At 40.1% G+C, this 52,670-nt stretch carries 75 protein-coding genes and 1 pseudogene; 63 read left to right on the top strand and 13 right to left on the bottom strand.

Going from position 1 to position 52,670, the window contains the following annotated elements:
- The 16 genes and pseudogenes from HT699_RS01395 to radC form a co-directional block, all read left to right on the top strand.
- Positions 1 to 192: pseudogene (locus HT699_RS01395) on the top strand (phosphonate ABC transporter ATP-binding protein); the annotation flags it as partial.
- Positions 193 to 281: 89 nt separating this feature from the next.
- A complete protein-coding gene (gene dnaG, locus HT699_RS01390; protein WP_172934038.1) occupies positions 282 to 2,042 on the top strand; it encodes a DNA primase in 1,761 nt (586 codons plus the stop codon).
- A 2-nt stretch (positions 2,043 to 2,044) separates the two neighbouring features.
- Complete coding sequence (gene rpoD, locus HT699_RS01385) at positions 2,045 to 3,154, top strand: RNA polymerase sigma factor RpoD (RefSeq protein ID WP_000201907.1); 1,110 nt, start codon at positions 2,045 to 2,047, stop codon at positions 3,152 to 3,154.
- Positions 3,155 to 3,168: 14 nt separating this feature from the next.
- A complete protein-coding gene (locus tag HT699_RS01380) occupies positions 3,169 to 3,498 on the top strand; it encodes a metal-sulfur cluster assembly factor (RefSeq protein WP_000331921.1) in 330 nt (109 codons plus the stop codon).
- Between the two features lie 114 nt (positions 3,499 to 3,612).
- The gene (cpoA, locus tag HT699_RS01375; protein WP_172934039.1) at positions 3,613 to 4,656 is read left to right on the top strand and encodes an alpha-galactosylglucosyldiacylglycerol synthase; all 1,044 of its coding nucleotides are present in this window, start codon (positions 3,613 to 3,615) and stop codon (positions 4,654 to 4,656) included.
- Positions 4,657 to 4,671: 15 nt separating this feature from the next.
- On the top strand, positions 4,672 to 5,997 hold the full coding sequence (locus tag HT699_RS01370) for a glycosyltransferase family 4 protein (RefSeq protein ID WP_119947015.1): 1,326 nt from the start codon (positions 4,672 to 4,674) through the stop codon (positions 5,995 to 5,997).
- Positions 5,998 to 6,026: 29 nt separating this feature from the next.
- Complete coding sequence (locus HT699_RS01365) at positions 6,027 to 6,203, top strand: PspC domain-containing protein (protein WP_025171152.1); 177 nt, start codon at positions 6,027 to 6,029, stop codon at positions 6,201 to 6,203.
- A gap of 58 nt (positions 6,204 to 6,261) precedes the next feature.
- On the top strand, positions 6,262 to 6,396 hold the full coding sequence (locus HT699_RS01360; RefSeq protein ID WP_000863859.1) for a DUF4044 domain-containing protein: 135 nt from the start codon (positions 6,262 to 6,264) through the stop codon (positions 6,394 to 6,396).
- Positions 6,397 to 6,459: 63 nt separating this feature from the next.
- A complete protein-coding gene (obgE, locus tag HT699_RS01355) occupies positions 6,460 to 7,770 on the top strand; it encodes a GTPase ObgE (protein WP_119947016.1) in 1,311 nt (436 codons plus the stop codon).
- 9 nt (positions 7,771 to 7,779) lie between these two features.
- Positions 7,780 to 7,938, top strand: a complete 159-nt coding sequence (locus tag HT699_RS01350) for a hypothetical protein (protein WP_050314293.1) — start codon at positions 7,780 to 7,782, stop codon at positions 7,936 to 7,938.
- Between the two features lie 1,007 nt (positions 7,939 to 8,945).
- Positions 8,946 to 10,205 (top strand): UDP-N-acetylglucosamine 1-carboxyvinyltransferase, encoded by a 1,260-nt coding sequence (locus HT699_RS01345; RefSeq protein WP_001227095.1) that lies wholly within the window; start codon positions 8,946 to 8,948, stop codon positions 10,203 to 10,205.
- 15 nt (positions 10,206 to 10,220) lie between these two features.
- Positions 10,221 to 10,772 (top strand): GNAT family N-acetyltransferase, encoded by a 552-nt coding sequence (locus tag HT699_RS01340; RefSeq protein WP_001028719.1) that lies wholly within the window; start codon positions 10,221 to 10,223, stop codon positions 10,770 to 10,772.
- Positions 10,765 to 12,042 (top strand): CBS-HotDog domain-containing transcription factor SpxR, encoded by a 1,278-nt coding sequence (gene spxR, locus HT699_RS01335; protein ID WP_138707559.1) that lies wholly within the window; start codon positions 10,765 to 10,767, stop codon positions 12,040 to 12,042. Before HT699_RS01340 ends, spxR begins: the two co-directional genes overlap by 8 nt.
- A 15-nt stretch (positions 12,043 to 12,057) precedes the next feature.
- On the top strand, positions 12,058 to 12,918 hold the full coding sequence (locus tag HT699_RS01330; RefSeq protein WP_000631543.1) for a methionyl aminopeptidase: 861 nt from the start codon (positions 12,058 to 12,060) through the stop codon (positions 12,916 to 12,918).
- Between the two features lie 516 nt (positions 12,919 to 13,434).
- Positions 13,435 to 15,726: a DNA helicase PcrA gene (gene pcrA / locus HT699_RS01325; protein ID WP_172934037.1), complete on the top strand. Its 2,292-nt coding sequence runs from the start codon at positions 13,435 to 13,437 to the stop codon at positions 15,724 to 15,726.
- Positions 15,727 to 15,768: 42 nt separating this feature from the next.
- Positions 15,769 to 16,449 (top strand): DNA repair protein RadC, encoded by a 681-nt coding sequence (gene radC / locus HT699_RS01320; protein WP_138704919.1) that lies wholly within the window; start codon positions 15,769 to 15,771, stop codon positions 16,447 to 16,449.
- Here the strand turns inward: radC and HT699_RS01315 are convergent.
- The 11 genes from HT699_RS01315 to HT699_RS01265 all read right to left on the bottom strand — a co-directional run bounded on the left by HT699_RS01315 (position 16,446) and on the right by HT699_RS01265 (position 25,536).
- Positions 16,446 to 17,135, bottom strand: coding sequence for a gamma-glutamyl-gamma-aminobutyrate hydrolase family protein (locus HT699_RS01315; protein WP_000743339.1), 690 nt, complete (start codon positions 17,133 to 17,135; stop codon positions 16,446 to 16,448). The two genes, radC and HT699_RS01315, sit on opposite strands and share 4 nt — an antisense overlap.
- A gap of 17 nt (positions 17,136 to 17,152) precedes the next feature.
- Positions 17,153 to 17,794 carry a redox-sensing transcriptional repressor Rex gene (locus HT699_RS01310; RefSeq protein WP_000653403.1) on the bottom strand — a complete coding sequence of 214 codons (642 nt, stop codon included), beginning with the start codon at positions 17,792 to 17,794 and terminating at the stop codon, positions 17,153 to 17,155.
- 82 nt (positions 17,795 to 17,876) lie between these two features.
- The gene (locus HT699_RS01305; RefSeq protein WP_000462493.1) at positions 17,877 to 18,092 is read right to left on the bottom strand and encodes a DUF4649 family protein; all 216 of its coding nucleotides are present in this window, start codon (positions 18,090 to 18,092) and stop codon (positions 17,877 to 17,879) included.
- Positions 18,093 to 18,099: 7 nt separating this feature from the next.
- The gene (locus HT699_RS01300) at positions 18,100 to 18,447 is read right to left on the bottom strand and encodes a DUF1831 domain-containing protein (RefSeq protein WP_000863540.1); all 348 of its coding nucleotides are present in this window, start codon (positions 18,445 to 18,447) and stop codon (positions 18,100 to 18,102) included.
- A 4-nt stretch (positions 18,448 to 18,451) separates the two neighbouring features.
- The gene (locus HT699_RS01295; protein ID WP_050222844.1) at positions 18,452 to 19,567 is read right to left on the bottom strand and encodes a cysteine desulfurase family protein; all 1,116 of its coding nucleotides are present in this window, start codon (positions 19,565 to 19,567) and stop codon (positions 18,452 to 18,454) included.
- Positions 19,568 to 19,576: 9 nt separating this feature from the next.
- Positions 19,577 to 20,536: a ribose-phosphate diphosphokinase gene (locus HT699_RS01290; protein WP_001283810.1), complete on the bottom strand. Its 960-nt coding sequence runs from the start codon at positions 20,534 to 20,536 to the stop codon at positions 19,577 to 19,579.
- A 112-nt stretch (positions 20,537 to 20,648) separates the two neighbouring features.
- Entirely contained in the window at positions 20,649 to 21,218 is a 570-nt protein-coding gene (locus HT699_RS01285) for a CYTH domain-containing protein (protein ID WP_138702223.1), read from the bottom strand.
- A gap of 133 nt (positions 21,219 to 21,351) precedes the next feature.
- The gene (locus tag HT699_RS01280; protein ID WP_000592966.1) at positions 21,352 to 22,497 is read right to left on the bottom strand and encodes a site-specific integrase; all 1,146 of its coding nucleotides are present in this window, start codon (positions 22,495 to 22,497) and stop codon (positions 21,352 to 21,354) included.
- A 296-nt stretch (positions 22,498 to 22,793) separates the two neighbouring features.
- A complete protein-coding gene (locus HT699_RS01275) occupies positions 22,794 to 23,537 on the bottom strand; it encodes a type II toxin-antitoxin system PemK/MazF family toxin (protein WP_023940055.1) in 744 nt (247 codons plus the stop codon).
- 287 nt (positions 23,538 to 23,824) lie between these two features.
- The gene (locus HT699_RS01270) at positions 23,825 to 24,715 is read right to left on the bottom strand and encodes an Abi family protein (RefSeq protein WP_023940056.1); all 891 of its coding nucleotides are present in this window, start codon (positions 24,713 to 24,715) and stop codon (positions 23,825 to 23,827) included.
- On the bottom strand, positions 24,712 to 25,536 hold the full coding sequence (locus HT699_RS01265) for a S24 family peptidase (protein WP_050262022.1): 825 nt from the start codon (positions 25,534 to 25,536) through the stop codon (positions 24,712 to 24,714). Before HT699_RS01265 ends, HT699_RS01270 begins: the two co-directional genes overlap by 4 nt.
- 165 nt (positions 25,537 to 25,701) lie before the next feature.
- On the opposite strand from HT699_RS01265, the gene HT699_RS11960 reads away from it, so the two are divergent.
- The 6 genes from HT699_RS11960 to HT699_RS01240 all read left to right on the top strand — a co-directional run bounded on the left by HT699_RS11960 (position 25,702) and on the right by HT699_RS01240 (position 27,102).
- Positions 25,702 to 25,827: a hypothetical protein gene (locus HT699_RS11960; RefSeq protein ID WP_007284831.1), complete on the top strand. Its 126-nt coding sequence runs from the start codon at positions 25,702 to 25,704 to the stop codon at positions 25,825 to 25,827.
- Positions 25,828 to 26,007: 180 nt separating this feature from the next.
- On the top strand, positions 26,008 to 26,217 hold the full coding sequence (locus tag HT699_RS01260) for a helix-turn-helix transcriptional regulator (RefSeq protein WP_001166514.1): 210 nt from the start codon (positions 26,008 to 26,010) through the stop codon (positions 26,215 to 26,217).
- 116 nt (positions 26,218 to 26,333) lie between these two features.
- Entirely contained in the window at positions 26,334 to 26,519 is a 186-nt protein-coding gene (locus tag HT699_RS01255) for a helix-turn-helix transcriptional regulator (RefSeq protein ID WP_000274132.1), read from the top strand.
- An 11-nt stretch (positions 26,520 to 26,530) separates the two neighbouring features.
- Entirely contained in the window at positions 26,531 to 26,728 is a 198-nt protein-coding gene (locus tag HT699_RS01250) for a hypothetical protein (protein ID WP_001057654.1), read from the top strand.
- Positions 26,729 to 26,737: 9 nt separating this feature from the next.
- Positions 26,738 to 26,929, top strand: a complete 192-nt coding sequence (locus HT699_RS01245) for a hypothetical protein (protein WP_000451679.1) — start codon at positions 26,738 to 26,740, stop codon at positions 26,927 to 26,929.
- A gap of 32 nt (positions 26,930 to 26,961) precedes the next feature.
- Positions 26,962 to 27,102 (top strand): hypothetical protein, encoded by a 141-nt coding sequence (locus tag HT699_RS01240; RefSeq protein ID WP_000993373.1) that lies wholly within the window; start codon positions 26,962 to 26,964, stop codon positions 27,100 to 27,102.
- Between the two features lie 25 nt (positions 27,103 to 27,127).
- Here HT699_RS01240 and HT699_RS01235 read toward each other — a convergent pair whose 3' ends face one another.
- Positions 27,128 to 27,658, bottom strand: a complete 531-nt coding sequence (locus HT699_RS01235) for a hypothetical protein (RefSeq protein WP_001135683.1) — start codon at positions 27,656 to 27,658, stop codon at positions 27,128 to 27,130.
- A gap of 219 nt (positions 27,659 to 27,877) precedes the next feature.
- Between HT699_RS01235 and HT699_RS01230 the strand changes: the two genes are divergently transcribed.
- Both HT699_RS01230 and HT699_RS01225 read left to right on the top strand, forming a co-directional pair.
- On the top strand, positions 27,878 to 28,138 hold the full coding sequence (locus HT699_RS01230; RefSeq protein ID WP_000097023.1) for a hypothetical protein: 261 nt from the start codon (positions 27,878 to 27,880) through the stop codon (positions 28,136 to 28,138).
- 47 nt (positions 28,139 to 28,185) lie between these two features.
- Positions 28,186 to 28,899, top strand: coding sequence for an ORF6C domain-containing protein (locus HT699_RS01225; protein WP_050261593.1), 714 nt, complete (start codon positions 28,186 to 28,188; stop codon positions 28,897 to 28,899).
- A gap of 131 nt (positions 28,900 to 29,030) precedes the next feature.
- On the opposite strand, the gene HT699_RS01220 is transcribed toward HT699_RS01225, so the two are convergent.
- On the bottom strand, positions 29,031 to 29,255 hold the full coding sequence (locus HT699_RS01220) for a hypothetical protein (RefSeq protein ID WP_000040990.1): 225 nt from the start codon (positions 29,253 to 29,255) through the stop codon (positions 29,031 to 29,033).
- Positions 29,256 to 29,371: 116 nt separating this feature from the next.
- Here HT699_RS01220 and HT699_RS01215 point away from each other — a divergent pair, with 116 nt between their 5' ends.
- From HT699_RS01215 to HT699_RS01025, 39 genes are all read left to right on the top strand, one after another.
- A complete protein-coding gene (locus HT699_RS01215; RefSeq protein WP_000389586.1) occupies positions 29,372 to 29,515 on the top strand; it encodes a hypothetical protein in 144 nt (47 codons plus the stop codon).
- A 104-nt stretch (positions 29,516 to 29,619) separates the two neighbouring features.
- Complete coding sequence (locus HT699_RS01210; RefSeq protein ID WP_023937079.1) at positions 29,620 to 29,910, top strand: hypothetical protein; 291 nt, start codon at positions 29,620 to 29,622, stop codon at positions 29,908 to 29,910.
- A gap of 12 nt (positions 29,911 to 29,922) precedes the next feature.
- On the top strand, positions 29,923 to 30,243 hold the full coding sequence (locus HT699_RS01205) for a hypothetical protein (RefSeq protein ID WP_054388388.1): 321 nt from the start codon (positions 29,923 to 29,925) through the stop codon (positions 30,241 to 30,243).
- A gap of 15 nt (positions 30,244 to 30,258) precedes the next feature.
- Positions 30,259 to 30,555: a hypothetical protein gene (locus HT699_RS01200; protein ID WP_000391808.1), complete on the top strand. Its 297-nt coding sequence runs from the start codon at positions 30,259 to 30,261 to the stop codon at positions 30,553 to 30,555.
- Positions 30,548 to 31,357, top strand: coding sequence for a phage replisome organizer N-terminal domain-containing protein (locus HT699_RS01195; protein WP_001289773.1), 810 nt, complete (start codon positions 30,548 to 30,550; stop codon positions 31,355 to 31,357). Before HT699_RS01200 ends, HT699_RS01195 begins: the two co-directional genes overlap by 8 nt.
- Complete coding sequence (locus HT699_RS01190; protein WP_000511763.1) at positions 31,345 to 31,503, top strand: hypothetical protein; 159 nt, start codon at positions 31,345 to 31,347, stop codon at positions 31,501 to 31,503. Before HT699_RS01195 ends, HT699_RS01190 begins: the two co-directional genes overlap by 13 nt.
- Entirely contained in the window at positions 31,497 to 32,267 is a 771-nt protein-coding gene (locus HT699_RS01185; RefSeq protein WP_000228207.1) for an ATP-binding protein, read from the top strand. The genes HT699_RS01190 and HT699_RS01185 overlap by 7 nt, the downstream gene beginning before the upstream one ends.
- Positions 32,268 to 32,281: 14 nt before the next feature.
- On the top strand, positions 32,282 to 32,476 hold the full coding sequence (locus tag HT699_RS01180; RefSeq protein ID WP_023937071.1) for a hypothetical protein: 195 nt from the start codon (positions 32,282 to 32,284) through the stop codon (positions 32,474 to 32,476).
- Positions 32,476 to 32,937, top strand: coding sequence for a class I SAM-dependent methyltransferase (locus HT699_RS01175; RefSeq protein WP_119919602.1), 462 nt, complete (start codon positions 32,476 to 32,478; stop codon positions 32,935 to 32,937). The genes HT699_RS01180 and HT699_RS01175 overlap by 1 nt, the downstream gene beginning before the upstream one ends.
- A 9-nt stretch (positions 32,938 to 32,946) precedes the next feature.
- Positions 32,947 to 33,174 carry a hypothetical protein gene (locus HT699_RS01170; RefSeq protein ID WP_100127875.1) on the top strand — a complete coding sequence of 76 codons (228 nt, stop codon included), beginning with the start codon at positions 32,947 to 32,949 and terminating at the stop codon, positions 33,172 to 33,174.
- An 86-nt stretch (positions 33,175 to 33,260) separates the two neighbouring features.
- Positions 33,261 to 33,656 (top strand): single-stranded DNA-binding protein, encoded by a 396-nt coding sequence (ssb, locus tag HT699_RS01165; protein ID WP_000609557.1) that lies wholly within the window; start codon positions 33,261 to 33,263, stop codon positions 33,654 to 33,656.
- 15 nt (positions 33,657 to 33,671) lie between these two features.
- Positions 33,672 to 33,839, top strand: a complete 168-nt coding sequence (locus HT699_RS01160) for a hypothetical protein (protein ID WP_000580654.1) — start codon at positions 33,672 to 33,674, stop codon at positions 33,837 to 33,839.
- Positions 33,826 to 34,017 carry a hypothetical protein gene (locus HT699_RS01155; protein WP_001105094.1) on the top strand — a complete coding sequence of 64 codons (192 nt, stop codon included), beginning with the start codon at positions 33,826 to 33,828 and terminating at the stop codon, positions 34,015 to 34,017. The genes HT699_RS01160 and HT699_RS01155 overlap by 14 nt, the downstream gene beginning before the upstream one ends.
- Positions 34,007 to 34,312: a hypothetical protein gene (locus HT699_RS01150; protein WP_023934263.1), complete on the top strand. Its 306-nt coding sequence runs from the start codon at positions 34,007 to 34,009 to the stop codon at positions 34,310 to 34,312. Before HT699_RS01155 ends, HT699_RS01150 begins: the two co-directional genes overlap by 11 nt.
- A 157-nt stretch (positions 34,313 to 34,469) precedes the next feature.
- Positions 34,470 to 34,730, top strand: coding sequence for a DUF1372 family protein (locus HT699_RS01145; RefSeq protein WP_023940096.1), 261 nt, complete (start codon positions 34,470 to 34,472; stop codon positions 34,728 to 34,730).
- Positions 34,727 to 35,134, top strand: a complete 408-nt coding sequence (locus HT699_RS01140) for a YopX family protein (RefSeq protein WP_119919604.1) — start codon at positions 34,727 to 34,729, stop codon at positions 35,132 to 35,134. The genes HT699_RS01145 and HT699_RS01140 overlap by 4 nt, the downstream gene beginning before the upstream one ends.
- Positions 35,127 to 35,306, top strand: a complete 180-nt coding sequence (locus tag HT699_RS01135; RefSeq protein ID WP_001113499.1) for a hypothetical protein — start codon at positions 35,127 to 35,129, stop codon at positions 35,304 to 35,306. The genes HT699_RS01140 and HT699_RS01135 overlap by 8 nt, the downstream gene beginning before the upstream one ends.
- On the top strand, positions 35,257 to 35,817 hold the full coding sequence (locus HT699_RS01130; RefSeq protein WP_031233722.1) for an Lrp/AsnC family transcriptional regulator: 561 nt from the start codon (positions 35,257 to 35,259) through the stop codon (positions 35,815 to 35,817). Before HT699_RS01135 ends, HT699_RS01130 begins: the two co-directional genes overlap by 50 nt.
- A 107-nt stretch (positions 35,818 to 35,924) precedes the next feature.
- Positions 35,925 to 36,104: a hypothetical protein gene (locus HT699_RS01125; RefSeq protein WP_050207556.1), complete on the top strand. Its 180-nt coding sequence runs from the start codon at positions 35,925 to 35,927 to the stop codon at positions 36,102 to 36,104.
- A complete protein-coding gene (locus HT699_RS01120; protein ID WP_000653363.1) occupies positions 36,094 to 36,324 on the top strand; it encodes a helix-turn-helix transcriptional regulator in 231 nt (76 codons plus the stop codon). The genes HT699_RS01125 and HT699_RS01120 overlap by 11 nt, the downstream gene beginning before the upstream one ends.
- 70 nt (positions 36,325 to 36,394) lie before the next feature.
- Positions 36,395 to 36,823, top strand: a complete 429-nt coding sequence (locus HT699_RS01115) for an ArpU family phage packaging/lysis transcriptional regulator (protein WP_023940104.1) — start codon at positions 36,395 to 36,397, stop codon at positions 36,821 to 36,823.
- Positions 36,824 to 37,122: 299 nt separating this feature from the next.
- Positions 37,123 to 37,665: a site-specific integrase gene (locus HT699_RS01110; RefSeq protein ID WP_001028145.1), complete on the top strand. Its 543-nt coding sequence runs from the start codon at positions 37,123 to 37,125 to the stop codon at positions 37,663 to 37,665.
- A gap of 213 nt (positions 37,666 to 37,878) precedes the next feature.
- The gene (locus tag HT699_RS01105; RefSeq protein ID WP_000573817.1) at positions 37,879 to 38,175 is read left to right on the top strand and encodes an HNH endonuclease; all 297 of its coding nucleotides are present in this window, start codon (positions 37,879 to 37,881) and stop codon (positions 38,173 to 38,175) included.
- Between the two features lie 118 nt (positions 38,176 to 38,293).
- Positions 38,294 to 38,632 carry a hypothetical protein gene (locus HT699_RS01100; RefSeq protein WP_000393459.1) on the top strand — a complete coding sequence of 113 codons (339 nt, stop codon included), beginning with the start codon at positions 38,294 to 38,296 and terminating at the stop codon, positions 38,630 to 38,632.
- Positions 38,629 to 40,269 carry a terminase TerL endonuclease subunit gene (locus tag HT699_RS01095; protein ID WP_172930377.1) on the top strand — a complete coding sequence of 547 codons (1,641 nt, stop codon included), beginning with the start codon at positions 38,629 to 38,631 and terminating at the stop codon, positions 40,267 to 40,269. Before HT699_RS01100 ends, HT699_RS01095 begins: the two co-directional genes overlap by 4 nt.
- A 55-nt stretch (positions 40,270 to 40,324) precedes the next feature.
- Positions 40,325 to 41,473, top strand: a complete 1,149-nt coding sequence (locus tag HT699_RS01090; protein ID WP_000506468.1) for a phage portal protein — start codon at positions 40,325 to 40,327, stop codon at positions 41,471 to 41,473.
- Positions 41,454 to 42,176, top strand: a complete 723-nt coding sequence (locus tag HT699_RS01085) for a head maturation protease, ClpP-related (RefSeq protein WP_000152604.1) — start codon at positions 41,454 to 41,456, stop codon at positions 42,174 to 42,176. The genes HT699_RS01090 and HT699_RS01085 overlap by 20 nt, the downstream gene beginning before the upstream one ends.
- A gap of 18 nt (positions 42,177 to 42,194) precedes the next feature.
- Positions 42,195 to 43,310, top strand: a complete 1,116-nt coding sequence (locus tag HT699_RS01080; protein WP_000976936.1) for a phage major capsid protein — start codon at positions 42,195 to 42,197, stop codon at positions 43,308 to 43,310.
- 13 nt (positions 43,311 to 43,323) lie between these two features.
- Positions 43,324 to 43,614, top strand: coding sequence for a hypothetical protein (locus tag HT699_RS01075; protein WP_000401888.1), 291 nt, complete (start codon positions 43,324 to 43,326; stop codon positions 43,612 to 43,614).
- Entirely contained in the window at positions 43,607 to 43,795 is a 189-nt protein-coding gene (locus tag HT699_RS01070) for a hypothetical protein (RefSeq protein ID WP_000598693.1), read from the top strand. The genes HT699_RS01075 and HT699_RS01070 overlap by 8 nt, the downstream gene beginning before the upstream one ends.
- A complete protein-coding gene (locus HT699_RS01065) occupies positions 43,782 to 44,171 on the top strand; it encodes a hypothetical protein (protein WP_000830391.1) in 390 nt (129 codons plus the stop codon). The genes HT699_RS01070 and HT699_RS01065 overlap by 14 nt, the downstream gene beginning before the upstream one ends.
- The gene (locus HT699_RS01060) at positions 44,164 to 44,562 is read left to right on the top strand and encodes a hypothetical protein (protein WP_023937056.1); all 399 of its coding nucleotides are present in this window, start codon (positions 44,164 to 44,166) and stop codon (positions 44,560 to 44,562) included. The genes HT699_RS01065 and HT699_RS01060 overlap by 8 nt, the downstream gene beginning before the upstream one ends.
- The gene (locus tag HT699_RS01055; RefSeq protein ID WP_000588568.1) at positions 44,562 to 44,942 is read left to right on the top strand and encodes a hypothetical protein; all 381 of its coding nucleotides are present in this window, start codon (positions 44,562 to 44,564) and stop codon (positions 44,940 to 44,942) included. Before HT699_RS01060 ends, HT699_RS01055 begins: the two co-directional genes overlap by 1 nt.
- Before the next feature lie 16 nt (positions 44,943 to 44,958).
- Entirely contained in the window at positions 44,959 to 45,555 is a 597-nt protein-coding gene (locus tag HT699_RS01050; protein WP_050261612.1) for a major tail protein, read from the top strand.
- Between the two features lie 45 nt (positions 45,556 to 45,600).
- Positions 45,601 to 45,894, top strand: coding sequence for a hypothetical protein (locus tag HT699_RS01045; RefSeq protein ID WP_001151571.1), 294 nt, complete (start codon positions 45,601 to 45,603; stop codon positions 45,892 to 45,894).
- 248 nt (positions 45,895 to 46,142) lie between these two features.
- Positions 46,143 to 46,373: a hypothetical protein gene (locus HT699_RS01040; protein WP_000087358.1), complete on the top strand. Its 231-nt coding sequence runs from the start codon at positions 46,143 to 46,145 to the stop codon at positions 46,371 to 46,373.
- A gap of 56 nt (positions 46,374 to 46,429) precedes the next feature.
- Positions 46,430 to 50,605: a phage tail tape measure protein gene (locus tag HT699_RS01035; RefSeq protein ID WP_172934036.1), complete on the top strand. Its 4,176-nt coding sequence runs from the start codon at positions 46,430 to 46,432 to the stop codon at positions 50,603 to 50,605.
- Entirely contained in the window at positions 50,605 to 51,303 is a 699-nt protein-coding gene (locus HT699_RS01030) for a phage tail protein (RefSeq protein WP_079252851.1), read from the top strand. Before HT699_RS01035 ends, HT699_RS01030 begins: the two co-directional genes overlap by 1 nt.
- A partial coding sequence (locus tag HT699_RS01025) for a phage tail spike protein (RefSeq protein ID WP_172934035.1) occupies positions 51,300 to 52,670 on the top strand: 1,371 nt, incomplete at its 3' end. The genes HT699_RS01030 and HT699_RS01025, both read left to right, overlap by 4 nt.

Raw genomic sequence — 52,670 nt, 5'->3', positions numbered from 1 at the left:
CACAACTGTCAAAGTCCCGAATTTGTCAAGAAGGATCAATTGACAGCGCTTATGATTACCCATCATATGGAAGATGCTCTCAAATATGGCAATCGCTTAATTGTCATGAAAGAAGGACGAATTATCCAAGATTTGAACCAAGAAGAAAAAGCAAAAATGAAAATCTCTGATTATTATCAACTCTTTGAATAAAGTAGGGAAAATGAGTGAAATGGTTTACTTTTTTTCTGAAATAAAGTATACTATATAAAGTAAACTATGATAACATGGAGGTATTGTGTATGGTTGACAAACAAGTCATTGAAGAAATCAAAAACAATGCCAACATTGTGGAAGTCATAGGAGATGTGATTTCTTTACAAAAGGCAGGACGGAACTATCTAGGGCTCTGTCCTTTTCATGGTGAAAAAACACCTTCTTTCAACGTTGTAGAGGACAAGCAGTTTTACCACTGTTTTGGCTGTGGTCGCTCTGGTGATGTCTTTAAGTTCATCGAGGAGTACCAAGGGGTTCCCTTTATGGAGGCTGTCCAAATCTTAGGTCAGCGTGTTGGGATAGAGGTGGAAAAACCGCTTTATAGTGAGCAGAAGCCAGCCTCACCTCACCAAGCTCTTTATGATATGCACGAAGATGCTGCCAAATTTTATCATGCTATTCTCATGACAACGACCATGGGGGAAGAGGCTAGAAACTACCTTTATCAGCGTGGTTTGACAGATGAAGTGCTCAAGCATTTTCGGATTGGTTTGGCACCTCCAGAACGAAACTATCTCTATCAACGTTTGGCTGGTCAGTATCGTGATGAGGATTTTCTAGATTCAGGACTGTTTTACCTCTCAGATGCCAATCAATTTGTAGACACTTTTCACAATCGCATTATGTTTCCCCTGACAAATGACCAGGGAAAGGTCATTGCCTTCTCAGGTCGTATCTGGCAGAAAACGGATTCACAAACTTCTAAGTATAAAAATAGCCGATCGACTGCAATTTTTAACAAAAGTTACGAATTATATCATATGGATAGGGCTAAAAAATCTTCTGGTAAAGCCAGTGAGATTTATCTGATGGAAGGATTCATGGATGTTATCGCAGCTTATCGGGCTGGAATCGAAAATGCTGTGGCGTCCATGGGAACGGCCTTGAGTCGTGAGCATGTTGAGCATCTAAAAAGGTTAACCAAGAAGTTGGTTCTTGTTTACGATGGCGATAAGGCTGGGCAAGCTGCGACATTGAAAGCGCTGGACGAAATTGGTGAGATGCCTGTGCAAATCGTTAGTATGCCTGATAACTTGGATCCAGATGAGTATCTACAAAAAAATGGACCAGAAGACTTGGCCTATCTATTAACAAAAACTCGTATTAGTCCGATTGAGTTTTACATTCACCAGTACAAACCTGAAAACAGTGAAAATCTGCAGGCTCAGATTGAGTTTATTGAAAAAATAGCTCCCTTGATTGTTCAAGAAAAGTCCATCACTGCTCAAAACATCTATATTCATATTTTAGCAGACAGTCTGGCGTCCTTTGATTATGCCCAGATTGAGCAGATTGTTAATGAGAGTCGTCAGGCGCAAAGGCAGAATCGCATGGAAGGAATTTCCAGACCGACGCCAATCACCATGCCTGTCACCAAGCAGTTATCCGCTATTATGAGGGCAGAAGCCCATCTACTTTATCGGATGATGGAATCCCCTCTTGTTTTGAACGATTACCGCTTGCGAGAAGACTTTGCATTTGATACACCTGAATTTCAGATCTTATATGACTTGCTTGGTCAGTATGGTAATCTTCCTCCAGAAGTTCTAGCAGAGCAGACAGAGGAAGTTGAAAGAGCTTGGTACCAAGTCTTAGCTCAGGATTTGCCTGCTGAGATGTCGCCGCAGGAACTTAGTGAAGTAGAGATGACTCGAAACAAGGCTCTCTTGAATCAGGACAATATGAGAATCAAAAAGAAGGTGCAGGAAGCTAGCCATGTAGGAGATACAGATACAGCCCTAGAAGAATTGGAACGTTTAATTTCCCAAAAGAGAAGAATGGAGTAATAATGGCAACAAAACAAAAAGAAGTAACAACATTTGACGTACAAGTAGCAGAATTTATCCGTAATCATAAGCAAAAAGGGACAGCAACAGATGATGAAATCAATGCTAGTCTTGTCGTTCCTTTTACCTTGGACGCTGATGGGATTGAAGATCTCTTGCAACGGATTCAAGATGCAGGAATTTCTATCACAGATAACGAAGGAAATCCAAGTGCGCGTGTTCTTAGCACTGAAGAAGAGCCAGAACTCAGCGATGAGGACTTGATTGGTTCAACTTCGGCTAAGGTCAATGACCCTGTTCGTATGTACTTGAAAGAAATCGGGGTCGTTCCTCTTTTGACCAATGAAGAGGAAAAAGAATTGGCACTAGCAGTTGAAGCTGGTGATATCGAAGCTAAACAACGTCTTGCGGAAGCCAACCTTCGTTTGGTTGTTTCCATTGCTAAACGCTATGTCGGCCGTGGTATGCAGTTTCTTGACTTGATTCAAGAAGGGAACATGGGCTTGATGAAGGCGGTTGACAAGTTTGACTATTCTAAAGGGTTCAAGTTCTCAACTTACGCAACTTGGTGGATTCGTCAGGCTATCACTCGTGCTATTGCGGACCAAGCTCGTACCATCCGTATCCCAGTCCACATGGTTGAAACCATCAATAAATTGGTTCGTGAACAGCGTAATCTTCTTCAAGAATTGGGACAAGATCCAACACCTGAGCAAATCGCTGAACGTATGGATATGACACCTGATAAGGTTCGTGAAATCTTGAAGATTGCTCAAGAACCGGTATCCCTTGAAACTCCTATCGGTGAAGAGGATGATAGCCACCTTGGGGACTTTATCGAAGATGAAGTGATTGAAAATCCAGTGGATTATACGACTCGTATCGTCTTGCGTGAGCAGTTGGATGAAGTCTTGGATACTCTTACAGACCGTGAAGAAAACGTTTTGCGTCTACGTTTTGGATTAGATGATGGAAAAATGCGTACCCTTGAAGATGTGGGTAAAGTATTTAACGTAACCCGTGAGCGTATCCGTCAGATTGAAGCAAAGGCTTTGAGAAAACTACGCCAACCAAGTCGTAGTAAACCGCTTCGTGATTTTATTGAAGACTAAGAGTGAGGATGAATATGGCTTATACAGAAGAGCAAATTGATAACATCAAAACACGCATTTTAACAGCCTTGGAAGAAGTCATCGACCCTGAGTTGGGAATCGATATTGTCAACCTTGGTTTGATTTATGAGATTCGTTTTGACGGCGACACTGGGCAAACAGAGATTGATATGACTTTGACAACCATGGGTTGTCCCCTGGCAGATCTTTTGACAGACCAGATTTATGATGCCATGACAGAGGTACCAGAAGTAACGGATACTGAAGTTAAATTAGTCTGGTATCCAGCCTGGACTGTTGAAAAAATGAGTCGCTATGCACGCATTGCCCTAGGCATTAAGTAAACATATAATAGCATGTGAGAGATTATTGGAAAAGCGAGGAAATTTCCCTTCTTTTCCTCTAGTCTCTCCTTTCTTTTGCTGATTTTATTCAAAGAAAATGATATAATGGTAGTTATGGAAAAAAAGAAATTACGCATCAATATGTTGAGTTCAAGTGAGAAAGTAGCAGGACAAGGAGTTTCAGGTGCTTACCGTGAATTAGTTCGTCTTCTTCACCGTGATGCCAAGGACCAATTGATTGTTACAGAAAATCTTCCAATCGAGGCAGATGTGACTCACTTTCATACAATTGATTTCCCTTATTATTTATCAACATTCCAAAAGAAACGCTCAGGAAGGAAAATTGGCTATGTGCATTTCTTACCTGATACACTTGAGGGGAGTTTAAAAATTCCATTTTTCTTAAAGGGAATTGTTAAACGCTATGTATTTTCTTTTTACAATCGGATGGAGCACTTGGTTGTGGTCAATCCGATGTTTATTGAGGATTTGGTGGCAGCGGGTATTCCACGTGAAAAAGTGACTTATATTCCTAACTTTGTAAACAAGGAAAAATGGCATCCTCTACCACAAGAAGAGGTAGTGAGACTGCGAACAGAGCTAGGTCTTAGTGAAAATCAGTTTATCGTAGTAGGTGCTGGTCAAGTTCAAAAACGTAAAGGGATTGATGACTTTATCCGTCTGGCTGAGGAACTGCCTCAGATTACCTTTATATGGGCCGGTGGTTTCTCTTTTGGTGGTATGACAGATGGTTATGAACGCTATAAGAAAATCATGGAGAATCCCCCTAAAAATTTGATGTTTCCAGGTATCGTGTCACCAGAGCGGATGCGCGAATTGTATGCCCTAGCGAATCTTTTCTTGTTGCCCAGTTACAATGAACTTTTCCCCATGACTATTTTAGAGGCTGCCAGTTGCGAATCTCCTATTATGTTGCGTGATTTAGATCTCTATAAGGTGATTTTGGAGGGAAATTATCGGGCGACAGCAGATAGAGAAGAGATGAAAGAGGCTATTTTAGAATATCAAGCAAATCCTGTTGCCTTAAAAGATCTCAAAGAAAAAGCTAAGAATATTTCTAGAGAGTATTCTGAAGAGCATCTGTTGCAAATTTGGTTGGACTTTTATGAGAAACAAGCCGCTTTAGGGAGAAAATAAAAAGTGAGGTAATCTATGCGAATTGGTTTATTTACAGATACCTATTTTCCTCAGGTTTCTGGTGTTGCGACCAGTATTCGAACCTTGAAAACAGAACTTGAAAAGCAGGGACATGCTGTTTTTATCTTTACGACGACAGATAAGGATGTCAATCGCTACGAAGATTGGCAAATCATCCGCATTCCAAGTGTTCCCTTTTTTGCTTTTAAGGATCGCCGCTTTGCCTATCGAGGATTCAGCAAAGCACTGGGAATTGCTAAACAGTATCAGCTGGATATCATCCATACTCAGACAGAATTTTCTCTTGGCTTGTTGGGGATTTGGATTGCGCGTGAACTGAAGATTCCCGTCATCCATACCTATCACACCCAGTATGAAGACTATGTGCATTATATTGCCAAGGGTTTGCTGATTCGTCCTAGTATGGTCAAGTATCTGGTCAGAGGTTTCCTGCATGATGTGGATGGGGTGATTTGCCCGAGTGAGATTGTCCGTGATTTACTATCTGACTATAAGGTTAAGGTTGAAAAACGTGTCATTCCAACTGGGATTGAATTAGCCAAGTTTGAGCGTCCGGAAATCAAGCAGGAAAATTTGAAAGAACTGCGTAGTAAACTAGGGATTCAAGATGATGAAAAGATGTTGCTTAGTCTTTCCAGAATTTCCTATGAAAAAAATATTCAAGCAGTATTAGCAGCCTTTGCAGAAGTTCTGAAAGAAGAAGACAAGGTTAAACTGGTGGTAGCTGGGGACGGTCCTTATCTGGATGACCTCAAAGAGCAAGCCCAGAAACTAGAGATTCAAGACTCTGTTGTCTTTACAGGGATGATTGCTCCAAGTGAGACGGCTCTTTATTATAAGGCGGCAGATTTCTTCATCTCGGCATCGACAAGTGAAACCCAAGGCTTGACCTACTTGGAAAGTTTGGCCAGTGGAACACCTGTCATTGCTCACGGAAATCCTTATCTGGACAATCTTATCAGTGATAAAATGTTTGGAATCTTGTATTACGGTGAACATGATTTGGCTGGAGCTATTTTGGAAGCCCTGATTGCAACGCCAGATATGGATGAGCATACCTTATCAGAGAAATTATATGAGATTTCAGCTGAGAATTTTGGAAAACGGGTGCATGAGTTTTATCTTGATGCTATTATTTCAAATAATTTCCAGAAAGATTTAGCCAAAGATGATACGGTCAGCCAGCGTATCTTTAAGACAGTTTTGTATTTACCGCAACAGGTGGTTGCTGTACCCGTAAAAGGCTCTAGACGCATGCTGAGGGCTTCAAAAACACAGTTAATCAGCATCAGAGATTATTGGAAAGACAGTGAAGAATAGAAAGAGGAACAGCTATGAAAAAACAATTAATGAGAAGTGGGCGTGATAAAAAGATTGCGGGTGTTTGTGCTGGGGTAGCCCATTATTTTGATATGGATCCTACTATTGTTCGCGTAATATGGGGTGTTCTTGCTTTTGGTTATGGAGCGGGAATTGTAGCTTATATCATTTTATGGATTATCGCACCTGTAGCAACTGACTATTGAAAACTAGCTAAATTCATGCTAAGATAATAGAAAATAGAATGTAACGAAGGAGAAAAAAATGGCATTTGGAGATAATGGAAATCGTAAAAAAACTATGTTTGAGAAAATAACCTTGTTTATCGTGATTATCATGTTAGTAGCAAGTTTATTGGGAATTTTTGCAACTGCAATTGGTGCCCTCAGTAATCTATAAAATAGATTCAAGAAAATTTAGTGACTGGGATTTCCCAGCCCTTTTTTAAAGTGAGAAGAAAAAATGAGTATGTTTTTAGATACAGCTAAGATTAAGGTCAAGGCTGGTAATGGTGGTGATGGCATGGTTGCCTTTCGCCGTGAAAAATATGTCCCTAATGGCGGTCCTTGGGGTGGTGACGGTGGTCGTGGAGGTAATGTAGTCTTCGTTGTAGATGAAGGTCTACGTACCCTCATGGATTTCCGCTACAATCGTCATTTCAAGGCTGATTCTGGTGAAAAAGGAATGACCAAAGGGATGCATGGTCGTGGAGCTGAGGACCTTAGAGTTCGAGTGCCACAAGGTACGACTGTGCGTGATGCTGAGACAGGCAAGGTCTTGACAGATTTGATTGAACACGGTCAAGAATTTATTGTAGCCCATGGTGGTCGTGGTGGACGTGGAAATATTCGTTTCGCGACACCAAAGAATCCTGCACCGGAAATCTCTGAAAATGGAGAACCAGGTCAGGAACGTGAGTTACAATTGGAACTAAAAATCTTGGCTGATGTTGGTTTAGTTGGATTCCCATCTGTTGGGAAATCAACACTTTTAAGTGTTATTACCTCAGCTAAACCTAAAATTGGTGCCTACCACTTTACCACTATTGTGCCAAATTTAGGTATGGTTCGTACCCAATCAGGTGAATCCTTTGCAGTAGCCGATCTGCCAGGTTTGATTGAAGGCGCTAGTCAAGGTGTTGGTTTGGGAACTCAGTTCCTCCGTCACATCGAGCGTACATGTGTCATCCTCCATATCATTGATATGTCAGCTAGCGAAGGCCGTGATCCATATGAGGATTACCTAGCTATCAATAAAGAGCTGGAGTCTTACAATCTTCGCCTCATGGAGCGTCCACAGATTATTGTAGCTAATAAGATGGACATGCCTGAGAGTCAGGAAAATCTTGAAGACTTTAAGAAAAAATTGGCTGAAAATTATGATGAATTTGAAGAGTTACCAGCTATCTTCCCAATTTCTGGATTGACCAAGCAAGGTCTGGCAACACTTTTAGATGCTACAGCTGAATTGTTAGACAAGACACCAGAATTCTTGCTCTACGACGAGTCCGATATGGAAGAAGAAGCTTACTATGGATTTGACGAAGAAGAAAAAGCCTTTGAAATTAGTCGTGATGACGATGCGACATGGGTACTTTCTGGTGAAAAACTGATGAAACTCTTTAATATGACCAACTTTGATCGTGACGAATCAGTCATGAAATTTGCCCGCCAACTTCGTGGTATGGGAGTTGATGAAGCCCTTCGTGCGCGTGGTGCTAAGGATGGGGATTTAGTCCGCATTGGTAAATTTGAGTTTGAATTTGTAGACTAGGAGATTGATATGGGAGATAAACCGATATCTTTCCGAGATGCGGATGGCAACTTTGTTTCCGCTGCAGACGTTTGGAATGAAAAGAAATTGGAAGAACTGTTTAATCGTCTCAATCCAAATCGTGCCTTGAGGTTGGCACGAACTAAAAAAGACAATTCATCTCAGTAAAGAAGATAAAAAAATCCCGTGTCTGATCAGACACGGGATTTTGTGGTACGACGGGCATGTATAGCAAACTGAATCTGGAATAGCACAGCATATCTTCTAAAATATTGTTATCAATTGATTTGAATTTCAAAATTAAATTGTTTGATTCTTATTTCAATTTGTTATAGTATATCTGATGTCAAAGTTCTCGGCGAGTCAAATAGCGATTCCCAAGCCTGACTATCGTGAGGTAGCGGATTAAAATGGTCTGGGGATAGACCGTTTTAAGTCTGACGCTGGAAATAAGAATTGTCAGAAGAAGGGATAGAGAAATCGTGGCTCTACGAACAGGAACGTGATAATAAGGCGTATATAGCGGATAAGAGGGCCTCAAACTCTAAAGTCCAAAAAGGTAGTCGTAACCTATATGCGTAAATCACGAGAGTAATTGAATTCGTACTAAGATTTTCTATTTTCACTGTAACCTTTTAACGTCCTTATATCTTGTATACACGAGGAAAGATGTACGACTTATCCCGTGAGGTCTATCACTATAAAGAGAAAACGACAGATAGAAGTGATCCTGAGTCACGGTTATCTTTAAAATAGATTGTCTGATAGGACGGTATGTATAAAACGCTTCTGTGAACTGAGAGAAGGGGAGAAGTTCTTGCTAAAATTTAGTTGAACAGCCGTATTCCGATACTTAGATAAGGGAGCTAGTCTTAGCCCCTACTCAGTTTTAGGGGATAAAAAAGGGGCAATAGCGATTCGAGAAAGATTATACTCAAAATCTCTTCAAACCACGTCAGCGTCGCCTTGCCGTATATATATGTTACTGACTTCNNTTGAGCAGCCTGCGGCTAGCTTCCTAATCTGCTCTTTGGTTTTCATTGAGTATCAGTGACTAACTCATCAACTCTGATTTATCCAATAAAATTGAAAAGGATGGAAAAAAGGTTGCATTTATGATATAATTTATTTTAAAGACCTTATTAGAAATCTTGAGAGAGTATTGAAAACTTAGAATGAGAAAAATTGTTATCAATGGTGGATTACCACTACAAGGTGAAATCACTATTAGTGGTGCTAAAAATAGTGTTGTGGCCTTAATTCCGGCTATTATCTTGGCTGATGATGTGGTGACTTTGGATTGCGTTCCAGATATTTCGGATGTAGCCAGTCTTGTCGAAATTATGGAATTGATGGGAGCTACTGTTAAGCGTTATGACGATGTCTTGGAGATTGATCCAAGAGGTGTTCAAAATATTCCAATGCCTTATGGGAAAATCAATAGTCTTCGTGCATCTTATTATTTTTATGGAAGTCTTTTAGGTCGCTTTGGTGAAGCCACAGTTGGCTTGCCTGGAGGATGTGACCTTGGTCCTCGTCCGATTGACCTACACCTTAAGGCTTTTGAAGCTATGGGTGCCACTGTTAGCTACGAGGGAGATAACATGAAGTTATCTGCTAAAGATACAGGACTTCATGGTACAAGTATTTACATGGATACGATTAGTGTAGGAGCAACGATTAATACGATGATTGCTGCGGTTAAAGCAAATGGTCGTACTATTATTGAAAATGCAGCCCGTGAACCTGAAATTATTGATGTAGCTACCCTCTTGAATAATATGGGTGCCCATATCCGTGGGGCAGGAACCAATATCATCATTATTGATGGTGTCGAAAGATTACATGGGACACGTCATCAGGTGATTCCAGACCGCATTGAAGCTGGAACATATATTTCCTTAGCTGCTGCAGTTGGTAAAGGAATTCGTATCAATAATGTTCTTTACGAACACCTAGAAGGATTTATTGCTAAGTTGGAAGAAATGGGAGTGAGAATGACTGTATCTGAAGACAGCATTTTTGTCGAGGAACAGTCTAATTTGAAAGCAATCAATATTAAGACGGCTCCTTACCCAAGCTTTGCAACTGATTTGCAACAACCGATTACCCCACTTTTACTAAGAGCGAATGGTCGTGGTACAATTGTCGATACGATTTACGAAAAACGTGTAAATCATGTTTTTGAACTAGTAAAGATGGATGCGAACATTTCGACAACAAATGGTCATATTTTGTACACGGGTGGACGTAGTTTACGTGGAGCCAGTGTTAAAGCAACTGACCTGAGAGCAGGTGCAGCTTTAGTTATTGCTGGTTTGATGGCCGAGGGACAAACTGAAATTATCAATGTCGAGTTTATCTTACGTGGTTATTCTGATATTATCGAAAAATTACGTAATCTAGGAGCGGATATTAGACTTGTTGAGTATTAAACCGTAGAGGTGTTTATGAATATTTGGACCAAATTAGCAATGTTTTCTTTTTTTGAAACGGATCGCTTGTATTTGCGTCCTTTCTTTTTTAGTGATAATCAGGACTTCCACGAGGTAGCTTCAAATCCAGAAAATCTTCAATTTATTTTCCCAACGCAGGCAAGTCTGGAAGAAAGTCAGTATGCACTTGCCAATTACTTTATGAAGTCCCCTTTGGGAGTGTGGGCAATTTGTGACCAGAAAAATCAACAAATGATTGGTTCTATTAAATTTGAGAAGTTAGATGAAATCAAAAAAGAAGCTGAGCTTGGCTATTTTTTGAGAAAAGATGCTTGGTCGCAAGGATTTATGACAGAGGTTGTTAGAAAAATTTGTCAGCTTTCTTTTGAAGAATTTGATTTAAAACAATTATCTATTATTACCCATCTCGAAAATGAAGCAAGTCAACGGGTTGCCCTTAAGTCTGGATTTCGATTGATTCGTCAGTTTAAAGGAAGTGATCGTTACACAAGAAAAATGCGGGATTATCTTGAATTTCGGTATGTAAAAGGAGAGTTCAATGAGTAAGCATCAGGAAATTCTAAGCTATTTGGAGGAATTACCAGTAGGTAAAAGAGTCAGTGTTCGTAGTATTTCCAATCATCTAGGAGTTAGTGATGGAACAGCCTATCGGGCTATTAAAGAAGCTGAAAACCGTGGAATTGTGGAGACCCGTCCTAGAAGTGGAACAATTCGTGTTAAATCCCAGAAAGTTGCTATAGAGAGATTAGCGTTTGCTGAAATTGCAGAGGTGACTTCTTCTGAGGTTCTGGCTGGGAAAGAAGGTTTAGAGAGAGAATTTAGTAAGTTCTCTATCGGTGCCATGACTGAACAAAACATCCTATCCTACCTTCATGATGGGGGACTCTTGATTGTCGGAGACCGGACCCGTATCCAATTACTAGCGCTGGAAAATGAAAATGCCGTTTTGGTTACAGGTGGTTTTCATGTTCATGATGATGTGCTTAAATTGGCAAATCAAAAAGGGATTCCTGTTCTAAGAAGCAAGCATGACACTTTCACTGTTGCGACTATGATCAATAAAGCCTTGTCAAATGTCCAAATCAAGACTGATATTTTGACAGTTGAGAAGCTTTATCGTCCAAGTCATGAGTATGGTTTTCTGAGAGAGACAGACACCGTTAAAGATTATTTGTACTTGGTACGCAAGAATCGTAGCAGTCGTTTTCCTGTTATCAATCAACATCAGGTTGTTGTTGGCATTGTAACCATGAGAGATGCTGGTGATAAGTCACCAAGTACCACAATTGACAAGGTCATGTCTCGTAGTTTATTTTTAGTTGGATTATCGACAAATATTGCCAATGTGAGTCAACGAATGATAGCAGAAGACTTTGAAATGGTACCGGTTGTCCGAAGCAATCAAACTTTACTTGGCGTTGTAACTAGACGAGATGTCATGGAGAAGATGAGTCGTTCTCAAGTTTCTGCTCTACCAACTTTTTCTGAGCAGATTGGTCAAAAACTCGCTTATCACCATGATGAAGTCGTCATTACAGTGGAACCCTTTATGCTTGAGAAAAACGGTGTTTTGGCTAATGGTGTATTAGCGGAGATACTGACTCACATGACCCAAGATTTAGTTGTGAATAGTGGTCGCAATCTCATTATCGAGCAGATGCTCATCTACTTTTTGCAGGCTGTTCAGATAGATGATACACTGCGCATTCAAGCACGCATTATCCACCATACTAGACGGTCAGCTATAATTGATTACGATATTTATCATGGTCACCAGATTGTTTCAAAAGCAAATGTGACTGTTAAAATTAATTAGAAACTAGGAGAAAAGATGATAACATTAAAATCAGCTCGTGAAATCGAAGCTATGGACAAGGCTGGTGATTTTCTAGCAAGTATTCATATAGGCTTACGTGATTTGATTAAGCCAGGCGTAGATATGTGGGAAGTTGAAGAATATGTCCGCCGTCGTTGTAAAGAAGAAAATTTCCTTCCACTTCAGATTGGGGTTGACGGTGCCATGATGGACTATCCTTATGCTACCTGTTGCTCTCTTAACGATGAAGTGGCTCACGCTTTCCCTCGTCATTATATCTTGAAAGATGGTGATTTGCTCAAAGTTGATATGGTTTTGGGAGGTCCCATTGCTAAATCTGACCTAAATGTCTCAAAATTAAACTTCAACAATGTTGAACAAATGAAAAAATACACTCAGAGCTATTCTGGTGGTTTAGCAGACTCATGTTGGGCTTATGCTGTTGGTACACCGTCCGAAGAAGTCAAAAACTTGATGGATGTAACCAAAGAAGCTATGTACAAGGGTATTGAGCAAGCTGTTGTTGGAAATCGTATCGGTGATATCGGTGCGGCTATTCAAGAATACGCTGAAAGTCGTGGTTACGGTGTAGTGCGTGATTTGGTTGGTCATGGTGTTGGCCCAACTATGCACGAAGAACCAATGGTTCCTAACTATGGTATTGCAGGTCGTGGACTCCGTCTTCGTGAAGGAATGGTCTTAACCATTGAACCAATGATCAATACAGGCGATTGGGAAATTGATACAGATATGAAAACTGGTTGGGCGCATAAGACCATTGACGGTGGATTGTCATGTCAGTATGAACACCAATTTGTCATTACGAAAGATGGACCTGTTATCTTGACTAGCCAAGGTGAAGAAGGAACTTATTAATAAAAAGTGAAAAGACTACTGGAAGTTTATTTTGATAAAAAATCCAGTAGATCTTTTCATAATAAAACGCATTGTATCAAGTGTTAGGGGCTGATATCATGCGTTTTTCTGACTTTAAGATTTTTTTCAACTCTGTTTGTAACCACATCATAACAGAGGGTCTAGGATTCAGGGCTCTCCTCCTATATACTATTAGTAAAGCAAAACTAGGGGAGAATATTTTAGTGTCGTAATCTATTGTTCCTGTAGAGGTTTTACGATATCGTTGTTTTGGTTTTAAAAAGAGAAATGGAATTCTGTTTAACGTTCGTATTGCCAATCTTAAATTTACCTTTTTTATATTGATGTATTGAGCTAGTTCATGAAAAAATTAAGTGAAAAAGTCGAGTGTTTTAGAAACCTACAGTGTAGTATTCTAGTTTCAATCCGCTATATTTTGCTACTCCCCGTAAAGTTTCTATTTTCCCTGATTTCTGATATAATAGAAATATTGACTTCAAGAGTAAGGAAGAGAAGATGAACGCATTATTAAATGGAATGAATGACCGTCAGGCTGAGGCGGTGCAAACGACAGAAGGTCCCTTGCTAATCATGGCAGGGGCTGGTTCTGGAAAGACTCGTGTTTTGACCCACCGTATCGCTTATTTGATTGATGAAAAGCTGGTCAATCCTTGGAATATCTTGGCCATTACCTTTACCAACAAGGCTGCGCGTGAGATGAAAGAGCGTGCTTATAGCCTCAATCCAGCGACTCAGGACTGTCTGATTGCGACCTTCCACTCCATGTGTGTGCGTATTCTGCGTCGCGATGCGGACCATATTGGTTACAATCGCAATTTTACTATTGTAGATCCAGGGGAGCAGCGAACTCTCATGAAACGCATTCTCAAGCAGTTGAACTTGGATCCTAAAAAATGGAATGAACGAACTATTTTGGGAACCATTTCCAATGCTAAGAATGATCTGATTGATGATGTAGCTTATGCTGCCCAAGCTGGCGATATGTATACGCAAATCGTGTCCCAGTGTTATACAGCTTATCAGAAAGAACTGCGTCAGTCGGAGTCGGTTGACTTTGATGATTTGATTATGCTGACCCTGCGTCTCTTTGATCAAAATCCTGATGTCTTGACCTACTATCAGCAGAAGTTTCAGTACATCCATGTTGATGAGTACCAAGATACCAACCACGCTCAGTATCAATTGGTCAAACTCTTGGCTTCACGCTTTAAAAATATCTGTGTGGTTGGGGATGCGGATCAGTCCATCTACGGTTGGCGTGGTGCTGATATGCAGAATATTTTGGATTTCGAGAAAGATTATCCCCAAGCCAAGGTTGTTTTGTTAGAAGAAAATTATCGCTCTACGAAGACTATTCTTCAAGCGGCCAACGAGGTCATTAAAAACAACAAAAACCGCCGTCCTAAGAATCTCTGGACCCAAAATGCTGATGGGGAACAAATCGTTTACTATCGTGCCAATGATGAACTAGATGAGGCTGTATTTGTAGCCAAAACCATCGATGAACTTGGTCGGAGTCAAAACTTCCTTCACAAGGATTTTGCAGTTCTCTATCGGACTAATGCGCAGTCCCGTACTATTGAGGAAGCCTTGCTTAAGTCCAATATTCCTTATACCATGGTTGGTGGAACCAAGTTCTACAGCCGTAAGGAAATCCGCGATATTATCGCTTACCTTAACCTCATTGCCAATTTGAGTGACAATATCAGTTTTGAGCGCATTATCAACGAACCGAAACGAGGAATTGGGCCAGGAACGGTTGAGAAAATTCGTGACTTTGCGAATGTGCAAAACATGTCTATGCTGGATTCTTCTGCTAATATCATGTTGTCTGGTATCAAGGGGAAAGCAGCCCAATCTATCTGGGATTTTGCCAATATGATTCTGGATTTGCGGGAGCAACTGGACCAGTTAAGCATTACTGAGTTGGTTGAGGCCGTCCTAGAAAAAACAGGTTACGTCGATATTCTAAATGCTCAAGCGACTTTAGAAAGCAAGGCTCGGGTTGAAAATATTGAAGAGTTCCTTTCTGTGACGAAAAACTTTGATGACATCTCTGATGGGCCAGAAGAAGAAACTGGTTTGGATAAACTAAGTCGTTTCTTAAATGACTTGGCCTTGATTGCGGACACAGATTCAGGTAGTCAGGAGACATCAGAAGTGACCTTGATGACCCTGCATGCTGCCAAAGGTCTCGAGTTTCCAGTTGTCTTTTTGATTGGGATGGAAGAAAATGTCTTTCCACTTAGTCGTGCGGCTGAAGATCCAGATGAATTAGAAGAAGAGCGCCGTCTAGCCTATGTAGGTATCACGCGTGCAGAGAAAATCCTCTATCTAACAAATGCCAACTCGCGCCTGCTTTTTGGTCGTACCAACTACAACCGTCCCACTCGTTTTATTAACGAAATCAGCTCGGACTTACTTGAGTATCAAGGTCTGGCTCGTCCAGCAAATACAAGCTTTAAGGCATCTTATAGCAGTGGTGGCCTTGCCTTCGGTCAAGGTATGAGTCTTGCCCAGGCTCTTCAAGACCGTAAACGCAGTGCTGCCCCAAAATCTATCCAGTCAAGCGGTCTCCCATTTGGTCAATTTACAGCTGGAGCAAAATCAGCTTCTAGTGAGGCAATTTGGTCTATTGGTGATATTGCCCTCCACAAGAAGTGGGGGGAGGGAACCGTTCTGGAAGTTTCAGGTAGCGGTGCTACGCAGGAATTGAAAATCAATTTCCCAGAAGTAGGTTTGAAAAAACTTTTAGCCAGTGTGGCTCCAATTGAGAAAAAAATCTAATTTTTCATCCTTCTCACGAATAATAAAGTGAGGAGGATTTTTATGTACAGTATTTCATTTCAAGAAGATTCATTATTGCCAAGAGAAAGACTGGCCAAGGAAGGAGTTGAAGCGCTCAGTAATCAAGAGTTGCTAGCTATTTTACTTAGGACAGGAACACGTCAAGCCAGCGTTTTTGAAATTGCCCAGAAAGTCTTGAGCAATCTTTCAAGCCTAACGGATTTGAAAAAAATGACCCTGCAGGAATTGCAGAGTCTGTCTGGTATCGGCCGTGTTAAGGCTATAGAGTTGCAAGCTATGATTGAATTGGGGCATCGTATTCACAAATACGAGACCCTTGAGATGGAAAGTATTCTCAGCAGCCAAAAATTGGCCAAGAAGATGCAACAGGAATTAGGGGACAAAAAACAAGAGCACCTGGTGGCGCTCTATCTCAATACTCAAAATCAAATCATTCATCAACAGACCATTTTTATCGGTTCTGCAACTCGTAGTATCGCTGAGCCGCGAGAGATTCTTCACTATGCTATCAAGCATATGGCGACTTCACTCATCTTGGTCCACAATCACCCTTCGGGAGCGGTAGCCCCTAGCCGAAATGATGATCATGTCACTAAAATTGTTAAAGAAGCCTGCGACCTGATGGGGATTGTCCTCTTGGACCATTTGATTGTCTCACAATCTAGTTACTTTAGTTACCGTGAAAAGACAGATTTAATCTAAAGTTCATTAACAACATAGTCAAAGAGGTTTTTATCTTTGGGGCGATTTTCAAATAGAAATTCTGGGTGCCATTGGACACCGAGAAAGGCAACATCATCCGTACTCATGACAGCTTCAATAATACCATCTTTAGGATCATGAGCCGCAATCTTTAAATTTGGTGCTAAATCCTTGATACTCTGGTGATGGAAGGAGTTGATATGGGAGATTTCTCCATAGATTTCTCGGAGAACAGTATCAGGTTCTGTCACCAAGCGTTGAGTTGTGTACTCGGCAGAACAATTCTGCCAATGATCTTCGATATCTTGGTACAGAGTTCCGCCCATGGCAACGTTAAAGAGTTGGGTACCACGGCAGACGGAGAAAATAGGCTTTTTCTGTTTGATAGCTTCCTTGATGAGGGCTAGTTCGAATATATCTCTTTGAAGGTGGTAGTCATCGCTATCAATGGTTTTTGGTTCACCATAGAATTTTGGATCAACATTTTGCCCACCTGTCAAGATGAGCTTGTCAATCATACTGATATAGTGGCAGGCCATTTCTTGATCACCAATCGGTAGGATGATGGGAATCCCTCCAGCGTCTTTAACGCCTTCCACAAAGCCTTTTGCTGCGTAGCTCATCATGATGTCATCATCTGGATGAGTTTTTTCGTTTCCTGTTATCCCAATAACTGGTTTTTTCATAAAATGATTTTCGCTTTCTAATCCTCTTTTCGCATGAAGTAGAGGAGGGTTTGGAGTTCACTTGTCAAATCGACATACTGAACGACCACATCTTTTGGTAAATGCAGATGGACTGGTGAAAAACTAAGAATTCCTTTCACACCAGCATCTACCAAGAGATTAGCAACCTCTTGTGACTTAACACTGGGAACGGTCAGGATAGCAGTCTTGACATCGGCATCCTTGATTTTATCCTTGATTTGAGAAATTCCGTAAATGGGAATCCCGTCAGGAGTTTGGGTACCGACTTCAGGATGGTCATCCAGGTCAAATGCCATGATAATCTTCATCTTGTTACGCTCATGAAAGCGGTAGTGGAGAAGGGCATGGCCCATATTTCCAATACCAACCAGCATGACATTGGTAATAGAGTTATCATTGAGCAAATCGGCAAAAAATGTCATCAGTTTTTTGACATCATAGCCAAAACCACGACGACCAAGTTCACCAAAATAGGAAAAATCACGACGTACGGTCGCTGAATCAATACCGATAGCCTCTGCAATTTGTTTAGAGTTGGCACGTTCAATCTTTTCTGCATGAAATCTCTTAAAAATTCGATAGTAGAGAGAGAGTCTTTTCGCTGTAGCTTTTGGAATAGCAAACTGTTTATCTTTCACAAAATCACAACCTTTCTATTCTTCTATTTTATAGAAACATTGTGAAAAAATCAACAAAAACAAGAAAAAACTAAGAAAAATCTTAGTTTTGATGTAAAAAATCTGTATGTGATAGAAAACGGTAGAGGTCTCCGACCAGACCCTGATAAATTTTCTGGCTATTAAAAGTCAGAGAAGTTACATAAAGTGTATCTGGCAGGGTCACACATCCTGACAAAGCCAGCATGAGAGCTTCATAATCCTCATACTTGAGTGTACGCTCTACATGATAGCTGTCCTTATAGGTCAATTCAAACATATGGGACCTATCTTTCTGATTTTGTAAAGACACCACGTTCTACCAAGCTATCCATGAGGAAGTAGAATTTTTCCTGATGAATGTGGTGGTCTTCTGATTTGAAAATATCAACTAGACGAAGACCAAACTTGTCAGTGATATTGATTTTAGCCCCTGTAAGTTCCTTGTTAATGATGATTTTGAGTTGGAAGCCTTCACCGCTGTTTGGCACTTTTTCCAAAAGGCGAGTCAATTCATAGTTACCAACCTTAGTCTCAAAAAAGGTGTTATCTTTGAGGGTGAATTTTTTAACAGAAGGGCTAAGAGTGTAGTCGTAACGACAATTTTTTAACTGAATGGTTTTTTCAAATGCCATATGGCTAACCTCCGATAATTTCTTTTAAGGTTTTTGCGAGGGTTTGTAGGTCTTCAACAGTATTTTGTGGCGACAAACTGATACGAACGGATTCCTTCAAGCGTTCTGAATTTGCCCCGTACATGGCTTCAAGAACATGGCTGGATTGGACAATGCCTGCCGTACAGGCTGAGCCAGTAGAGATAGAAATTCCAGCCAAATCTAGCCGAAGGAGTAAAAGGTCATTTTTCTGATCAGGAAATCCAATATTGAGAACATAAGGGAGATGATGTTGTCCTCTATTCACGTAATACTGAATTCCTTCTAGCTCTGCAAGAAAGGCAGTTTCTAGATTTTGTACATGTTGGAAATGTTCTTCCTGTTTTTCTAGGTCTTCTTTTAGGGCTGCAACCATACCCACGATGGCAGCTAGATTTTCAGTTCCGGCTCGTTTTTTCTGTTCTTGGTCTCCGCCATGAAGATAGGAATCAAAATCCATGCTAGATGCGTAGAGAAAACCGATTCCCTTAGGACCATGGAACTTGTGGGCAGAAGCAGTGAGAAAATCAATGCCCAATTCTTCTGGGTGTATAGGGATTTTACCAATAGCCTGAACTGCATCGACATGATAGGCGGCTGGGTGTTGCTTGAGTATTTGGCCAATTTCAGCAATGGGCAGTAGGTTTCCAGTCTCATTATTGGCAAACATGGTAGAAACCAAAATCGTATCGTCACGTAAGGCCTCTTGAATTTGCTGGGCGGTGATTTCTTGATTTTCTGGCTGGATAATGGTTGCTTCAAACCCAAAGTGTTGAACCAAGTAATCAATTGTTTCAAGGACAGCATGGTGCTCAATAGCAGTTGTGATAATATGTTTTCCTTGTTCTTGGTGACGAAGGCAGTAACCAATGATAGCAGTATTGTTGCCTTCTGTCCCACCAGAAGTGAAAAAGATATGTTGAGGTTTTGTCCCCAGTAACTGAGCTAGCTCCTGACGGGCTTCTCGCAATAGTTTGCCAGCTTGACGACCATGAGCATGAATACTAGAAGGATTTCCATAGGTTTCTTGCATAACCTCGGTCATAGCTGAAATAGCAACTGCTGACATAGGAGTCGTTGCAGCATTGTCCAAATAAATCAAAGAATCACCTTATTTCTTTTTGTTGTAGGCAAAGAGTGGGCTGACTGGTTTTCTTTCGTGGATACGGACGATAGCATCACCAATTAACTCACTAGCAGTGATGTAGCATACGTTTTTAGGAGTTTTTTCTTTTGTTGCTACTGAATCAGTCACAAGAATTTCTTTAATATTAGTATTGTCAAGAAGTTCAGCAGCTCCTTCGACGAAGAGGCCGTGGCTAGAAACAGCATAAATTTCTGTAGCTCCTTCACGTTCAACGATTTTAGCAGCTTCAGAGAAGGTACGTCCTGTATTTAAAATATCATCAATCAAGATAGCTTTCTTACCTTCAACATCACCAATGATATAACCTTCGTTGCGAGTTGCATCGTCTTGAGGATAGTCGATAATGGCGATAGGAGCGTCAAGATATTCAGCCAAGCTACGCGCACGTTTGACACCTGAATTTTTAGGGCTAACGACAACAACATCTGAACCGAGTAGTCCCTTATCGCAGTAATGTTTTGCAAATAGGGGGACAGTGAAAAGATTATCCACTGGAATATCAAAGAAACCTTGAACCTGAACGGCATGCAAATCAAGAGTCAGGATACGATCAACCCCAGCCTTAACCAGCATATTGGCAACTAGTTTTGCTGTAAGTGGCTCACGAGGACAAGCAATGCGGTCTTGACGTGCATAGCCAAAATATGGAAGGACAACGTTGATACTGTGGGCACTTGCACGCACACAAGCGTCGACCATGATCAACAATTCCATTAGGTGGTTGTTGACAGGGAAACTTGTTGATTGGATGATGTAAACATCATAACCACGGACACTTTCTTCGATATTCACTTGGATTTCTCCGTCTGAAAATTGACGTGACGATAGTTTTCCAAGTGGGACACCAACAGCTTCAGCAATTTTCTGTGCAATCTCTTGGTTAGAGTTGAGTGCGAAAAGTTTCATGTTTTTTCTATCTGACATTATAGACCGTCCTCTGTAAACTTTTTAAATCCTAGTGATATTTATCTTACATATATGAACTAGAACCTGTGTATTTTTATCTTTTCTATTTTACCAAAAAATGGAGATTATTTCAGCTATTTTTCATGCTTTTGACAAATCGAACCAATTTTGAAGGAGCTTTTTGATAGGAAATCTGATTTTCCTCTAAAAATTGCTGGAAATCCTGTTTGCCTTGCTCATGATTTTCCACTTCAAGCTCTAATTCATAATCTGTCATATCAAAGTACTGACTTTCATCCAGTGCCATGAGGCCAATAGCTGTTTGCATTTCATAGCGAAGCGTTGTTAGACAACCAAGAACCTGCCATTCACTAGTTTGGCTACCATGTTTCGCCAATTCATCCAATACTATCCCTTGAGGAAATTCTTTCTTGCTCAGATAGTTTTCAGCATCTTTTAGTTGCAATTTTTGGTTGTATTCCATGTTTCCAACACTCTGCGGGACTTTGAGTGTCAATTCTGCCCAGTCTTCAAAAGTTCGAATGCGCATAGCAACTTTCTTTTCTCGCAGCTCAAAATCAGGTGTGTCGATGTAGTAATTTTTTTGAAGAACAGGAGTGACACCTGTGAACTGGTCTTTTAGACGATCATACTCATCTTTTTTCAATAGTGTTTTCAATTCAATTTCTAAATGTTTCATTTTTCTTACCTTTTCTTTATCGTTGAAAGCGGATTTATGGTATAAACTGCTCACAGCTTCCTAGTCCCTTGAAATCAGTGGGTTTCTAGCATGTCAACCAAAAGTGAATACGAGATTGAATACGACTCTACTTTTAGCTGGAGCGAATGAAATCCATGAGCTGATCAACGACTTCAAAACGTTGATTATCATTGATGTGGGTATACATATCAAGGGTTGTTTGAACATTGTTGTGACCTAATCTGTCCGAAATAATTTTGGCTGTAATACCAGCTTCAAAGAGGAGAGAAGCGTGTGTGTGCCTGAAACCGTGAGGAGTGATTTTTTTGACATCTTTATGTTCACAAAAGAATCTTCTAAGTCTCTCTTTAACAGCTGAAGGAGAAATCCATCCTCCGAAACTATTCGTAAATATATAATTCGATTCACGTTTGTAAGGCACACCAGCCTGGAAATATTCTTTTATTTGCTGTCGTTTCCAGAGTTTCAAAACATTCAGAGTTTCATCATCTAAGGTGATAACCCTCTTACTCCTTTTGGTTTTAGGATCCTGAACAGTTTGTTTTTTACCAATCACGACAGCCGTGCGAGAAATGCTTAACAACTTATTTTCAAAGTCAACATCTGACCACATGAGGCCAATTGATTCTCCAGTTCTCAATCCAGAAAAAGCGAGCAAGTGAAAAAAGGTGTAGTCTACTGGCTTACAATTTACTTTGTAAACTTTAAGAAACTCCGTTAGTTCCTGTTTTGTATAGTGGTTCTCTTTGCCCTTTAAGGGTCTATTTTTAGGCTTGATAATCTTGTCCAAGGGATTTAACTTAATGATGTCAAGAGAAACGGCATACTTGAAAATACGGCTGATTACAGAGTAGTAATTGGCATATAGGATATAGCGATTACTTAACTGGATAGCAACCTTTTGACAATAAGCTACACTGATCTGCTGAATTTTCATATCTGTAAAATATGAGTCAATTATAATACGAAGTTTTTTCTTAACGTTCTGATAGGTTGTTGGTTTTACAGTACTTTTATAGCTATCAAGCCATAACTCAGCGACTTCAGCGAAAGTAGGGTTCTGAAAATCTTCATTGTTTGAAAAAACATTTTCTTCAACGTCTAAGAGAAGGTCACGTTCGGCAGCCTTTGCCTCCTTTATGGTTTTAAAACCACGTCGTGTTGTGCGTTTTTCTTTTCCAGTAGCAGGGTCTATGCCCAGGTATGTTTGAAAGAGATATCTAGTCTCTCCTTTTTTTGTGATGTATTTTTTTATCATAAAAAGTCCTTTCTTTTCGATTGCTTGCCCGCATAGTTGAAAAGGTGTAGAACTTATGATAAACTATAGTTGTATTTTTTTATCATCCTTTCCATTGCTTGCTAGATGGAAAGTTAAATCCTCACACTCAAAGTTTGGCGATGGCGAGTGTGAGTTTTTTTGTTTTTAATTCAACAAAAAACGGTAACTAAATTTATAGTTACCGTTTCTGCGTGGCAGCTTGTGCCAACCAGATTATTTGCACTAGGATTTCTCCTAGGTTAGTAACTATATATTATCAAATATATTTCATTTTGTCAAATAAGATAGCGCGCTTTGATTTCATCGCTTAAAATTTTCATTTGGGGTTCAAGTATTTTTGCAACACCAATTCCGTCTAAAGGATTGATTTTCTTAAAAATCTTCACTTTGTCAATAGTTGTAATTGAATCTAATTTCGCATAGGTAGTTTTATCTAGGTCAGATACATATTTTTCAAGACGTTGACCAGCCAATGAAACGTTATCTGTAAGTTTTTGTACAAGGTTTATTGCACGTTCTTTCTCGTCTAATCGACCTTCTTTATCCAATTTTGCGATAAGTTCATCAAAATCATCATATTCTCCAAAATGTGCTACCAGTTCATTTTCAACCTTATCTTCAGCCGCTTTGATGAGTTGTGTAGTTAGTAGGCCAAGTCCTTCAGCTAGGTTAAACTCTAGTGGTAAATTATCGTATCCAGGCTTAGATGTTAGAGGAATAACCGTGATAGTATTTCTATTCTTTTTGTCTTCTTTGGTAAGCGTAATTGCATAATGTGGCGCAGAGAATTCTGATCCAAAGTTTATGCCAAAATCAACATAGACAAGTGTGCCGTAAGGGAATACTCTATTTCTACGACGCTTTCCTTGTATTTCACGCTCTAATTGATTGCTATAGTTGGTCATACTTTGACCTAGTCTAGAGGTTTTGAAGTGATTTGGATTCTCAACAGTCAGTTGTTTCATTTTATCTGTTGAGACTGTCAATTTATCAAGATTATTTTTTTCTAGTTTGTTCATCCAGTCCCTAAGTAACTCCTTTCTTATCATCCTTTCCATTGCTTGCTTGATGGAAAGTTAAATCCTCACACTCAAAATTTGGCGATGGCGAGTGTGGGGATTTTTTTGAGTTGTTTCCAAAATGGAAACACTTACTGCCTTTGTAGAATATATTTTCTAAAAACAGTAAAAGCCGGCTAGGAACTAGTCGACTTTTTCTATGGTATGGATTCCCTTGTAAATGCACGCATTTATTATAGGGCGCTGAACTAAATCAGTCTTACACTATATCCATAGTATCAAATTATTTATAAGATGTCAACGATTTTTTTGAATACAACCATCATTTTTGTTAATTCCACATTTTTAGCATAAGCTGATTGATTCCTCTGGCAGCGCACTATAAAATTGTCTATAGCTTGTTTTTGGTAGTCTAGTACTGCAGGAGAGCAATAAGCTTTAGCCAATACTAGAAGTGAAATTAAATCGTTTACTTTCTTATAGTTTTTGTATTTGATTACATCGACTTGTTTTGCAAAAGTAGTAATAACAGCGTTAACGTTTGATAATTTATCATCCTTTTCAAACACATTAAGTAGTAAAACGCTATTATGGGCACAGGCATTTCTTATATGTCTAGCTCCATCACCTAATTCTGAAGCTTTTTTTAATGATTTACATCCGTGTTTTTGGTAGTAGAATGTTACGAATTTGATGAGACAACCATAGTCCATATGTTCTAGCAATGCCCAATATGGATAATCATGTTTTCTTTTATTAAACATAGCGTTTTGATAACGTGACTCTCTGAATTTCTTCTTTGTAAACTCGTAATATTTATTGTATTGCGAGTTTTTGAACTCAGTCAGAATGCTATATCCATCTTCTTGCGGATTATTGTTTATTTGGCGAGAAAGTTCAACCTTAATAAAATGTTCCACATCGATTGCTATGTTTAAAAGTATAGCTCTGATTTTCATATCAAGAGATGCAAGATCCTGTAAATACGAGAAATCTAAATCCACATATTTACCATCTTTCTTTTTAAAGTTTTTCCTAAAGGCAGCTAGTTTGTAGTAGTAGTTATTCTTATCCAAGAAAGTTATTGCTTGACCTATAGAAATGTTGTTGAAGCTAACATCTTTAGAAGCTAGGTGATTGATAAGTTTTCTATTATTCCATTTTGGTTGACGACTCAATAGGTAGCACCTCCTCTATACACCCCGACTACTGCATAGATCTTGATGTGTGTGTCTTCGGCTGGTGGGAAGTCTAGGATGATGTCTTCGTACTTGTCATTGAGTGATACGAGGCGTAAGCGTCCGTTTTCGGTGTATATCTTTTTGAAGTAAGAACGGTCTCCGTATGCGATAACTGCTAGGTCTCCGTTGTAGGTGGTCAGTCCTTTGTCTACTAAATAGAGAATATCTCCGTCTTGGTAGTCAGGCTGCATGGAGTCTCCGCTGACCTTAGTCGCAATATCGTGGCGTGGTGGTTGCTCGTCAACCTCTATAGTCTCTCTGTCTGTATCGTCGTACCCAAATCCATAGTTAAATCCAGAAGCTGCTGCCGTCTCAGATACAACCTCAACTTGGTACAAGCTGATAACTTCCGATACTTCGTTTACCTTCGTTTCTTCTTCGTTTTGCTCTGTGTACATCTCGCCGTTTGCTTTTTGCCTCTCCAGAAGCTCCTCAGAAGTCCGTAGGACGATTTTTTTATTATCTGGGGTTAATTGTACCACCTTGTCCGTTATCTGCTGTGTGAGCAAATCTGGGGACGCCGTGGGGGTGTCTGCTTTACGAATAGGTGGAAATAAATCGTCAATAGTTACGCTGAGAGCAGAGGATATTTTAAACAAAGTATTCTTTTTAGGAGTACGGAAACCTTTTTCATAGTTTGCTATAGTTGTATCACCCATATCCACTAAAGTAGCTAATTCTTTTTGCGTCAATCCGCGCTGTAATCGATATTCTTTTATTTTTGTTCCGATGTATATAGCTAATTCTTTGTCAGTCATATATTTCTCCTGAGTGTTTTATTAAGTAGATTATAACAAAATATTCACGGAAAGAAAAGTTTTTTTGTTTTTTCGCAAAAAAACTATTGACACTTCACGAAAAGTGAGGTATAATTAAATCATGGTTGAGGTAATCAATCAAATAAATACAGGAGGAAAAGAGATATGCGGAGACGCAAAAAGCCTGAAAAGGCAACAAAAAAAGAGCCATGGCTTGACGGTCCTAAGGCTCTGGTTATCTCAACAGTGATTACAGCCAGTGTTGAGTTAATCAAACACTTCTTGAAATAGAAGTGGGGTGAGCGGGGAGAAAGCCCCAAAGCTCACTATTAGTATAGCATATCTCGAAAGATTTGTCATGAAAGACAAGAAGAAATTTTGGAATGTGGTTTGCTGGACGCTAACCGGTTTTATCTGGGTGTACTTCATCTGGAAATGGTTTTTTTAAAATGAATAGGAGGTGATTATGGTTTGCAAATTCTTTTATATAAACTGAGGAAGGAAAAGAATATTTCTCAGAAAGAAATGGCAGATGTTATTGGAAAAAGCGAGAATAGCTATCGCAACAAAGAATTAGGTAAACAAGATTTTAAACTGAGTGAAATGTTCAAAATCGCCCATTATTTCGGTAAAGAATTGGGCGATATATTCACACCTCAGACTTCACGAAAAGTGAAATGAAACACCTAACATCAAAGAAGGTCAAACTTTTTCAAAATCGATAGAATAATTCTATCAAAACTGTTGACAAGTACCAACAGTTTTGAAAAGACCTATTAGTAGAAAGGAAAAAGTCAATGTATGGAGCGAAAATGAGGGAGCTGAGAACGGCTCAAAAGCTGGGCTTGCGTGAGCTTGCCAAGCGAACCTTGATAGACTACACGACCTTGTCACGGATCGAGAACGACCTGAAGGCAGTGACGCTGTCGCAGGCGGTGGTCATTGCCAAGGCGCTAGGGTGTAGGGTAGAAGATATGTTGTAGGAGGAAATACTATGAACAACGCAGCGCAAAAAGTAACACGGATTGACAAAGATGCCTGGGAGATTGCTACGGAGCTGGCGAACGAGTACGGCGTATCTATTTGTCACATCATCAGCGAGAGCGTCCGCTACTGTGCAGAGAATGCCGAATTTAAGGAGATGGACGTTGTCGTTAAACGATTGGTAGTCGGCAGTAAGGTGCTGGAGTAGGAGGGGAAGATGGAAGTTTTTCTTTATGTGGTCATTGTATCAGCTATTACTTCATTTTTGGTGACGGTAATGCTATTGCGAGGATATTCGAATAGATTGACCGAAATGCTTGAGAATTTTTTTGACAATGAATTGCAAGCACGAAAAGAGATACAAAAACTTACTTTAGATACAATGGATAGAATTGCTAACAAAAAATAGAACAAAAAAATTCACTAATAGGAGGGGAAGAGATGAATGCAAATGTAAATGTATTTTATGAATTAACTTGTAAAGACTTGAACGAAGCGATTGACGCAAAAAATAAAATCATCGCCAATACACTTGACGATGAAACTGTTGAGATAAAAATTGAATTCTTACGTGATGTTTGAACTGTAAAATCGCTCGGAGATGGTTCTATCGTAGATCGCGTAATAGAGCCATGGTCGATTGTCTGATAGCTGTAGCTGGAGAATCGCTTTTATTGCTCTCGTTTACAGTGTAGAACATTGCAGATGCCAATGTAGCATCAAGTACAAACTTGTCTATATATTTGTGTTTCTTGCTATCGGAGTAAGTAATTGTCAGTGTAATTCGACCTTTATAATCTGGGTCTATTGATGATGTAAATTTTTGTCCTGGGGCAATCATATTTCCGATAAGTGAGTTGAAGCGGTGTACAGAATTCAATGGATCCAATTCGCCATCTATCTGAATATTATCTATATATGCTGGAGTTTGGCCAAAGTTTTTAAAAACAAAGGTACGTTGTTGATTTTTAACTGCATAGACATCTACATAAACATTAATATAAGGCTTTGCCATATCCTCTGTAGCTTTCTTTGTTTGCCAGAGTGAAATGGTATTAAAAACAAAACCGATAACTGCAATTATTACTGTGATATAGAGTGTCCAAATCTGGACATTATCATTGGTGATTTGTGGCATTAGATTACTTCCTTTCTGCTTTTATTATAGCAAAAAGGAGAGAAAAATAGAAAGGAAAGAGATATGGCAAATAAGGGATTTAAAAATAGTTACATCGATAGAAAAAAATTAAGTAGTAGTCTTAAAACACTGATGACTCAGCGTAAGGAACTTGAAGAATTTCTTAAGGATCTGCTTTAATTATAGCAAAATGGGGAGAACAATAGGAAGGAAAGAGATATGAGCAGCCTATCAAAAAATTTACTACCAATTCAAAATTTAGAAATTAAGATAGATAGCGACTCTAGTATTCCACGAGTTATTTTGAACGGGATTGATTTTCAAGCAGAAGATATTGGTCTTCAAGGTATCAAGATAATTTGGGAAACAAAGACAGATGAAGTGCCAGAGACACTCATTCAGGTTGATTACATAACTAATCGTGAAGCGCCTCATATAGTATCTGTCAAACAGTCGTTTCAAAATACTTTACTTAAATAGTTGTGGCGAGTTTTATTTACTTTATATCAAATTTAGAAAGGAACTTTATGAACGAAATTTTTAATTTTCACGGGCAGGAAGTCCGTACTTTGACAATTGATGACGAGCCTTGGTTTGTCGGGAAGGATGTAGCGGATATCTTAGGATATGCTAAACCTCTGGACGCAATTTCTCGGCACGTTGATGAAGATGACTCCGTGAAATACGGACTCACCGATAATCTAGGACGAACACAAAATACTATTATCATCAACGAATCTGGTCTCTACTCTCTTATCTTATCCAGCAAGTTGCCTCAAGCTAAGGAGTTCAAGCGCTGGGTGACATCAGAGGTCTTGCCAGCTATTCGTAAGCAGGGCGGATTTATTCGCGAGGATTTGGACGAGGATGCTTTTATCGCTCTCTTCACTGGCCAGAAGAAATTGCGTGAGCAACAGACGACCATGCTGGAGGATATTGACTACCTCAAGAGTGAGCAACCGATTCATCCAAGCTATGCTCAGTCGCTCCTGAAGAAGCGTAAGGCTAGGGTTGTGGCTTGCCTGGGTGGCATTGATAGCCCAGCTTATGCGGATAAGATTTTTGCTCAGTCGGTATTTAGACAAGCTGAGATTGACTTTAAAGACCACTTCAACATTAGTCGCTATGACTTGCTACCCAAGAAGCATGCGGATGCCGCTCTAGCTTACTGGATGACGTGGGAACCAAGCACCAATACCAAGATGAAAATCATGGAACTGAACGCATTTAGTCAAGCGTAGGGAGGGAAAGAAAATGAGACCAAGACGATATCCGTATAGTGGGAAAAGAAAAAAGCAATCTGATAGACAGATCGCTAAGTTAAAAAGAGATATTGATGTAAATCGTACAAATATATCATCTTTAAAATTCGTTATAGAAACTTTAAGTAACCATCAGAATTATCGATAACTTGATAACCTTGAGCAGTTGCTTCTTCGATAATTTCAGCTTTAGACATTTCAAAATCAGATAACTGAATTACTGCGCTAGGTTTATCAGTAGTCGACTCTGAAAAATAAGATAATAGAATATTATCGAGATTTTCCCAGGTTAGTTTCTTAACAACGTGGTTTGGCTTATGGCTAAGCTTACTCATTTTTTGAACCTCCTTTCTGCTGAAGTTTTGACTAAAACGGGAGAGGTCTTAGTCAAGAGTATTATAGCAATTTAGGAGGATATTACATCAGTCTTGAGGCTGATGTAGGAGGTTGAATGGAAGATAAAATCATCGAACTTGCTGATTACTTCATCAGTGAATCTACAACGTACAGAGAAGCTAAAATAGCGTGTGAGAAGCTATTTAGACAAGTCAGCCATGAGATAGAACTCAGAGCGCTGGAAAGTAAAACAGTTTGACAACAACGCAAAAAAGCACCTGACGGCAATCAGGCGCATACTAAAACAATTTAAACCATTATATCACAAAAATGCTTGCCCGCATAGTTGAGAGGATGTAGAAAATGGAAGGTATAACGTTACAATTACGATTAGACGGCGAAAGTGCTGAATTGTTCACAAATCAATTATTGGCTTTTGCTGAAAAGCAGGTCAAGGAGCAATTAGAGAATGATCGCATGCCAATCAATCAACAGGCTTTGATGAAGAAGTTTGGCTTTACTCATGCCTATATTAAGAAATTAGAACGTAAAGGGTTAAGATTTCGTAAGCAAGGGAAAGATATTATGTACGATGTCAATGATGTTTATGAAATTTTGGAATTAGAAAAAGAAGTACGAAAATTAAGAGCATAAGGAGATTAAAAAATGTTTGAACCACCGATTTTAGACCAGCTTATGGGTGTTGGAGCTTTGCTGATTGGATTTGCAGGGCTTTGCCGTCATATCAAATTGCAAGAGGAGCGTAAGGAAAAAGAAAGACGAGAAGAGCAAGAATTTGCGTCTATGATTACCCAAGGCTATAACCAAGCTTATGAACGTGGTAGAGAGGATAAATGGCAAGAAATCCGCAAGAATATCCGTAGAGAGTTCAAGGGTTTCACCTACGACAACGAACCGCCTGTAGGATTGCGCCCTGAGCCTCTAGCCTTGCCAGAGCCGAAACAGTCTGCAATCAGACTTTTGTAATGATGAGGTCAGGAAATGGAAGAATTGATTGAATCGCTGGATAACCTGATTATGATTGTTAAAGAACTGGAAGGAAGGGAATCAACTTCAAGACATTTTATTACGACATGGGAAAACGATTATAAAAATCTATTACTAGTCAAAGAATACCTAACAGACTATAAAAAACTAGCTAAGGACTATCGTGATGTGGAGCTTAAAAATAAGCTGCTAAAGATTGAAAAAATGGAGCTGGAAGGCAGGTACATCTATGAGGATATGCGAATGAAGTATCGCGCTAACCGTAGGAAGTGGGGTGCTAGGTATGTCTGAAATTAAGTGGATAAAAATCACAACCGATATTTTTGACGATGAAAAGATTTGCCTGATTGATGCCTTGCCTGATCCTGATGCCATCTTAGTGATATGGTTCAAGATTTTGACACTTGCTGGAAAACATAACAGTAATGGTTTGTTGATGATGACTGATAAGGTTCACTATACAGATGAAATGTTAGCTACTATTTTTCGTAGACCATTGAATACAGTAAGAATGGCTATTGGAGTTTTTGAACAGTTTGGGATGATTGAGATTATCGATGGTATTATTAGCTTGCCAAATTGGGAAAAACATCAAAACGTTGACGGAATGGAGAAAATAAAGGAACAGACACGCAACCGTGTAGCCAAATACCGTAAAAAACAGAAAAATCTTGCTCTTGGTAACGTTACAGGTAACGTTACAGTAACGGACGGTAACGCACTAGAAGAAGATAAAGATAAGAATAAGAATAGATTAGATAAAGATAAGAATAAGAAAAGAATAACTACTACTACTAGTAGTGGTGGTCAAGAAAATATCTTAGAACTTTTTCAATCTGAATTTCGTAGGCTCTTATCTGGATTTGAAATTGAAGAAATCAACCATCTCCTAAATGAGAATGATGTGGATTTGGTGAAAGAAGCATTGAAGACTGCTATTAACTCAGGAAAGCCGAACATCAAATATATTGGTGGGATTTTAAGAAATTGGCAGATGAACAATGTTACCACTGTTGAACAGGTTCGTCAATCAGAGAAAAAGAATAAGGATAAGAAAGAAGAACAGGAGGCCAAGGACGAATGGGGATACTAGAACTAATTGAACAATTCGAGATTGACTATTATCCGTTAAGCTACGAGAAGAAAACTCTTTTAGCAGACCAACCAATTCATCAAGTGGTTGCATGCTTGTCTGAAATGGCTAGCTGGCATGAATGTGGAGGTCGTCTGTCATGGTAGACAATGTGTTTGAGGAGATTGCCTTATCTTATCACAGGAATACAGAACAACAAGATGAGTTTTGCGAAAAGCATAACATTCCTTTGATAAAGATATTGCGGACTGAGAGTGTTGTATGCCGCATGTGTGAATCTGAGCGGATCCATGAGGAGAATCAAGCAAGAGTGAATGAACTGGCCGACGCTGAGAATGAGCGAGAGAGGAAATACTATCTTGAGAAGTTTTCTCTTTATGATGAGGTTTTGAAAAATGCGACTTTGGACAACTTTGAGACACCCACTGAAAAAGAAGCGGAAAAGCTAGCTTTTGCAAAGAGGATTTGTCGTGAGTGGTCTGAGGGGGCTAGGAACAACATCGTGTTACAAGGAGAAGCTGGAACTGGTAAGAGCCATTTGGCCTTTGCGATGGTTAAGGCTCTATCTGAGTACACGAAAGAGATTGCGATTTTTATCAATGTGACGGACTTGTTGATGAAGATTAAAGCTGATTTTAGTCAGGAAGAGTTTCTGGTCAATAAAATTGCCAGTGCTAAGTTCTTGGTTTTGGATGATTTGGGCATGGAAAAGGATAGTGAGTGGTCGTTTACTATCCTCTACAATATCCTGAATAAGCGTTCAAATACAATCATTACCACCAATTTGACTTCTGCTGATATTCAGAAAAGATATGGCAGACCCTTTATGTCCAGACTGATGAAGGGTGTAGATAAAGACCATTTGATGGTTTTCAATGACTTGACAAACAAGCGGAAGCACTATTTTTAGAATGGAGGTAGCTGATGTTTATTTTAAGACATGGAACAAGAGAGGATAAGCCCTTTCTGAGATCCGTGGTTATCGGAGTGACCGGCTTGGACATTTCATATTCTGAGGAGAAGAAAGCCATGCGGTTTGTTTCTCGTGGGGTAGCCGTACAGGTTGGAAAGGCTTTGAGGGGTTCCTTTGGGAATTTTTATCCCGTTGAGGTGGAGTGATGAAAGATATTAGAATACTAGATGCGTGTTGTGGCTCTCGAATGTTTTGGTTTAATAAAAAGCAACCACACACAACATACATGGATAGACGTGAAGAGGAATTTGAGATTCACAAAAAGAAAATCAATGTTAAGCCAGACATTGTTGCAGATTTTCGAGATATGCCATTTGATGATGAAACATTCAACCTTGTTGTATTTGATCCACCACACCTGCTATGGGCTGGTCAGAAATCATTCATGCGTGCGCAATATGGACAACTAGACTTGTTGACTTGGAGATTAGATTTACAACAAGGTTTTGAAGAATGTTTTAGGGTTTTGAAAACAGGAGGAACACTTATTTTCAAGTGGTCTGATGCTCAAGTAAATGTTAAAGAAATTTTGGAATTGGTTCCGCATCAACCACTTTTCGGTCAGCAACGTGGGACAACTCACTGGATGGCTTTTATGAAATTTTAGGAGGTATTGATGTTAAATCTTTACTTCGTCTATAACGGGCACTGCAAGTTTTACCTTGGGACGTTTGACAATGTCGATGATCTCATTGAGCAAATGGAAGATCATCAGTGGGCTTTCTCGGCTATCACTCAGCCAAGGTTTCAGAAGCACATTGGTCAGCGGACGACACGGTTTGACTATGGTACGAAGGATTGTTACTATTTAGCAACTTTTTCAGGAGGAGAAGAAAATGATTGAATTTATTAAAGAATTTGGAATAACTTTTCTGTGCTTTTTTATCGGTTACTCAGTTGTGGAATGTGCGACAGGAAAGGAAAAGAAAGATGATTAATAATGTTACATTGGTAGGGCGCTTGACGAAAGACCCTGAATTAAAATATACGCCGTCGAATGTGGCGGTTGCTACCTTTACTCTGGCGGTCAATCGGAATTTCAAGGGAGCCAACGGCGAGCGAGAGGCAGACTTTATCAACTGTATGATGTGGCGCAAGCAGGCGGAGCTATTCGCAGAATGGTGCAAGAAGGGTAATCTGGTCGGTGTGACGGGTCGCATCCAGACAAGGAACTACGAGAATCAGGAGGGGCGCAGGGTCTATCTGACTGAGGTGGTCGCAGATGGTTTTGAGCGACTTGAAAAGCGTGATGATACTGCTAACCGTTCGAATATTGAGGAACAAATGCCAGGATACGCCCTTGAGGAAGATGATTTTCCGTTTTAGTGGGAGGTAAGAAATATGATTGGAGTAACCTATCAGGAAATTCATCTCTTTGTTGAGTTTTTGAAAAAGCAGTATGGGCAAGGGCGTCCAGACTATATTGAAGCCCTGAACGACTTAGACGGTATGGTGGAAGTCTCCTATAGAGAAGCTATTGAAAGATTTTTAGACGATGAATTACGATAAACAGGTAGTAATCGAAGGACTGAAACGCACAATTGAGCAAAATGAAGAGAAGATAATCGAGTATTCGAAACCGTGCGATGCACGCAAGAGACGGATTAGAGCGCTGGAGCGCGATTTGTTGAAGAAAAAGAATAAAGAATTGAGGAAAAAAGTGGAGGAGTTGGAAGATGAAATATAAAGTGACAGAATACCATTCAGATTTTCAAGAAGAACAGACTGGCACTTGCGAATTGTGTTTTGGTACAGCGTGGGTTGAAAATGGTTCAATAACGGTTGAAGATGAAAATGGAACTGAAACAGAAATTTATTTAACTGTTTGGGATTGGGGCGATTACGACACAATCTACATTGATAATGTGGTTAATTTCTCAGCTTGGTTGCAAGAAAGGGAAGTTGACCCAATCGTTGAAGAAACCGAACGTTGGTCGTGGTTGCATGAATTGGTAGAAAAATATAATGAGGAGGTGGAGTGATGAGCCTTACGCTAAATAGCACAATTCGAGACTTAGTTTTGGCAATCGGAGAAGTTATCGTGGGTTCTGATGGTAAAACCACTACAGCGATACTGGAGATACCTGATCAAAGCTTTTACTTAGAGATTGAGCTTAAATTGAAGGAGGAGGTCATAGATTGAAACGATTCATAGCAATCTGGATTCTGCTATCTGCTGGACTAAACATCTGGCAGATGGACAGGATTGCAGAACTAGAAAAGAAAAAGCCGATGGTTATCTACAAGGCGGATAACGCAGGCGCTGAGATTTTCGGTAAAGTCGTCGAGAAAGGACGACACGGCAAGCTATATACGCTTACCATTCGTGATTACGGGGTGTTCGTGGTTACGAAGGACGTGTATGAGAAAGTGAAAGTTGGAGATGAGGTGATGTTATGATACCAAAATTTAGAGCGTGGGATAGACTGCGAAAAGAAATGAATTACAAAGTCATGGTAGGCAATTGTGATACAGATGACGAAAACTGGACTTGTCCTATCATTTGGATTGAAGAGAAAAAAGATTGGTTACATTTTGATGATTATGAATGTATCATGCAATCAACAGGACTCAAGGATAAGAACGGCAAGGAAATCTTTGAGGGGGATATTCTTGAAATTCAAGATGAAGGAGAAGTCCTTGGGAATGCAAAATTGACTTGGGATAATGAGCAAGCTGTCTTTATGATAGAAGCAATAAGTGTAGATGATATTGCGCCCTTTCATGAAATTCTTAGCGATGAAAGTTACTCTTATAGAGTCGTTGGCAACATCTACGAAAACAAGGAGTTACTAGATGCCTGACGTAGAATGGATTATGGAGAATTGCCATATGATGCGTGACAATGGTATCTGGGCAGGAGAGAAGCAGATTTCCTACGCTAGTCCAGATGGGCAATATACGTATTACGTAAACAAGCGTAAAGATGGCACTTATTATTTACATGGAGCGTATAAACATTATGGCAGGACGTAGATGGACAGAAGATGAGGTTGATTATCTGGAGTGGTACGTCTTGTCCAGAGAAGAGCATGATTTAACACAGGCTTGCAAGTTTTTGGATAGAAGTTACAACGCAGTTCGGTCAAAATTAGCCAAACTCCAGAAATACAATCCTAACTTGCAATTTAAGCCCAAATGGTCAGACGCAGATGATAGCTATATCCTGAAATACTACCAACGCTTTTCGTACAAGACCTTGGCTCGTATCTTAGGACGTAGTGAGAAAGCCATTCGAGACCGCATCCGAAAATTAGGGAAACGAAAAATTTTAGACTTGACTATATTTCACAAAGATGTAGTTTCGCTAGCCAATCAAGGTATAGCTGTAAAAGATATCGCACAAAAATTAGGACTACATTACAATCAGGTATATTACTGCTTGAATAAACATCAGATTCCTTACAAAAAGCGAGAGTTTAGAAATCAAAGTAACAATCTCGCTTGGAGGAATTTGAATGATATGATTTTTATGAGGAGGACTTAACATGACAGACAACATAAACAAACCAAGCCACTACCAAGGCGCAAACGGTCTGGAAGACCTGAAGAAAGCCAGAAAGAACCTTGATTGGCTGATTGAGGAGATGGAGCATGAGTGAATACGCTTTGTATGATGGCGACACCTTCATTACCATGGGCACTCTTGCTGAAATCAGCAAAGAAACAGGAATTGCCGAGAGGATGTTGAAGTATTACACTTTTGCATCTACACAAAAACGCCATCCGAATGGTAGGGCAGTCATAAAGATTGAGGTGGATGATGAAGGATAAATTAAATCCAAGACAAGCAAGTAGGTTTGCTTTCTTGCTAAAGCAAAAACGTAAGGAAAGGAAGTTGTCACAAGAAAAGTTAGCAGCTAAACTAGGCTATAGTCGCTACCTGATTGCTAAATGGGAGAAGGAGGAAAGTGTACCGAATATTTATAATGTAGAAGATATCTGTACTTACTTTGCTTTTCCTGCTGATATTATTCTCGGGAGTAGGGCATGAAAAAAGCCAGCACAGCTGACTCCTCATGGTATGGTTTTGCATAACTATTATATCATGAGGAGGAGTTCGTGTGCAAATAGAGTTATTGGATATCATCGATGAAAAGAAAACCAGAAAGGAAGCTATCAAAGTCCTAAAAAAATACAGTCGTCTGAGACGGATTGCTGGAGAAGAATACGCCCCCAAAATAACAATATCCTACTCGCTTGAACCAAAATCATCAAGTGGTCAGACAAGTAAGCAGGTAGAAAGCATGGTCTTGCGTAGAGTATCAGCTCAGCAGGATTTAGAACTAATCGCTAAAGCAATCAACAATCTTTCCGATATGGAATATACACGTATCCTAATCGAACGATATTGCAGGAAGAAAAGGAGGGAAGACTACAGCATCTACTCAGAACTAGGCTACTCATCTAGTGAGTATTATCGGATATTAAACAAAGCTCTACTAGAGTTCGCGGAGTCCTATCAAGCAAGCAACCTTTTGGTTTACAAGTGATTTCTGGGAAAATCTTGGGAAAAATCTGGGAAAATCTTGGGAGAATTGGAACGAAAAAAGGTGCTAAAATAGTATTATCCAATGATTGGGTAACGAACAGTCATGAGGACTCCTAAAAATACAGAGGTTTCGGCCTCTTAGACAGTAAGGACAGGTTAGCAGGTTGTTTGGGTCTCCTTGAAACTTTTACCAAGCGTGCGTTTTACTGCTAGACCAGCTGGTTCAATTCCAGCTACTGTCATATTCAATGCCACGACCAGTGGCTTTTTTTGATTATTTGAAAGGTGGTGATACTTGTTTTGAATATTGTAGAACCAATCAGGGATAAAGATGATATACAGGCTATGAAAGATTATCTGAGAGAATGGAATGAGCGTAATTATATTTTATTTCTTTTTGGTATCAATTCAGGTTTGCGAGTTGGTGACATTTTAAAAATTCGAGTAAAGGATGTTCAAGGTTGGTATATCAAACTGAAAGAACAAAAGACTGGGAAGAAGAAAAAGATTAAAATGACTAAAACTCTCAAACGTGAGGTTAGAGAGTATATACAAAATAAACCTCATCATCATTTTTTATTTCAAAGTAGAGTCGGAAAAAATAAACCACTTGATCGTAGGACTGTGGATTGGATTTTAAAAGTTGCTGCATCTGAGTGTGGTATTGAAAATATAGGAACTCATTCAATGAGGAAGACATTTGGATATCATTATTATAAAAAGACAAAAGATATAGCAATGTTGATGAGTTTGTTTAATCATTCATCACCAGCTATTACCTTAAGATATATAGGTATTCGTCAAGATCAACAGGACAAAGCGATGTCAAATTTTGGATTGTAGTTAACCAATTAGACATAACGAGTCAAACGCTAATTCATTTAGTGGATTACTGTATATCCTTATTGTGTTAGGCTTTTTGGCGACTGTTTGAATTAGACAGAATATAAGATATGTCTAATTGAACGCTAGAAAATATAGAGTAACAGCAATTTAAAATAAGTATCTTTAAGATAATTATTGACGAAAGATGTAATGGACAAAGAATATTAAACAATGATTGAAGTTTCAACTCGAGAAGAACGAAACCAGTTTTACAATTCCAGCGAGTGGAGAACGATAAGAAGGCAAGCACTTAAACGAGATCATTACGAATGTGTATGGTGCAGGGATGAAGGCAAGGTCACGACTACTAATTTAGAAGTTGACCATATCAAGGAGCTAGAGTTCTATCCAGAGTTCGCGCTTGATATCGATAACCTACGAACATTGTGCAAAGCATGTCATAATAAAAGGCATGATCGTTTTGATAAGAATGACAGAAATTTCCGAAAAGATGAATGGTGGGGTTAGGTGAACGAATCTTAAACACCCCCCGGTCAAAAAAATCAGGAAATTTCAAAGGAGCCAGTAAGCGGTCTGCACTCGACTGTCCAAATTTTTAACAAAAAATTAAAGGGGGTGGGGGGTAATGGAAGAATACTCGGAAAAAAATATAAAAGAATTAGAAAATCAGCTACTTTCTAAAATTGGCTATTTCAGTCCTAGAAAAAAGGATGCGATTCAGTATGAAAAAGTCAATCGCTATCTTTATCTTGTCCGGCTGCTTTATGAGCTGAAAGCTAAACTTCATGAAGACGGACTGGTCATCACTGTTCACAATGGACAACAAAGATTCCAAAAAGCGAATTCTCTCATCAAGGAAATCAACACAACCAGTAATCAGCTTTTGGCTATTGAGCGGTCGTTTGATTTTGATGTTGAAAATTCTCCTGTCGAGAAAGCTACGTCTGGAAGTGATCTGTTATGATTTCTCATCCGCTGGTTGATGACTACATCAAAATGGCCGAGAATGGAGAAGTTGTTGTCAACAAGGAAAGGAAGTTGCTGTTTAAAATCATCAAGGAGAAAATCTATCCTCGTGATGATTTGTATTTTGATAATGACTTGATTGATAAGTTCATTCGGTTTGCGGAAAAGAATTTTTTCCCTCTGGCTAAGTATCAACTTTTCTTGACACCGTTCATTTTTCTTTTTCGGAAGGTAGACGAGGAACCACACTTTGACGAGTATCTATACACACTTGCTCGTGGGGGTGGTAAGAATGGTTTTATGTCAGCAAGGTCATCGTTTTTTATCAGCCCTATCTACCCTATCAGAGATTACGATGTGACTATCACTGCTAACTCTGAGAAACAGGGTAAGGTTTCGTTTGAGGAAGTTTATGAGACTATCCAAAGGCGTGGTCTTGAGGACCATTTCTATCTGACTAAAATGTCTATCACAGGTCGAGCGAACAACTCGGTCTTTTCTTTTCGGACGAATAATCCGAAGACTATGGACTCTGCTCGTGATGGTTGTCTTGAGTTTGATGAGATTCACCAATTTGAAAATGATAAGGCTGTGAAGGTTCAAAGGTCTGGTCTTGGTAAGATTGCTCATGTCAGGACTTTCTACAACGGTACGAATGGGTATGTGCGCGAGGGGTTCTATGACAAGCTGATAGAGAAGTCTATGCAAATCTTGAATGGAGAGGTTGATGATTTCAGACTCTTCCCTTTTATCTGCAAGCTTGATAGTGCGGATGAGGTGGATGACATGAAGAATTGGCCGAAAGCAAATCCGATGTTGGATGAAAGCACGCCTTACGCTAAGAGGTTGCTTGCTAGAACTAAGGCTGACTATGATGACCTTGAGCTGGAGCCGTCTGGTCGTCAGGAGTTCATGACTAAACGGATGAATATTCCTGAAGCAGACCTTGAGAAAGATGTGACGACTCGTGAAAGATTACTTGCTTGTTTACGTTCGCCTGGTATTGACTTGTTGGGTAAGTCCTGTGTCGCAGGATTTGACTATGCTAGCATTCGAGATTTTGCGAGTGTTGGTTTGTTGTTTAAGAACGGAGATGAGTTTATCTGGAAACAACATTCATTTGCTCGTAAAGCATTTTTGAAAGCTTTTAAACTTAAAGCTCCTATTCAGGAATGGGCAGATAGAGGCTTATTTACAATTGTGGACGGCCCTAGTATTGACCCTCGTTTATTGGTCGAAAAATTGAATGAATGGAGTAAGTTTTATCAGATTGAGCTTGTATGTGCAGATGGTTTCAGAATGGACTTGTTAAAACCTCTTTTGGAAGAGGCTGGTTTTGAATATGAGTTCTTGAGAAATCCTGGGGCGATTCAATCCAAGGTTGCGCCAATCATTGAAGACGGATTTGCTAATGAACGATTTATCTTTGAGAATGATAATTCTATGATTTGGTATACGGATAATACCTACGTCAAAGAGGACAAGGATGGCAATAAGCGTTTCTTGAAGAAAGAGCCCGTCAGAAGAAAGACGGATGGTTTCCATGCCTTGATTGCTGCTCTATACAAACGTGAGCTTGTACATGAGTCGAACGTTGGGGAATTCCTCGATATGTTAGAGGATTGGGAGTTTTAATCTAAGAATAAATTTTGGGTGGTAGGTTGGTAATTGGATAGGAAGGAGGGGAAGCATGGGGTTCTTAAATTTATTTAAGCGTGATGCGCCTGATGTTGGTTTTGATTTTGAAGAGTTGGAACGAATGTTGGGGTGTTTGCAGTTAAAGAGTTTAGCGATTGATAAGTCGGCGGAGTTTGTGGCTCGTATCTTTGCTAAGTCGGAATTTCGGTATATGGTGGAGAATCATCATGTGACGTCAGACTGGGATTATATTTTAAATGTGCGTCCCAATAAGAATGAGTCGGCCTCGGAGTTCTGGCAGAAGGTCATTTATCGCTTATTGACGAAAAACGAAGTACTCATTGTTTTGTCTGATGATAAGCAGTTACTGGTAGCTGATGCTTTTACTCGTAGGCGTTATGCTCTGTATGATGACACCTTTGAGATGGTGTCTGTCGGGGATTATACATTTCAGAGGAAGTTTGCTATGAGTGATGTCATCTTTCTTCAGTATAATAACAATCGCTTGCAAGAATATGTATCTGACTTGTTTTCTGATTATGAAAAACTACATACTCGTCTGGTGGAAGCCTTAGCTAGAAATAATCAGATCCGTGGGGTTCTGGCTACAAAAGCGAATGGAACTTTTGATGAGGATAAGAGAAAGAAACTGCAGAGATATGCGGACAATCTTTTTAAGTCCTTTACGTCTAAGACGGTTGCCATTGTACCGACAATGGATGGTGTGGAGTATTCGGAGTTGACCAATACGGTAGGAACTACAAATCTATCAGTTGAAGAGTTGAAGAAACTGAGACGTCAATTTGATGACGAGGTTGCGGATATATTAGGTTTGCCGACGGCTTTGATGCATGGAGATATGGCTGATTTGTCTAATAGCCAGAAGATGTTTAACAGTTATTGTTATGAATCGCTGGTTAAAAAAGTGGGTGACGCTCTAAACCATGCTATGGTGAGTTCGGCTGGATACGCTAATCAGAAAAAATTTGTGATTTTTGGTGAGGGGGGACTGGATAAGTTTGCTCTGGCTGAGAACATAGATAAACTCATCTCATCTGGGGCTATGACTCGAAATGAGGTGAGATTGGAACTTGGTCTTGAGGCTGTTCCTGGTGGGGATTCTTTCCTTATCACTAAGAACTATCAGGGTGAAAACGAAATAGAGAAAGGAGGAAATGAGGATGACAATCATTCAGATTAAGGGAGCGATTGTATCCAATGATGACCGCTGGTTTTATGATTGGCTAGACATGGATGCAACTGCTCCTAAGGATATTGTATTGCCGACGACGGGAGAAGATGTGGAGGTGCACATCAATTCTGGTGGTGGTGATGTGTATGCTGGTAGTGAAATCTATACAGCATTGCGTGCTTATCAGGGGCATGTGACGGTGAAAATCGTGGGGATTGCTGCTAGTGCTGCGAGTGTTATCGCTATGGCTGGTGATCAGGTGGAAATTAGTCCTACAGCGCAAATCATGATCCATAATGTATCTGCTGGTGTACGTGGTGACCATAAGGCGCTCTTGCATGAGGCTGGTGTGTTAGAAGGGTTTAATAAGTCCATCGCATATGCCTATATTGATAAGACTGGTAAGGCATTAGATGATTTACTGGATCTAATGGAGGGTGAAACGTGGTTTGATGCTCGTTCTGCTGTTAATCATGGCTTCGCAGATAAGGTCATGTTTGAAAGTCAGGAAGCTCCTGTCTTGGTAGCTAGTCAGACACCTGTGATTCCTCGTGATTTTATCGAAAAAATCCGATCTGCGATGACCCCAGATGTGGAGTTATTGGCGGACTTGGTTCGTGATAGGTTGAATAACAGTTTACCTATCCCAGAAGATAAGAAAAAAGAAGACAAGACGGCTGAACCTGTGGGGTTGGGTCGTTTCCCATTTTAAGAAAGGAAATAAAAAACAATGATGAAACTTGGTAATGAATTTACAACTGCTCGTCAGAACTTTATGAATGCAGTAGAAACTGGTGCTCCTATGGAGGAGCAAAATAAGCTCTATAACGAGATGATTGAGGCATTGACAGATAAGTTGCAAGATGATGCTCGAGAAGCTGCTCGTAAAGAAATCGCAACTATGAATCCATACGATGCACAGTTGACTGCTGAAGCTCGCGAATTTTTCAACAACATTGAGAAACTTCCTCCCAAAGGAATTGAGAAATTGTTCCCTCAGGAAACAATTGACCGTATTTTTGAGGATATGGTGGCAGCCCGTCCACTTCTTCAACACATCGGCTTGCGTAATGCTGGTATTCGTTTGAAATTCCTCAAGTCTAGTCGTACAGGTCAAGCGGTTTGGGGTAAAATCAATGCTGAAATTCAAGGACAATTGAAACAAGAATTTGCTGAAGAAGAAGCGATTCAGTCTAAATTGACTGCTTTTGTTGTAATCCCTAAAGACTCTGAAAAGTTTGGTCCTGCTTGGCTACAGTCTTACGTATCCATTCAAATTACAGAGGCCTTTGCAGCTGCTCTTGAAGCTGGTTATTTAAATGGTGATGGGGACAACAAGCCTATCGGGTTGTCTCGTACTCTTACAGGGACTGCAGAAAGTGAAAAAGTAACTTATGCTGAGAAACAAGCTCAGAAAAAACCATTGACTTTCGCAGACTCTGCTACCGTGGTAAAAGAGTTGACGGAGGTTTATAAATACCATTCTACAAAAGCTGACAATACCACTCCTGTTGCAGTAGAAGGTAATTTGGTTATGGTAGTGAACCCTGTAGATGCCTGGGATGTGAAGAAGCAATATACGTCTCTCAATGCTCAGGGTGTATATGTAACAGCTATGCCTTATAACCTCATCTTGGTTGAGTCGGTTGCTCAAGCGTCTGGTAAGGTGACTACATTTGTCAAAGGTCGCTACGATGCCTTTGTAGGTGGGGGGATTGAATTTGGACGATTTACCGAAACCTATGCTTTAGAAGACTTGAATCTCTACACTGCTAAGCAATTTGCTTATGGTAAAGCGCATGATGAAAAGACTGCTGCTGTGTGGACACTGAATATTGGAAAATAAAAGGTGACTAAGGATGGAGATTGAAGCTAAACTTCATTCCCTCCTTGATCCTTTTAAGGAGCGGATGAGAATTTTTCATAGCGGAGAAGATGCGAATCTCTCACGGATGTTAGAAAGTTCTCAAATGGTTATTACCCGCTTGGTAGGAAGTGGGAATATACACGATCATCAAATAAGGGAACTTATCTTAGAACGTGCTCGCTATGTCTATAATGACCAAGTTGAATTTTTTTACGAAAATTTCAAAGCGGATATTTTAGCATTATCGTTAGATAAGATAGAAATGGAGGATAGTGATGATTAAGGTATTAAAAGAGTTTTATGACCTCAAGGAGGGAGTCCTTAGGCAAGTCGGAGAAAGGTTTGAAGCGACAGAAGAACGATTTGCTGAGCTAAAGGAACATTTACCTGACTATGTCGAGTTGGAAAAGTCGTCCAGAAGTCGTAGCTCTAAGGAAGTAGTGAGTGTAAATGAAGAGGAGTGAGGGACCAAGCTATCGTTACAAAAAGCCTGAGTCTCAAAATGGAGACCTGAGAACTCCCCTGACTTTCTATACCTCTAAAATAAAAAAAGGGGTTGATGGTCGTGATGTGAGTTACGAGAAGGCTTTTTATACGATGGGGCAAACTTATTCTCCAAGTATGAAAGACGTTGAGATTGCAACTGGAAAAGCGATGAAAGCTAAGATGACTTTGAAGATTCGTGACCCTCTGACAGATTATCAGCCTGAAAATCGGCATTTTGTCGAAGTGGGGGATATCCGTCTAGTTGGTAAGAAATGGCAAATCATTGATGTCCGTCCTGATTTTGCTAATCGGGATTTTTTGATTGTCCTTATCGGAGGTGGTCGTGATGTCTAGTGGAGCTAATCTAAAAGGATTTGATGATATTTTGAGGAATATTGAGGCTCGACTAGGAGAGCCGGTAGTTCGTAGAAAGGTCAACAGAGCCTTGAAGGAGACGGTTGAGGAGTTTGAGCCAACTTTCAAACGGGCTATGGCGGTGTACGCTGACACTGGGAAGACGGTTGGTGCGGTCGTTCATGGGAATGTGACTGGTACATCCAGCGGAGTTCCAATGGTTAAATTAGGTTTTAAAAGTCCTCGTTGGACTCTTATTCACTTAAATGAATTTGGCTATGCAAAGAATGGGCATCCTCGTGGTTTCGGAGTCATGCGCCGCTTTTTTGAAGCGAGTAAGCCGGTCTTTAAGTCTAAAGTCGGCATGAAGTTAAAACAGGAGTTTTTGTAATGATTAAAGACAAATTAACTGAACTCTACGATGCTTTGGAAGAGGATGAGTCTTTATCTGGTATTAGTATCAAGTCTTTTGAGCGTCCTGAGAGCTTGGGAGATGACGAGACCAGTATTGTCATTATCCCTGTAGGGCCTCCAATGCAGACGGCTCACGGTAGTAATACTAGTTTGGCTAAGACTTTTCTCTATCAAATCAATGTAGAGTCTACTAATCGAGTGGAGTGTAAAGAACTCCAAGGAAGAATTGAAAAAATAATGGAAGAACAGGGATTTTATCAGACTGAAGGTGGTTTGGAACAATGGATTCCTGATATTAAGCGCTATGTAGACGTTCGGACTTATCGTGGTATGAGCGCTCTATATGAGAAATACTAGAAAGAAGGAAAAAGAAATGACAGTAAAAGGAACTGCACTTATCGGACTTAAATCAGTCACCATTCGTGTGCATGATGGACAGACTCCAACGGTTGGACAGAACCTCTTCACGCTAGAAGGTAAAGATAATGAAGGGGCTACACAGACCGCTAGAGTAACTGGATTATCTAGTGACCCTGTAAAGACTTATGGTAGTAATGTGGCTTATCACGTCTCCAATCGAGGAGTCGGTGATGTTAAGGTAGATATGGGCTTGCTTGATGTCCCATTAGCTTTATATACGAATGCTTTGGGGTATGGCGATGATGATGGTATCTATTACTTCGGTGCAGACACAGTTGCCAAGAATGTTTCCATTCTCATTGAAAGTAATACTGCTGATGGGGAACCTGTTTACTATGGTTTTTATAAAGGTCAGCTTTCTATGGATGCTATTGATTTTGAAACGCTCAAGGATAAGGCGAATGAGTTAGCTACTACTAGTGTGAATTTCACTGCGACAGCTAGTTCAGACGTTGCAACTAAGGGGCGTTATGGTGCTATTGTTTATGGTTCAGATGCTGAAAAGTTGAAGAAATTGAAAGGTCAACTAAACATAACCGCTGCGGGGTAGAAGGAGGGCGAAAGCTCTCTTTTACTTTTTTAGAAAGGAAAGTATATGGCTAAGGTTCAATTTACAATTAAAAATGACAAGGGAGAAGATGTCCTAAAAAAGAGCAAAGAAATCACAACTCGTGATTATCGTGACTATTTGGTCATGAACGAATCCTTGACAAGTGATTTATCTGAGGTAGAGAAGCTTGATAAGCAGTTGGGATTTATTGCTAGTTTGTTTGATGATGTGACAGTAGAACAATTACTAGAATACACAGATTTTGCGAAAGTGATTTCTATTTTTACAGCAATTTATGCTCATCTGGTAGGTGATGTAGACCCAAAGGAAAAGAGCTAGCACCTGGGCAAGCGATCAAACGTTTTTATGGTTTTGTCAAGCAAGTTACAGAGGGTCCTTATGGAATGAGCATTCGCGATGTGATGGATACGAGTTGGGAGGACTTGATGGGGGTCTTGGGAAGTCTGGAAACGAGTGAACAAGAAGAAGTGCTTGACTTGGCAGATTTTTTAGAAAGTCTCTAGGTCAAGACTTTACAAATCAAAGGCTTAGGAATATAATAGAGATATGTAAGGGAGGTGGAAGAAATGTCTCGAAAAGAAAAAGCATGTAGAAGATATTGGTTTTGGTTTACCATTTTTATCCTTTATCTTGCTTTTGGCTTGTATTGTATTTGTACAAATTTTGTAGATATCTTTGGTATGCTCTTGCTATCACCCTTTATCTTTGCTTCCCTGCCACTCTATGCTTATCTATTTCTTGGTATGTTTATCTGGGCTTTTATGAACATGGCAATGGATGATTTTTATAAAGAATGATGAAAAGTCCGTAAGGGCTTTTTTCTTTGCTCTGAGGAGTTAGGAAGGAGAACAAGATGGCAAGCGGTACGCCGTTAGGTCAGATGTATATCGAGCTAGGGTTGGACGTGTCAAAGTTCAGTCCTACTCTAACTGGTGCAAAAAACGCTGTAAAGTACTTTCAAAATAATGTCCGTTCTTTGGACAGTACTTTAAAAGGCAATGAAAAAAATGCTAGCTTACTTCAAGCAAAATACAAGACTTTAGGACAAGCCATTGATTCACAACGTAAAGTTTTGGATGAGATGAAGAAAAGTTTTGATAAACTTGAACCGGGGACAGCTAAATTTGACAAGGCTGCTGCTGATATTCAGCGTGAGAATGCTAAGTTGGCAGTAATGGAAGGTCAGCTACGCGGTGTTGAAAAAGCTTTGCAAGATGTGGGGCGTGAAAATAGTTGGTCTGGTAAGATGGATACCTTGAGTGAAAATTTTGCAAAAGGTGGAGAAAAATTGCGGGCTATGGGCGATGCAATGAAGCCTGTGTCTGCTGCTTTATTAGCTGGTTTTACGCTTTCTACTAAGAAAGCTATTGACTTTGAAAGTCAGATGAATACAACTAAATCTCTGTTAGCAGATACTATTCCAACAGCGGATGAACTGAACAGTACCACACAAAAGCTGGGTGAAAGTTCAAAAAATTGGGCGAAGCAGTATGGGATTTCTACTGCATCTATCAATGAAGGGATGCAAGAAATTATCAAGAAAGGTTTTGATGCCAATCAGACAATCGAAGCCATGCCTGCTATCCTAGACGCTGCAAAGGCGTCTGGTGAGGACTTCAATACGGTTATGAACGCCACTACGAATATTTTGCAACAATTTGGGCTATCTACTCAGGATACAGAGCGAGTAACCAATAGCTTAACCTTTGTCGCCAATAAAACGGCTGCTGGTTTTGCTGATATGGGGGCTGCAATGGAGTATGTTGGTCCCGTTGCTAAAAACGTTGGTATGAACTTGGAAGAGACTGCCGCTGCTGTTGGTCTTTTGTCCAACAATGGTATTGCTGGTGAAAAGGCTGGTACGGCTCTGCGTGGAGCTTTAACAAGGCTACTGAAACCATCAGAGCAAAATGCAAATGCAATGGAGAAGCTTGGTTTTTCTGCAGAAGAATTTCGTAGCGGCGCGATTAAGCTACCTGATATTTTGGATCGTATCAAAAAGAATACGGAAGGGATGACAGATGCTCAGAAATCGGCCTTGATTGCTACAGCCTTTGGTACAGAAGCTCAGACAGCGATGAATATCTTGGTTGACCAAGGTGGAGATGCGTTGCGTAATCTTGCTAACGAAACCAAGGGGGCGACAACTTATACCAAGGATTTAGCAAATGAATTATCTAAGTCTTCTAAAAATGGTGTGGAACGTTTTAAATCTAGTTTAGAAGTTTTACAGATTAACATTGGTCAGAAATTATTACCATTACTAACTCCTGTGATTGATAAGGTGAACCAATTTATCGACTGGCTAAGTAAGGCTCCTCCAGCCGTACAGAGCTTGGCGGTTGGTATTGGTGGTTTTTTGGCTCTGGGCTACCCTTTCTTGAACTTTCTAGGCAATGGGGCGACGGCTCTTAGTATTTTGATAAAACATGCCGGTAAATTAGAAGGACTATTAAAGGGCGGTCTCGGTCTTGCTAAATTGACAGAGCGTGCTGGTAAATTAAAAGGACTTTTACAAGGTGGTCTCGGTCTTGCTAAGGTAGGAAGCGAAGCTACTGTTTTAGCGGAAGGAGCTGGCGCTGCTGCATCTAGTTCTAGTCTCTTGTCTGGAGCCATTGGGGCTTTGACAAATCCTATTGGTTTGCTGGTGGGTGGTGCTGCTTTACTAGCTGGAGGATTGGTCTATCTAGGACATAAGAAAGACGAGGCTCGCATTAAGGCGGAGGAATTTGGGTCTCAGTTGAGTGATACTGCAAGGAAAGAGTTAAGAGATTTCCAAAGTAAGGTAGATGATACCAGTACAGCAGTAGCCAACTTTGGAACCCACGCTGGCGATGCTGAAAAAGTTTCTGAAGCTTTTCGAAAACTTCATGAAGAGGTAGCAGCAGGTGCTGAAAAAGCTAATCAACGTATGGAAGAATTAGCTAAAAAGTTGGGGTTTAGCGATGAAGAAATCGCTAAAATGAAAGTAAAAAATGACCAAGTTGTTTCAAATACCGATGCAATGGCTAATCAGGTCAGTGAAATCTACAAACGTCATAATGGAGACGCTAGCAAGTTTTCTCAAGAAGAAAAAGAAATCGTCTTAAACAACCAAAGAGAGATGATCAAAGCTAGAATCGAAATGATGGAATTATCTGGCGAACAACAAAAGGCTGCGCTTCAGGCTCTGAATGGAGAGATTGGTAGTTTAAATGAAACGCAATTAAAGCACACAAGAGATGTTTTGAAGAAGGCTCTGGATGAAGAAAATCAGTTATACAAAACCTCAAAAGATGGATTGAAACAACTCTTAGATGCCAAACGTATCGATCAAGAAACTTACAATAAAAAAATTCAAGAACTTGAAACAAACCACCAGCAAACCATGGAAGCCTTAGGTACTAAGTATTACCAGGTTATGCAAAACCTTGACGCTAAGGTAAAAGCTCGAACTGGACAAAGCTGGAACTACTGGGAAGAAGCTAAAAAGGTTCTGGAAGAATATGGTTTGTCTTATGAAGTAATCGGTCAAAAGGCAGCAGAAGCTTCTCAAAAAATGGGTGATTCCCATAGCATTCTTGCTAAGTATACTAGTGATATGAGCAAGGAAACGAGAGAAGCGAATGATGCTTGGTCTTTGCTCGTCGGAAACATTGATGAAAACAACAATTTTGTCATTAAATCAAACGTAAAAGAAGTGATTGGGGAAGCGACTAAATCTGCTGAGGGTTGGGAGCAATTGCAATTTATTGTTAAAAATGCGAATATCAACTCAAATGCTCGGGTAACGATTGCTGAAGCTCTCGTTGAGTCTGGTAAGTGGTCAACCATGACACTGGAAGAAAAACAGTTGATTGTCCAAAATCAAGCAGGACTGCAAGCTATCTTTGATAGTGAAAACCATCTTAGAATCTGGAACAGTATGCCTGCTGAAGTCAAGCAACTGCTTTTGGAAAATACAGATGTGATGAATAAGGCTGAGGAAGCTTCCAAAGCGCTCTATAACTATGATGCCTTGACTCCTAAGCAGAAAGAGTTGCTGGCTACGGATGAGAATTTCAGAAAGGCTGTTGCTCGTTCGACTGACACGCTAACAACTTGGAATGCAACTACTCCATTTACAAAAGATTTGAAACTAGATCCTACAAATGTTTTGAACAACGGGCAATTGTCAATCGATAAAATCATGGCTTGGAATCTATCTAATCCAGAGAATAAGTCATTAAATGCTACTGACAATACTAGTGAAGCAGTTGCTAGTGCAAAAGCGAGTGTGAACTCTCCGAAACAGGAAAAACCAATTGATTTACTTGCGAAAGATCAGACTGCAGGCGTTAGAAATGAGACGAGTGCGGCTATTAATGCGATTAAGCAACATAATCCAGTAGATATCCTTGCTAAAAATAGCACTTCCAGTACTGTCAGCGAGGTCAAAAGCGTCGTTAATAGCATTCAAGACAAAACGGTTACAATCAACGCTCAAGATAATGCGTCTGGCGTGCTTGCAGGCATTAGGACTTGGATTACTAGGGTAACTGGTGATTTCTTTACCAATGTTTTTGCTAGTCGGCATGCCCACGGTACCAACTATCACCCTGGTGGTCTTGCTATGGTCAATGACCAACGCAATAGTACCTACAAGGAATTGGTTACTCTTCCAGATGGTAGGAGCTTCATTCCTGAGGGGAGGGATGTTCTTCTTCCTCTTCCTAAAGGGGCTAAAGTTTTGCGGGCGGATAAGACCAAACGCTTGATGCGTGAGATGGGGGTTCCTAAATATGCTGCAGGAGTTGGCATTCCGAGTGATGCTAAATTCCTTCGTGAGATGGAAGAAGCACAAGCTAAAATAGTGGTGCAAACAAAAGGAGATACAAATAGTAAAGACAGCGATAAAGTCGTGTCTGAGATAGCGATTCTGAGAGCAAGTATGGAGAAGATCCTTACCGCTATCCTTGAAAAGCCGTCAGATACTTACCTGGACGCTGATAAAATTTCAATGAGCGTCTACCAACGTCAAGGTGCGATTTACGCTAGGGAGGGAATGTAATGTTTTACATGATTATCAATGGTTTCAATACATCAACTATCCCTCACTGCGTGGTGACGGATTTTGGTCAGGTGGAGGCAGCTAAACCTAGGGTGGTTGAAGATGCTAACCTCTACGGAGCAAACGGAAGTTATCGAGTGCTGGATGGTGGCTATGAGAGTTATGAACGGACTTTTTCGTTCTATATTCCTAAGTTACTGGATGTTTCGACTATCGTGGAGAAATTTCAGCCTAAGGACAATGTGCTGGAGTTTAGCTACCAGTTGGGTTCTGTCTTTTATGCGGATTTTATTGGTGCAACCTATAGCCCTCATGGGATGCATGCCTGGAAGCTAGAGCTTAAGCTGAGTATGCAACCGTTCCGCTATCAGAAAAATCTTGCTCCTCTTATTTTTACCGCAAGCGGTAATGTCAACAATCCAGGCTCTGTCTATAGTGAGCCTGTGATTGAGATTGAGGGAGACGGAGATATTTCTTTGACTATCGGAAGGACAACTATGCACTTGACCATTAGACGAAAAGTGACCATTGATTGTAGGCATAAGAAACAGAATATCTATAATGCAGATGGCGCGGTTCAAAATACTTTACGTAAACGTGGAGGCTTCTTTGAGTTGGCAGTTGGTAATAACGGTCTGGTCTTTACTGGTGCGGTTCGTAAGGTCACAGTTCGGCCGAATTGGAGGTATATTTTATGATTTATCTTACAGAGGGAAATAGGCCTTTAAACGAGGCCTACAATGATGAAATTGTCCATTTTGGGAACAATACCTATCAACTGACCTTTCGTTTTCCTACATCGGATCCCAAGTGGGAATTGCTGAAAGAGGAAACCTTTCTGACTGCAGATGATCTGCATGGTGAGCAGGATTTTTATATTTTTGAGGTTGAAAAGCAACAAGGATATATTCAAGTCTATGCCAATCAGGTTATCAGCCTGTTAAATAACTACATCGTCAGCTCTATTGAGGTTGACCGTGTCAGTGGTACAAGGGTGTTGAGTGCTTTTGCTGGTAGTATTACCAGAGCCAATCCTTTTTCTTTTTTCTCTGATATTGATGATAGGCATACGCTCAACATCAAGGACAAGAATGCCATGGAGGTCTTGGCCAAAGACAAGCACTCTATCCTTGGTCAGTGGGGCGGAGATATGGTGCGAAACGGTTACAACTTACGTTTGTTGAAGAATGGCGGTTCAGAAAATGAATCGCTTTTTATGTACAAGAAAAACTTGTCCAGCTACCAGCACAAGACCTCAACGAAGTCTTTAAAAACTCGGATAACCTTTAAAACGACTGTTAAGGGCGAGGGAGAAAATGCGGTTGACCATGATTATATGGTGGTGATTGACAGCCCCTTACTTGGGAACTATAGCCAAATCTACGAAGATGTGGTGGAAGTCAATGACCAAGATGTGACAGATGAGGCTAGCTTGATTGAATACGGTAAGCAGTATTTTCGGACGAGTATGTGCGACATGCTAGAAGATAGTCTTGAAATCTCGGTTGTCGGCCAGAGCGATGTAGCGGTTCGGATGTTCGATGTGGTCAGTATCTACCATGAGTGGTACGGTCTTGATGTTCGTAAGAAAATCACCAAATATACCTATTCGCCAATGGCAAAACGCCTAAAATCAATAGGTTTTGGGACCTTCCAGTCCAGTCTTGCAAATGCGATCGGTGGGATTGTAAATGATGCCGTTTTGAATGAAAGCCGAAATCTGCATCAGATTTTTGAAGAACGTTTGAAAAAGGAAATCGCCAACGCTGACCGTGCTTTTGACGCTGAATTTACTAAGCGTGAGAAAGCTATCACGGATGCCATCGAACTTGCCAAGGCTAGGGCGGAAGAAGTCAAGCAAGAAGTGTCTGACACTATCAATCAGCGTTTCAATAGCTTTCATGATGAACCTTTACGAGAATCAAGGCGCAAGGCTGAGGAAGCTTTGAAACAAGCTGGCGCAAGTAGCTCTCTTGCTCAGGAAGCCAAGCGGATTGGGCTGGATTCTGTTGCTAGACTTGAAGCGTTTAAATCGCAGACTAGGAATGCTCAGACGGCTTTGTCG

It is taken from the genome of Streptococcus sp. 1055, assembly GCF_013276815.1.
Classification (GTDB): domain Bacteria; phylum Bacillota; class Bacilli; order Lactobacillales; family Streptococcaceae; genus Streptococcus; species Streptococcus pseudopneumoniae.
This window is presented reverse-complemented; position numbering and strand designations above follow the sequence as displayed.

Excerpts from the sequence above, each read along its gene's own strand:
- HT699_RS01120 (WP_000653363.1), top strand. The coding sequence starts at position 36,094 with ATGAAGGATAAATTAAATCCAAGACAAGCAAGTAGGTTTGCTTTCTTG.
- HT699_RS01220 (WP_000040990.1), bottom strand. The coding sequence starts at position 29,255 with ATGAGTAAGCTTAGCCATAAGCCAAACCACGTTGTTAAGAAACTAACC.
- HT699_RS01180 (WP_023937071.1), top strand. The coding sequence starts at position 32,282 with ATGTTTATTTTAAGACATGGAACAAGAGAGGATAAGCCCTTTCTGAGA.
- HT699_RS01215 (WP_000389586.1), top strand. The coding sequence starts at position 29,372 with ATGGAAGATAAAATCATCGAACTTGCTGATTACTTCATCAGTGAATCT.
- HT699_RS01255 (WP_000274132.1), top strand. The coding sequence starts at position 26,334 with ATGTATGGAGCGAAAATGAGGGAGCTGAGAACGGCTCAAAAGCTGGGC.
- HT699_RS01380 (WP_000331921.1), top strand. The coding sequence starts at position 3,169 with ATGGCTTATACAGAAGAGCAAATTGATAACATCAAAACACGCATTTTA.
- HT699_RS01300 (WP_000863540.1), bottom strand. The coding sequence starts at position 18,447 with ATGGCATTTGAAAAAACCATTCAGTTAAAAAATTGTCGTTACGACTAC.
- HT699_RS01305 (WP_000462493.1), bottom strand. The coding sequence starts at position 18,092 with ATGTTTGAATTGACCTATAAGGACAGCTATCATGTAGAGCGTACACTC.
- HT699_RS01250 (WP_001057654.1), top strand. The coding sequence starts at position 26,531 with ATGAACAACGCAGCGCAAAAAGTAACACGGATTGACAAAGATGCCTGG.
- HT699_RS01155 (WP_001105094.1), top strand. The coding sequence starts at position 33,826 with ATGAATTACGATAAACAGGTAGTAATCGAAGGACTGAAACGCACAATT.
- spxR (WP_138707559.1), top strand. The coding sequence starts at position 10,765 with ATGAGTAAGCATCAGGAAATTCTAAGCTATTTGGAGGAATTACCAGTA.
- HT699_RS01345 (WP_001227095.1), top strand. The coding sequence starts at position 8,946 with ATGAGAAAAATTGTTATCAATGGTGGATTACCACTACAAGGTGAAATC.
- HT699_RS01240 (WP_000993373.1), top strand. The coding sequence starts at position 26,962 with ATGAATGCAAATGTAAATGTATTTTATGAATTAACTTGTAAAGACTTG.
- HT699_RS01085 (WP_000152604.1), top strand. The coding sequence starts at position 41,454 with ATGACAATCATTCAGATTAAGGGAGCGATTGTATCCAATGATGACCGC.
- rpoD (WP_000201907.1), top strand. The coding sequence starts at position 2,045 with ATGGCAACAAAACAAAAAGAAGTAACAACATTTGACGTACAAGTAGCA.
- HT699_RS01030 (WP_079252851.1), top strand. The coding sequence starts at position 50,605 with ATGTTTTACATGATTATCAATGGTTTCAATACATCAACTATCCCTCAC.
- ssb (WP_000609557.1), top strand. The coding sequence starts at position 33,261 with ATGATTAATAATGTTACATTGGTAGGGCGCTTGACGAAAGACCCTGAA.
- HT699_RS01365 (WP_025171152.1), top strand. The coding sequence starts at position 6,027 with ATGAGAAGTGGGCGTGATAAAAAGATTGCGGGTGTTTGTGCTGGGGTA.
- HT699_RS01315 (WP_000743339.1), bottom strand. The coding sequence starts at position 17,135 with ATGAAAAAACCAGTTATTGGGATAACAGGAAACGAAAAAACTCATCCA.
- cpoA (WP_172934039.1), top strand. The coding sequence starts at position 3,613 with ATGGAAAAAAAGAAATTACGCATCAATATGTTGAGTTCAAGTGAGAAA.
- HT699_RS01350 (WP_050314293.1), top strand. The coding sequence starts at position 7,780 with ATGGGAGATAAACCGATATCTTTCCGAGATGCGGATGGCAACTTTGTT.
- HT699_RS01360 (WP_000863859.1), top strand. The coding sequence starts at position 6,262 with ATGGCATTTGGAGATAATGGAAATCGTAAAAAAACTATGTTTGAGAAA.
- HT699_RS11960 (WP_007284831.1), top strand. The coding sequence starts at position 25,702 with ATGCGGAGACGCAAAAAGCCTGAAAAGGCAACAAAAAAAGAGCCATGG.
- HT699_RS01275 (WP_023940055.1), bottom strand. The coding sequence starts at position 23,537 with ATGAACAAACTAGAAAAAAATAATCTTGATAAATTGACAGTCTCAACA.
- HT699_RS01075 (WP_000401888.1), top strand. The coding sequence starts at position 43,324 with ATGGAGATTGAAGCTAAACTTCATTCCCTCCTTGATCCTTTTAAGGAG.
- HT699_RS01070 (WP_000598693.1), top strand. The coding sequence starts at position 43,607 with ATGATTAAGGTATTAAAAGAGTTTTATGACCTCAAGGAGGGAGTCCTT.
- obgE (WP_119947016.1), top strand. The coding sequence starts at position 6,460 with ATGAGTATGTTTTTAGATACAGCTAAGATTAAGGTCAAGGCTGGTAAT.
- HT699_RS01130 (WP_031233722.1), top strand. The coding sequence starts at position 35,257 with ATGGCACTTATTATTTACATGGAGCGTATAAACATTATGGCAGGACGT.
- HT699_RS01190 (WP_000511763.1), top strand. The coding sequence starts at position 31,345 with ATGGGGATACTAGAACTAATTGAACAATTCGAGATTGACTATTATCCG.
- HT699_RS01235 (WP_001135683.1), bottom strand. The coding sequence starts at position 27,658 with ATGCCACAAATCACCAATGATAATGTCCAGATTTGGACACTCTATATC.
- HT699_RS01140 (WP_119919604.1), top strand. The coding sequence starts at position 34,727 with ATGATACCAAAATTTAGAGCGTGGGATAGACTGCGAAAAGAAATGAAT.
- HT699_RS01200 (WP_000391808.1), top strand. The coding sequence starts at position 30,259 with ATGGAAGAATTGATTGAATCGCTGGATAACCTGATTATGATTGTTAAA.
- dnaG (WP_172934038.1), top strand. The coding sequence starts at position 282 with ATGGTTGACAAACAAGTCATTGAAGAAATCAAAAACAATGCCAACATT.
- HT699_RS01095 (WP_172930377.1), top strand. The coding sequence starts at position 38,629 with ATGATTTCTCATCCGCTGGTTGATGACTACATCAAAATGGCCGAGAAT.
- HT699_RS01265 (WP_050262022.1), bottom strand. The coding sequence starts at position 25,536 with ATGACTGACAAAGAATTAGCTATATACATCGGAACAAAAATAAAAGAA.
- HT699_RS01105 (WP_000573817.1), top strand. The coding sequence starts at position 37,879 with ATGATTGAAGTTTCAACTCGAGAAGAACGAAACCAGTTTTACAATTCC.
- HT699_RS01090 (WP_000506468.1), top strand. The coding sequence starts at position 40,325 with ATGGGGTTCTTAAATTTATTTAAGCGTGATGCGCCTGATGTTGGTTTT.
- HT699_RS01285 (WP_138702223.1), bottom strand. The coding sequence starts at position 21,218 with ATGAAACATTTAGAAATTGAATTGAAAACACTATTGAAAAAAGATGAG.
- HT699_RS01135 (WP_001113499.1), top strand. The coding sequence starts at position 35,127 with ATGCCTGACGTAGAATGGATTATGGAGAATTGCCATATGATGCGTGAC.
- HT699_RS01055 (WP_000588568.1), top strand. The coding sequence starts at position 44,562 with ATGATTAAAGACAAATTAACTGAACTCTACGATGCTTTGGAAGAGGAT.
- HT699_RS01340 (WP_001028719.1), top strand. The coding sequence starts at position 10,221 with ATGAATATTTGGACCAAATTAGCAATGTTTTCTTTTTTTGAAACGGAT.
- HT699_RS01035 (WP_172934036.1), top strand. The coding sequence starts at position 46,430 with ATGGCAAGCGGTACGCCGTTAGGTCAGATGTATATCGAGCTAGGGTTG.
- HT699_RS01370 (WP_119947015.1), top strand. The coding sequence starts at position 4,672 with ATGCGAATTGGTTTATTTACAGATACCTATTTTCCTCAGGTTTCTGGT.
- HT699_RS01280 (WP_000592966.1), bottom strand. The coding sequence starts at position 22,497 with ATGATAAAAAAATACATCACAAAAAAAGGAGAGACTAGATATCTCTTT.
- HT699_RS01195 (WP_001289773.1), top strand. The coding sequence starts at position 30,548 with ATGTCTGAAATTAAGTGGATAAAAATCACAACCGATATTTTTGACGAT.
- HT699_RS01330 (WP_000631543.1), top strand. The coding sequence starts at position 12,058 with ATGATAACATTAAAATCAGCTCGTGAAATCGAAGCTATGGACAAGGCT.
- HT699_RS01080 (WP_000976936.1), top strand. The coding sequence starts at position 42,195 with ATGATGAAACTTGGTAATGAATTTACAACTGCTCGTCAGAACTTTATG.
- HT699_RS01050 (WP_050261612.1), top strand. The coding sequence starts at position 44,959 with ATGACAGTAAAAGGAACTGCACTTATCGGACTTAAATCAGTCACCATT.
- HT699_RS01045 (WP_001151571.1), top strand. The coding sequence starts at position 45,601 with ATGGCTAAGGTTCAATTTACAATTAAAAATGACAAGGGAGAAGATGTC.
- HT699_RS01160 (WP_000580654.1), top strand. The coding sequence starts at position 33,672 with ATGATTGGAGTAACCTATCAGGAAATTCATCTCTTTGTTGAGTTTTTG.
- HT699_RS01060 (WP_023937056.1), top strand. The coding sequence starts at position 44,164 with ATGTCTAGTGGAGCTAATCTAAAAGGATTTGATGATATTTTGAGGAAT.
- HT699_RS01040 (WP_000087358.1), top strand. The coding sequence starts at position 46,143 with ATGTCTCGAAAAGAAAAAGCATGTAGAAGATATTGGTTTTGGTTTACC.
- HT699_RS01230 (WP_000097023.1), top strand. The coding sequence starts at position 27,878 with ATGAGCAGCCTATCAAAAAATTTACTACCAATTCAAAATTTAGAAATT.
- HT699_RS01185 (WP_000228207.1), top strand. The coding sequence starts at position 31,497 with ATGGTAGACAATGTGTTTGAGGAGATTGCCTTATCTTATCACAGGAAT.
- HT699_RS01225 (WP_050261593.1), top strand. The coding sequence starts at position 28,186 with ATGAACGAAATTTTTAATTTTCACGGGCAGGAAGTCCGTACTTTGACA.
- HT699_RS01100 (WP_000393459.1), top strand. The coding sequence starts at position 38,294 with ATGGAAGAATACTCGGAAAAAAATATAAAAGAATTAGAAAATCAGCTA.
- HT699_RS01245 (WP_000451679.1), top strand. The coding sequence starts at position 26,738 with ATGGAAGTTTTTCTTTATGTGGTCATTGTATCAGCTATTACTTCATTT.
- HT699_RS01210 (WP_023937079.1), top strand. The coding sequence starts at position 29,620 with ATGGAAGGTATAACGTTACAATTACGATTAGACGGCGAAAGTGCTGAA.
- pcrA (WP_172934037.1), top strand. The coding sequence starts at position 13,435 with ATGAACGCATTATTAAATGGAATGAATGACCGTCAGGCTGAGGCGGTG.
- HT699_RS01170 (WP_100127875.1), top strand. The coding sequence starts at position 32,947 with ATGTTAAATCTTTACTTCGTCTATAACGGGCACTGCAAGTTTTACCTT.
- HT699_RS01065 (WP_000830391.1), top strand. The coding sequence starts at position 43,782 with ATGAAGAGGAGTGAGGGACCAAGCTATCGTTACAAAAAGCCTGAGTCT.
- HT699_RS01150 (WP_023934263.1), top strand. The coding sequence starts at position 34,007 with ATGAAATATAAAGTGACAGAATACCATTCAGATTTTCAAGAAGAACAG.
- HT699_RS01175 (WP_119919602.1), top strand. The coding sequence starts at position 32,476 with ATGAAAGATATTAGAATACTAGATGCGTGTTGTGGCTCTCGAATGTTT.
- radC (WP_138704919.1), top strand. The coding sequence starts at position 15,769 with ATGTACAGTATTTCATTTCAAGAAGATTCATTATTGCCAAGAGAAAGA.
- HT699_RS01205 (WP_054388388.1), top strand. The coding sequence starts at position 29,923 with ATGTTTGAACCACCGATTTTAGACCAGCTTATGGGTGTTGGAGCTTTG.
- HT699_RS01290 (WP_001283810.1), bottom strand. The coding sequence starts at position 20,536 with ATGTCAGATAGAAAAAACATGAAACTTTTCGCACTCAACTCTAACCAA.
- HT699_RS01125 (WP_050207556.1), top strand. The coding sequence starts at position 35,925 with ATGAGTGAATACGCTTTGTATGATGGCGACACCTTCATTACCATGGGC.